Source organism: Mesorhizobium sp. M0698, from assembly GCF_040320455.1.
GTDB lineage: Bacteria > Pseudomonadota > Alphaproteobacteria > Rhizobiales > Rhizobiaceae > Mesorhizobium.
Map to the genome: position 1 here is coordinate 111,939 of NZ_JAMYPQ010000011.1, position 56,909 is coordinate 168,847.

Annotated in this window: 55 protein-coding genes and 1 pseudogene (2 of these 56 cut by a window edge); 25 read left to right on the top strand and 31 right to left on the bottom strand. The window is 62.0% G+C overall.

What is annotated here, in order from left to right:
- Positions 1–265 carry the 3' portion of a DUF3299 domain-containing protein gene (locus NKI16_RS21565; RefSeq protein WP_023675008.1) on the top strand. Its footprint begins 308 nt before the window's first position, so 265 of the gene's 573 nt are visible here — the last part of the coding sequence; the start codon falls outside the window, past its left edge; the stop codon is at positions 263–265.
- Positions 266–616: 351 nt separating this feature from the next.
- Here NKI16_RS21565 and NKI16_RS21570 read toward each other — a convergent pair whose 3' ends face one another.
- From NKI16_RS21570 to NKI16_RS21585, 4 genes and pseudogenes are all read right to left on the bottom strand, one after another.
- Positions 617–1,108, bottom strand: a complete 492-nt coding sequence (locus tag NKI16_RS21570; RefSeq protein WP_023675006.1) for an Lrp/AsnC family transcriptional regulator — start codon at positions 1,106–1,108, stop codon at positions 617–619.
- Between the two features lie 201 nt (positions 1,109–1,309).
- Positions 1,310–2,001 (bottom strand): annotated as a pseudogene (locus tag NKI16_RS21575) (uracil-DNA glycosylase family protein).
- Positions 1,941–2,552 (bottom strand): glutathione S-transferase, encoded by a 612-nt coding sequence (locus tag NKI16_RS21580; protein WP_023675004.1) that lies wholly within the window; start codon positions 2,550–2,552, stop codon positions 1,941–1,943. The pseudogene NKI16_RS21575 and the gene NKI16_RS21580 overlap by 61 nt, the downstream one beginning before the upstream one ends.
- Before the next feature lie 41 nt (positions 2,553–2,593).
- A complete protein-coding gene (locus NKI16_RS21585) occupies positions 2,594–3,217 on the bottom strand; it encodes a thermonuclease family protein (RefSeq protein ID WP_352621786.1) in 624 nt (207 codons plus the stop codon).
- A 75-nt stretch (positions 3,218–3,292) separates the two neighbouring features.
- On the opposite strand from NKI16_RS21585, the gene NKI16_RS21590 reads away from it, so the two are divergent.
- Positions 3,293–4,807, top strand: a complete 1,515-nt coding sequence (locus tag NKI16_RS21590) for a sensor histidine kinase (RefSeq protein ID WP_023675002.1) — start codon at positions 3,293–3,295, stop codon at positions 4,805–4,807.
- 4 nt (positions 4,808–4,811) lie between these two features.
- Here the strand turns inward: NKI16_RS21590 and NKI16_RS21595 are convergent, their stop codons facing one another.
- On the bottom strand, positions 4,812–5,810 hold the full coding sequence (locus NKI16_RS21595; protein WP_023675001.1) for a nicotinate-nucleotide--dimethylbenzimidazole phosphoribosyltransferase: 999 nt from the start codon (positions 5,808–5,810) through the stop codon (positions 4,812–4,814).
- Positions 5,811–6,007: 197 nt separating this feature from the next.
- Between NKI16_RS21595 and NKI16_RS21600 the strand changes: the two genes are divergently transcribed.
- Positions 6,008–6,241 carry a DUF1289 domain-containing protein gene (locus NKI16_RS21600; RefSeq protein WP_031193575.1) on the top strand — a complete coding sequence of 78 codons (234 nt, stop codon included), beginning with the start codon at positions 6,008–6,010 and terminating at the stop codon, positions 6,239–6,241.
- Positions 6,242–6,254: 13 nt separating this feature from the next.
- Complete coding sequence (locus NKI16_RS21605; RefSeq protein WP_023674999.1) at positions 6,255–6,959, top strand: TIGR02281 family clan AA aspartic protease; 705 nt, start codon at positions 6,255–6,257, stop codon at positions 6,957–6,959.
- Between the two features lie 8 nt (positions 6,960–6,967).
- Here the strand turns inward: NKI16_RS21605 and dusA are convergent, their stop codons facing one another.
- Both dusA and NKI16_RS21615 read right to left on the bottom strand, forming a co-directional pair.
- Positions 6,968–7,960, bottom strand: coding sequence for a tRNA dihydrouridine(20/20a) synthase DusA (gene dusA, locus NKI16_RS21610; protein WP_348625917.1), 993 nt, complete (start codon positions 7,958–7,960; stop codon positions 6,968–6,970).
- Between the two features lie 196 nt (positions 7,961–8,156).
- Positions 8,157–8,828 (bottom strand): GntR family transcriptional regulator, encoded by a 672-nt coding sequence (locus NKI16_RS21615; protein ID WP_023674997.1) that lies wholly within the window; start codon positions 8,826–8,828, stop codon positions 8,157–8,159.
- 140 nt (positions 8,829–8,968) lie between these two features.
- Here NKI16_RS21615 and NKI16_RS21620 point away from each other — a divergent pair, with 140 nt between their 5' ends.
- The 8 genes from NKI16_RS21620 to NKI16_RS21655 all read left to right on the top strand — a co-directional run bounded on the left by NKI16_RS21620 (position 8,969) and on the right by NKI16_RS21655 (position 17,790).
- Positions 8,969–9,556 (top strand): amino acid synthesis family protein, encoded by a 588-nt coding sequence (locus tag NKI16_RS21620; protein ID WP_023674996.1) that lies wholly within the window; start codon positions 8,969–8,971, stop codon positions 9,554–9,556.
- On the top strand, positions 9,549–11,348 hold the full coding sequence (locus NKI16_RS21625; RefSeq protein ID WP_023674995.1) for an alpha/beta fold hydrolase: 1,800 nt from the start codon (positions 9,549–9,551) through the stop codon (positions 11,346–11,348). Before NKI16_RS21620 ends, NKI16_RS21625 begins: the two co-directional genes overlap by 8 nt.
- 5 nt (positions 11,349–11,353) lie before the next feature.
- Entirely contained in the window at positions 11,354–12,412 is a 1,059-nt protein-coding gene (locus tag NKI16_RS21630; RefSeq protein ID WP_023674994.1) for an LLM class flavin-dependent oxidoreductase, read from the top strand.
- Entirely contained in the window at positions 12,409–13,884 is a 1,476-nt protein-coding gene (locus NKI16_RS21635) for an aldehyde dehydrogenase (protein WP_023674993.1), read from the top strand. The genes NKI16_RS21630 and NKI16_RS21635 overlap by 4 nt, the downstream gene beginning before the upstream one ends.
- Positions 13,885–13,968: 84 nt before the next feature.
- Entirely contained in the window at positions 13,969–14,988 is a 1,020-nt protein-coding gene (locus NKI16_RS21640; RefSeq protein WP_023674992.1) for an ABC transporter substrate-binding protein, read from the top strand.
- 66 nt (positions 14,989–15,054) lie between these two features.
- Entirely contained in the window at positions 15,055–15,915 is an 861-nt protein-coding gene (locus NKI16_RS21645; protein WP_023674991.1) for an ABC transporter permease, read from the top strand.
- A 1-nt stretch (position 15,916) separates the two neighbouring features.
- Positions 15,917–16,717, top strand: coding sequence for an ABC transporter permease (locus NKI16_RS21650; protein WP_023674990.1), 801 nt, complete (start codon positions 15,917–15,919; stop codon positions 16,715–16,717).
- Positions 16,714–17,790 (top strand): ABC transporter ATP-binding protein, encoded by a 1,077-nt coding sequence (locus NKI16_RS21655; RefSeq protein ID WP_352568662.1) that lies wholly within the window; start codon positions 16,714–16,716, stop codon positions 17,788–17,790. Before NKI16_RS21650 ends, NKI16_RS21655 begins: the two co-directional genes overlap by 4 nt.
- 587 nt (positions 17,791–18,377) lie before the next feature.
- Here NKI16_RS21655 and NKI16_RS21660 read toward each other — a convergent pair.
- The 4 genes from NKI16_RS21660 to NKI16_RS21675 form a co-directional block, all read right to left on the bottom strand.
- Complete coding sequence (locus tag NKI16_RS21660) at positions 18,378–19,415, bottom strand: phosphatidylglycerol lysyltransferase domain-containing protein (protein ID WP_352456718.1); 1,038 nt, start codon at positions 19,413–19,415, stop codon at positions 18,378–18,380.
- Positions 19,416–19,688: 273 nt separating this feature from the next.
- Complete coding sequence (locus NKI16_RS21665; protein ID WP_352568663.1) at positions 19,689–20,411, bottom strand: glycosyltransferase; 723 nt, start codon at positions 20,409–20,411, stop codon at positions 19,689–19,691.
- A gap of 108 nt (positions 20,412–20,519) precedes the next feature.
- Positions 20,520–21,293: a glycosyltransferase family 2 protein gene (locus NKI16_RS21670; RefSeq protein WP_352471919.1), complete on the bottom strand. Its 774-nt coding sequence runs from the start codon at positions 21,291–21,293 to the stop codon at positions 20,520–20,522.
- 113 nt (positions 21,294–21,406) lie between these two features.
- The gene (locus tag NKI16_RS21675) at positions 21,407–22,570 is read right to left on the bottom strand and encodes a glycosyltransferase family 4 protein (protein WP_352843241.1); all 1,164 of its coding nucleotides are present in this window, start codon (positions 22,568–22,570) and stop codon (positions 21,407–21,409) included.
- Here NKI16_RS21675 and NKI16_RS21680 point away from each other — a divergent pair.
- Positions 22,538–23,776 carry a glycosyltransferase family 2 protein gene (locus NKI16_RS21680; RefSeq protein ID WP_198023530.1) on the top strand — a complete coding sequence of 413 codons (1,239 nt, stop codon included), beginning with the start codon at positions 22,538–22,540 and terminating at the stop codon, positions 23,774–23,776. The two genes, NKI16_RS21675 and NKI16_RS21680, sit on opposite strands and share 33 nt — an antisense overlap.
- A gap of 30 nt (positions 23,777–23,806) precedes the next feature.
- Here the strand turns inward: NKI16_RS21680 and NKI16_RS21685 are convergent, their stop codons facing one another.
- From NKI16_RS21685 to NKI16_RS34080, 12 genes are all read right to left on the bottom strand, one after another.
- Entirely contained in the window at positions 23,807–24,502 is a 696-nt protein-coding gene (locus tag NKI16_RS21685; RefSeq protein WP_023674983.1) for a sulfotransferase family protein, read from the bottom strand.
- Positions 24,503–24,516: 14 nt separating this feature from the next.
- On the bottom strand, positions 24,517–25,311 hold the full coding sequence (locus NKI16_RS21690; protein ID WP_084640957.1) for a sulfotransferase domain-containing protein: 795 nt from the start codon (positions 25,309–25,311) through the stop codon (positions 24,517–24,519).
- Positions 25,312–25,612: 301 nt separating this feature from the next.
- The gene (locus tag NKI16_RS21695) at positions 25,613–26,791 is read right to left on the bottom strand and encodes a glycosyltransferase family 9 protein (protein WP_352621797.1); all 1,179 of its coding nucleotides are present in this window, start codon (positions 26,789–26,791) and stop codon (positions 25,613–25,615) included.
- On the bottom strand, positions 26,781–27,965 hold the full coding sequence (locus tag NKI16_RS21700) for a glycosyltransferase family 9 protein (RefSeq protein ID WP_352593643.1): 1,185 nt from the start codon (positions 27,963–27,965) through the stop codon (positions 26,781–26,783). Before NKI16_RS21700 ends, NKI16_RS21695 begins: the two co-directional genes overlap by 11 nt.
- 9 nt (positions 27,966–27,974) lie before the next feature.
- Positions 27,975–29,156, bottom strand: coding sequence for a glycosyltransferase family 9 protein (locus tag NKI16_RS21705; protein ID WP_023674979.1), 1,182 nt, complete (start codon positions 29,154–29,156; stop codon positions 27,975–27,977).
- Between the two features lie 6 nt (positions 29,157–29,162).
- Positions 29,163–30,950: an ABC transporter ATP-binding protein gene (locus NKI16_RS21710; RefSeq protein WP_198023529.1), complete on the bottom strand. Its 1,788-nt coding sequence runs from the start codon at positions 30,948–30,950 to the stop codon at positions 29,163–29,165.
- Positions 30,951–31,171: 221 nt separating this feature from the next.
- Positions 31,172–31,798, bottom strand: coding sequence for a class I SAM-dependent methyltransferase (locus tag NKI16_RS21715; RefSeq protein ID WP_031211300.1), 627 nt, complete (start codon positions 31,796–31,798; stop codon positions 31,172–31,174).
- A 382-nt stretch (positions 31,799–32,180) separates the two neighbouring features.
- A complete protein-coding gene (locus NKI16_RS21720; RefSeq protein WP_023674976.1) occupies positions 32,181–32,435 on the bottom strand; it encodes a DUF6894 family protein in 255 nt (84 codons plus the stop codon).
- A 113-nt stretch (positions 32,436–32,548) separates the two neighbouring features.
- The gene (locus NKI16_RS21725; RefSeq protein ID WP_023674975.1) at positions 32,549–32,773 is read right to left on the bottom strand and encodes a hypothetical protein; all 225 of its coding nucleotides are present in this window, start codon (positions 32,771–32,773) and stop codon (positions 32,549–32,551) included.
- A gap of 263 nt (positions 32,774–33,036) precedes the next feature.
- The gene (locus NKI16_RS21730) at positions 33,037–33,204 is read right to left on the bottom strand and encodes a hypothetical protein (RefSeq protein WP_352466251.1); all 168 of its coding nucleotides are present in this window, start codon (positions 33,202–33,204) and stop codon (positions 33,037–33,039) included.
- A 387-nt stretch (positions 33,205–33,591) separates the two neighbouring features.
- Positions 33,592–33,840 (bottom strand): hypothetical protein, encoded by a 249-nt coding sequence (locus NKI16_RS21735; RefSeq protein WP_156937288.1) that lies wholly within the window; start codon positions 33,838–33,840, stop codon positions 33,592–33,594.
- Positions 33,841–34,375: 535 nt separating this feature from the next.
- Positions 34,376–35,044, bottom strand: a complete 669-nt coding sequence (locus NKI16_RS34080) for a DUF982 domain-containing protein (RefSeq protein ID WP_502896931.1) — start codon at positions 35,042–35,044, stop codon at positions 34,376–34,378.
- Between NKI16_RS34080 and NKI16_RS21745 the strand changes: the two genes are divergently transcribed.
- From NKI16_RS21745 to otsB, 4 genes are all read left to right on the top strand, one after another.
- Entirely contained in the window at positions 34,934–35,995 is a 1,062-nt protein-coding gene (locus NKI16_RS21745; RefSeq protein WP_023674971.1) for a glycosyltransferase family 4 protein, read from the top strand. The two genes, NKI16_RS34080 and NKI16_RS21745, sit on opposite strands and share 111 nt — an antisense overlap.
- A 47-nt stretch (positions 35,996–36,042) precedes the next feature.
- On the top strand, positions 36,043–38,205 hold the full coding sequence (locus NKI16_RS21750; RefSeq protein ID WP_023674970.1) for an amylo-alpha-1,6-glucosidase: 2,163 nt from the start codon (positions 36,043–36,045) through the stop codon (positions 38,203–38,205).
- Positions 38,206–38,384: 179 nt separating this feature from the next.
- Positions 38,385–40,166, top strand: coding sequence for an alpha,alpha-trehalose-phosphate synthase (UDP-forming) (locus NKI16_RS21755; protein ID WP_023674969.1), 1,782 nt, complete (start codon positions 38,385–38,387; stop codon positions 40,164–40,166).
- Positions 40,163–40,924, top strand: coding sequence for a trehalose-phosphatase (gene otsB / locus NKI16_RS21760; RefSeq protein WP_352568677.1), 762 nt, complete (start codon positions 40,163–40,165; stop codon positions 40,922–40,924). Before NKI16_RS21755 ends, otsB begins: the two co-directional genes overlap by 4 nt.
- Before the next feature lie 21 nt (positions 40,925–40,945).
- Here the strand turns inward: otsB and NKI16_RS21765 are convergent, their stop codons facing one another.
- Genes NKI16_RS21765 through NKI16_RS21775 form a run of 3 tightly spaced genes read right to left on the bottom strand, consistent with a single transcriptional unit; the run spans position 40,946 to position 43,872 of the window.
- On the bottom strand, positions 40,946–41,617 hold the full coding sequence (locus NKI16_RS21765; RefSeq protein WP_352568678.1) for an ABC transporter ATP-binding protein: 672 nt from the start codon (positions 41,615–41,617) through the stop codon (positions 40,946–40,948).
- Complete coding sequence (locus NKI16_RS21770) at positions 41,614–42,855, bottom strand: ABC transporter permease (protein WP_352621801.1); 1,242 nt, start codon at positions 42,853–42,855, stop codon at positions 41,614–41,616. Before NKI16_RS21770 ends, NKI16_RS21765 begins: the two co-directional genes overlap by 4 nt.
- Positions 42,856–42,861: 6 nt before the next feature.
- Positions 42,862–43,872, bottom strand: a complete 1,011-nt coding sequence (locus NKI16_RS21775) for an efflux RND transporter periplasmic adaptor subunit (RefSeq protein WP_502897612.1) — start codon at positions 43,870–43,872, stop codon at positions 42,862–42,864.
- Positions 43,873–44,008: 136 nt separating this feature from the next.
- On the opposite strand from NKI16_RS21775, the gene NKI16_RS21780 reads away from it, so the two are divergent.
- The 3 genes from NKI16_RS21780 (at position 44,009) to NKI16_RS21790 (ending at position 46,762) form a co-directional block, all read left to right on the top strand.
- Entirely contained in the window at positions 44,009–44,701 is a 693-nt protein-coding gene (locus NKI16_RS21780; protein WP_352621803.1) for a TetR/AcrR family transcriptional regulator, read from the top strand.
- Positions 44,702–44,728: 27 nt separating this feature from the next.
- Complete coding sequence (locus NKI16_RS21785) at positions 44,729–45,121, top strand: MmcQ/YjbR family DNA-binding protein (RefSeq protein WP_352621805.1); 393 nt, start codon at positions 44,729–44,731, stop codon at positions 45,119–45,121.
- A 183-nt stretch (positions 45,122–45,304) separates the two neighbouring features.
- Complete coding sequence (locus NKI16_RS21790; RefSeq protein ID WP_352621807.1) at positions 45,305–46,762, top strand: NCS1 family nucleobase:cation symporter-1; 1,458 nt, start codon at positions 45,305–45,307, stop codon at positions 46,760–46,762.
- Between the two features lie 30 nt (positions 46,763–46,792).
- Here the strand turns inward: NKI16_RS21790 and NKI16_RS21795 are convergent, their stop codons facing one another.
- The 5 genes from NKI16_RS21795 to tpiA all read right to left on the bottom strand — a co-directional run bounded on the left by NKI16_RS21795 (position 46,793) and on the right by tpiA (position 51,824).
- Positions 46,793–47,332, bottom strand: coding sequence for a DUF1697 domain-containing protein (locus NKI16_RS21795; RefSeq protein WP_352621808.1), 540 nt, complete (start codon positions 47,330–47,332; stop codon positions 46,793–46,795).
- Between the two features lie 11 nt (positions 47,333–47,343).
- Positions 47,344–48,972, bottom strand: coding sequence for a CTP synthase (gene pyrG, locus NKI16_RS21800; RefSeq protein ID WP_023674960.1), 1,629 nt, complete (start codon positions 48,970–48,972; stop codon positions 47,344–47,346).
- 147 nt (positions 48,973–49,119) lie between these two features.
- Positions 49,120–50,241: a L,D-transpeptidase family protein gene (locus NKI16_RS21805; protein ID WP_352621810.1), complete on the bottom strand. Its 1,122-nt coding sequence runs from the start codon at positions 50,239–50,241 to the stop codon at positions 49,120–49,122.
- A gap of 199 nt (positions 50,242–50,440) precedes the next feature.
- Positions 50,441–50,893, bottom strand: a complete 453-nt coding sequence (secG, locus tag NKI16_RS21810; RefSeq protein WP_254817294.1) for a preprotein translocase subunit SecG — start codon at positions 50,891–50,893, stop codon at positions 50,441–50,443.
- Between the two features lie 163 nt (positions 50,894–51,056).
- Positions 51,057–51,824 (bottom strand): triose-phosphate isomerase, encoded by a 768-nt coding sequence (gene tpiA / locus NKI16_RS21815; protein WP_352448837.1) that lies wholly within the window; start codon positions 51,822–51,824, stop codon positions 51,057–51,059.
- 142 nt (positions 51,825–51,966) lie between these two features.
- Between tpiA and NKI16_RS21820 the strand changes: the two genes are divergently transcribed.
- The 5 genes in view from NKI16_RS21820 to NKI16_RS21840 are tightly spaced (at most 4 nt apart) and all read left to right on the top strand, a layout consistent with a single transcriptional unit that may run on beyond the window.
- A complete protein-coding gene (locus NKI16_RS21820; RefSeq protein WP_352621812.1) occupies positions 51,967–53,859 on the top strand; it encodes a SurA N-terminal domain-containing protein in 1,893 nt (630 codons plus the stop codon).
- Positions 53,856–54,866, top strand: coding sequence for an anthranilate phosphoribosyltransferase (gene trpD, locus NKI16_RS21825; RefSeq protein ID WP_352621814.1), 1,011 nt, complete (start codon positions 53,856–53,858; stop codon positions 54,864–54,866). Before NKI16_RS21820 ends, trpD begins: the two co-directional genes overlap by 4 nt.
- A 4-nt stretch (positions 54,867–54,870) precedes the next feature.
- Positions 54,871–55,683: an indole-3-glycerol phosphate synthase TrpC gene (trpC, locus tag NKI16_RS21830; protein WP_352621816.1), complete on the top strand. Its 813-nt coding sequence runs from the start codon at positions 54,871–54,873 to the stop codon at positions 55,681–55,683.
- Between the two features lie 2 nt (positions 55,684–55,685).
- Complete coding sequence (gene moaC / locus NKI16_RS21835) at positions 55,686–56,192, top strand: cyclic pyranopterin monophosphate synthase MoaC (protein WP_352448833.1); 507 nt, start codon at positions 55,686–55,688, stop codon at positions 56,190–56,192.
- On the top strand, positions 56,192–56,909 hold the 5' portion of the coding sequence (locus NKI16_RS21840; protein WP_352621818.1) for a molybdopterin molybdotransferase MoeA. 488 nt of this gene lie beyond the right edge of the window; only the first 718 of its 1,206 coding nucleotides appear in the window; it begins with the start codon at positions 56,192–56,194; the stop codon falls past the right edge of the window. The genes moaC and NKI16_RS21840 overlap by 1 nt, the downstream gene beginning before the upstream one ends.

Genomic DNA, 56,909 nt, shown 5'->3' on the forward strand with positions numbered 1-56,909 from the left:
GCCGACGCCGCCGCCCAACCAGATCGTCCTCGTCACGCCTGCACACCCTTACAGGATGTCCGAGGCCTACCAGCCGGTTTCGGTGACCGGCGCATTACGGCCGGGCATGGAGAAGAGCCAGCTTTTCATCCTTGACGGCGTCAGCGTCATCCAGTCGGGCTACACCGTGCGCAAGGCCGAGGTGGTCAATGTCGACACCGTGCCGGACACGATCACACTGCCGGTCAACTCGCCCTGGAGTTTCCTCAACAAAAAGAAGAACTAAGCGGGGCTAACTCAAGGAATAGACGGAACTGGAATAAGCATGGAGTTCGTGCAATCCGTTCCATCTATGGATACCATCGCGCGGCACCCCTCCCAAAGCCATATCACAAACGTGCCATGAGTATGCTGGCTGTCTATCCTACCTGGCGCCGTGAAAAATATCGATATTTCAGCCGCCGATTCTCCTGGGATGTCAAATTCTTCCGCCCACGGCTCGACTATCAAACGAACACTGTCGGTGCCCTCGTTGCGAAAACCGAATATTAGAGTTTGCTCCGTCAACTGTCATCTCTGCAGCAGGCTGGGCGGGTGCTGGAGCCGGTTGCGCCCGACCTCACAAATCAATCGGGCTTCAGGCGGCGTTCGCGCCGGACTCCTTGTCGAGCATCATGTAATCCAGCGGCATTTCGGTCGTGTATTTGATCTGCTCCATGGCGAAGGAAGACGACACGTCGCGGATCTCGATCTTGGCGATCAGCCGCTTGTAGAAGGCGTCGTAGGCGGCGATATCGGGCACCACGACGCGCAAGAGATAGTCGACGTCGCCGCTCATGCGATAGAATTCGACCACTTCCGGGAATTCCTGGATGACCTCCGAAAAGCGCCGCAGCCATTCATGGCTGTGCGAATTGGTGCGGATCGAGACGAACACCGTGACCCGCACATTGACCTTTTCATGATCGAGGATGGCGACGCGCCGCTTGATGACGCCCTCTTCCTCGAGCTTCTGGATGCGCCGCCAGCACGGCGTCGTCGACAGGCCGACCTTCTTGGCGACGTCGGCGACTGCAAGCGTCGCATCCTCCTGCAGGAGGCGGAGAATTTTTCTATCAAGGCGGTCCATTGGGTGCTCCCCTGATGCAAGTCGTCCAAGTGCGCAGCGGCCTTGGCACAACGACATGCATAAAAACAAGAATTTAACGCGCGTCCCCTCATGCGCGGCGCGCTTCGAGGAATGGATTACCATAATCCCTCTTGCTCGAGCCTATTACAAGAAAGAAATTCTGCCGCATAGTGCGAAAGCGAGTGATTTCTTGCTGAATGCCTAGCCGAGGCGATAGCGGATTTCCGATCTCAGAAAGGGCAGCAAATCCATTTCAAACCATGGATTGCGCTGCAGCCAACCGGTGTTGCGCCAGGACGGGTGCGGCAGCGGCAGGACTTTCGGGTCGGTTGCCGCCGCCCAGATGGCACGCCAATCCATGACCGTTTCCGTCAGCGAGGGACGGCGCGCCGCGCCCATATGCCAGCTTTGCGCGTAGATGCCGATCGTCAGCACCATATCGACTTGCGGCATCAGTGCCATCAGCGATACGCGCCACGCCGGCGCACATTCGCGGCGCGGCGGCAGGTCGGCGCCCCTGGCGTCCTGACCGGGAAAGCAAAAGCCCATCGGCACGATGGCAAACTTGTCCGTGTCATAGAATTCCTCGCTGCCGACGCCCAGCCAGCTTCGCAGCCGGTCGCCGGAGGCGTCGGTGAACGGCATGCCTGAGACGTGGACCTTGGTACCCGGCGCCTGGCTGGCGATCAGGATGCGGGCGCTCGACGATGGCCTGAGCACCGGACGCGGCTGGTGCGGCAACGGCCTGCCGGCCGGCTTATCAACGCAGATGCGGCAGGCGCGTACCCGCGCCGTCAAGGCTTCCAACTCTTCGCTCATTCGGAATTCATTGTCAGGCGGCGGCACTCGGACGGCTCGAGATTGCCTGATGCCAGCGCAGCACGTTGGTGCACTCTTCAGGTACCTTGATGCGAGCCGGCTTCATGAAGTCGATGGCGACCAGCCCGGTGATGTCGGCGATCGAATAGGCATCGCCGGCGACGAATTCCCTGCTGGCGAGCTCAGCATCGAGGAATTTCAGGAAATCGATCGCCTTCGGCTTGTTAGCCTCGCCCCATTCGGGGATTTGCGGGATCTCCCATTCCCTCATCGCGGGGTGGATATGCCGGAACGCCGCGGCGACGCAGCCGAACAGATTGAACTCCACACGCCTTTGCCACATCTCGACGATTGCCTTGCCGAGTGCGCCACGCCCGAACAAAGCCGGCTCGGGGTGCAGTTCCTCGAAGTAGCGACAGATTGCGACGGACTCGGTGATGATGGTGCCATCATCGAGTTCGAGCACTGGCAGACGCTTCAGCGGGTTGCGCGAGCTGACCGGCTGCTCTTTGTGCTCCAGCGCGCCCATGTCTACGGGCACCAACGGAACCTGAAGTCCCTTTTCGGCCAGAAAAATCCGAACCCGACGTGGATTGGGCGCGCGCCCGCCGTCGAACAGCTTCATCTCCATCCTCCTCGTCCGTCCCGACGAACTATAGGCACAACTCACCAGAAGCGAAAAATTTCACGCAAGGCATCGCCGATCGACGCCAAGGTGCCGTGCTTTCTTTCGACCAGCTCGTGGCCGTGGCTCTCGCGCCAGTTCTTCGGCTCGTCGAAAGTTCCGCCCCAGATGCCGGCTTTGCCCGCGCGCGCAGCAGCTTCCTCGGTCTCGAAATCGCCAAAGGCGACCGCCCAGCCGGCCTCGACCTGTGCGCGGTTGAGATCCTTGCCGCCGGCCTTGCAGTCGCCGAGCAGCCTGCCGTAGCGGTCGCGCTGCCAGCCGCTGCAGGAGACCGCTTTGCCGGCTATCAACCGCACCAGGGACTGCCGCGCGAGCTTGCCGCAGGGATAGTCGGCACCGTTCTTGCGGCAGATCTGCGAATATTCCGGCGCGTCGATGCCACGCATGCGGATACGCTCGCCGCCGAGCGTGATGCTATCGCCGTCATTGACAATGGCCACGCCCTCCGTCTTGCGCGTCTCCACCCGGTCGAGGCGCGCCGCCAGGAGGATCGCCAGGCCGAGCACGATGAGTGTCAGCCCATAGTCCATTAGTCGGCGCCACAGGCTTCGCGGACGTGGCGCATAGTATCGCTGGCGCGGCCATCGCGACCACGAACGGCTCATATGGCAAACCGTTGGTTAATCATTCGAACGTAGCTTAACGATTTGAAATTGCTGCCCGCGTAAATTGAAGACTTCATGCCCCTGCAACGCTCGACCACGGCGGACAAGTTTATTGTGGACCGCAGAAAACGCCATCGCAACAGCGATGTCGCGCGCGCGGTGCGCAAGACGCGCGACCGTCTTTCGCAGCAAGCCGGAAATCCCGACTTCGACCGCGAGCTGTTGAAGCTCCACGCGCTTTCGATGACCGGCGGCGTGATCGTCATTCCGCTGCTCGTTCTGGCAACGGCCGCGGCAGGCTTGCTCGCGGGCATCGGCAAGGAGATCGGCGTCTGGGCGCTGTTCACATTCATCTGCTATACCATCGTTGCATTCATGGCCAGACGCGTCACTCAAGCGTCCGAGCTCAACCCGCTGGAAACGCATAGGGATTTCCTGATCGGCCATTTTCTGTGCGGGCTTGGCTGGGCCTGGTTCGCATGGCTCGGCTGCGAAACTTGCCAAATGGATCAGTTCCAGGTCGCCAAGGCGGTGGTGCTGCTGCTCGCCATGTCGGCAACCGCGATCCTGGCCTCGTCCCTGCGCGGTGCGCTGTTGGCGACCTTCGCCCTCCCGGTCGCCATCTATGCTTATGCCAGTGCGAAATTATGGATGCCGGTCGAAGTGATCATGGCAGGCTTGCTGATCGCCTCGTTGCCTTTCTTCGCCTATGTGGCGCGCCAGCTCAACCGTTCCTCGCTGATGCTCCTGTCGTTCCGCTCCGAAAAGGATGCGCTGATCGCCGAACTGGAGACGGCGAAATCGATGTCGGACGAGGCACGGCGGCGGGCGGAAGACGCCAATCTGGCGAAATCGCGTTTCCTGGCCTCGATGAGCCACGAACTGCGTACACCGCTCAACGCCATTCTCGGCTTTTCCGAAGTGATGGCCAACGAGGTGCTCGGCCCGATGAGCAACCCGACCTATCGCGACTATGCCCGTGACGTGCACGACTCCGGACAGCATCTGCTCGACCTGATCAACGAAATTCTCGATTTGTCGCGCATCGAAGCGGGCCGCTACCAGCTCAACGAGGAGCCGATGATGCTGCTCTCCGTCGTCGAGGATTGCTGCCACATGATGGAGCTGAAGGCGCGCAACAAGGACATCCGCATCGTCCAGGATTTCGAAAACGCCTTGCCGCGCTTGTTCGCCGACGAACGCGCGGTGCGGCAGATTGCGCTCAACCTGTTGTCCAATGCCATCAAGTTCACCGCCACCGGCGGCGAAATCCGCGTGCGCGTCGGCTGGACGGCGGGCGGCGGGCAATATCTCTCCGTCAAGGACAATGGGCCGGGCATACCGGAAGACGAGATTCCGATCGTGCTTTCGGCCTTCGGCCAGGGCTCGATCGCCATCAAGAGCGCCGAACAGGGCACCGGGCTTGGCCTGCCGATCGTGCAAGGCCTGCTGGCCATGCATGGCGGCGAATTCCAGCTCCATTCCAGGCTGCGCGAAGGCACCGAGGCGATCGCCATCTTCCCGCTGAGCCGGGTGATGGAGGAACTGCCGGCGCTGCCGACCAAGGCGGTTGCCTCGCGCCGGCGCTGAATGCTTAACCGCGGACCGCGGCTGCCATGCCGGAGCTGGTCAGCGCGGCCGCCTTGACCAGGCCGGCGGCAAGCGCCGCCCCTACCCCCTCGCCTTGACTGACGCCCAGATCGAGCAGCGGGCGAAGGCCGAGGCGCTCGGCGGCCTTGGCATGACCAGACTCTGGCGACAGGCTTGCGAGGAGACAGTGATCGAGCGCGGCGGGGTTGGCGGTATGTAGGACACCAGCGGCCGCAGTCACCGCAAACCCATCGAGCAGCACCGGGATCTTCTGCATCCGCGCCGCCAGAATGGCGCCGCAGATCGCGGCGAATTCCCGCCCGCCGACCCGGCGCAGCGCTTCCAGCGGGTCCTTGAGGCTCGCGCCGTGAAACGCGACCGCGGCATCGACCACCTCCGCCTTGCGCCTCTGCATCGCCGCGTCCGCCCCTGATCCAGGGCCGACCCAGTCGGCGCTGGTGCCGCCGAACAGTGCCGTGCAAAGGGCCGCGGCGACAGTCGAATTGCCGACGCCGAGGTCGCCAAGGCAAAGCAGGTCGGTACCGCCGGCAATCGCTTCCATGCCGAAGGCCATGGTAGCGGCACAACCGCGCTCGTCCAGTGCCGCATCCTCCGTAATGTCGGCTGTCGGAATGTGCAGGGCCAGATCGAACACCTTCAAGCCGAGATCGTTGGCGATGCAGATCTGGTTGATCGCTGCACCGCCGGCGGCGCAGAGCTCGACTGCATTTGCCGTGGCGGCGGCGGGGCGCGGCGAAATGCCGTGACGGGTGACGCCATGATTGCCGGCAAAGATCGCCACCAATGGCCGCGTCACCGCCGGCGGCGCGCGGCCGCTCCACCCGGCAAGCCAGGCGGCGATGTCCTCGATGCGGCCAAGCGAGCCTTTGGGCTTGTCTGCCTTGGCAAACAACTGGCGCACGCGGGCCTTGGCCGCCATATCTCCCGGCGGCAGGCTCACCAGGAGGTCGCGAAAATCGTCGAAAGGCAGCGCGCTGGTCATGTCGATGGCGATCGTCCGTGTGGATTGGTGAGCGGCATAGCCGCCTTGGCCAGCCGGCACAACCTCAAGCCGGCACAACCTCCAGGCCTGGTACAACTTGGCGGTATTGACGCGAAAGCATTCGTTGGCGGCGCTTCCCGGAGGGCTTGCATTGACTTTGTCGTTGCACCATGTGGAGGCTAGCCAAGGAAATCCTTATGACGGCCATTGAATCCCCGTGCATCCTGGTCTGCTCGATCGACATGAAAACCGGCTTCTGTTTCGGTTGCGGGCGCACGCGCGAGGAAATCGCCGCCTGGATCGACATGACCCCGCAAACCCGCCGCAGCGTCATGGCCGAGCTGCCGGCAAGGCTGGAAACGGTCGAGCGACGCCCCCGCCGGGAAACCCGTCGCAGCCGCATGGCACGCGAACGCGACGCCCTCTCGTGAACCGGCCGCAGAGATGAACCGACTGTTGTGGATTCTGATCGTCGCGATCGGGGCGGGTGTGCTCCTGCTCATGCTCAACGATTCCGCCGGCAGTACGTTCGGCATCGAGAATTACGATTTCAGCCAGTTGATCTGGCTTGGCGCCTTAGCGGCACTCGTCGGCGCCGGCCTGGTCAGATCGGGCAGGCCGTTGGGCACCATGGCCCGCAGCCTCGGCGCCTGGGGTGCCATCGTGCTGGCGCTGATCGCCGGCTATCAGTACCGCTATGAGTTGCAGGATTTCGCCAGCCGCGTCACCGCCGGCCTTGTTCCCGGCAGTCCGCTGGCGCTGGGCGTGGAAGAAGGCCATGCCACCGTCACCCTGGACAAGGCCGGCAGCGGCCATTTCGAAGCGCGCGTCACGATCAACGGCACGCCGATCCTGACGGTTGTCGATACCGGCGCGACCAGCACCGTTCTGACCGCCGAGGACGCGCTGGCGGTCGGGTTCAATTCGGCGGCTCTCCGCTTCACCATACCGATCTCTACCGCCAACGGCATGACACGCGCGGCGGCGGTGCGAACCGACGAACTGTCGATCGGCGGCATCGTGCGCAAGGACATGCCCATCATGATCGCCGCACCAGGCACGCTCGGCCAGAGCCTTCTCGGTATGAATTTCATCGGCTCGCTATCGGGTTTCGACGTACGCGGCGATCGCATGATTTTGCGGGATTAAGTTTTTCCTCAGGCCGCCTCTGCGGTCCGGCCGAAATCGACCTCTGCGAAAGCCGTCTTGATCACCTCCGGTCCGGCACCGGGCTTTGTCGCCTCGGTGGACAGGATCTGCCGATAGCGGCGTGCACCGGGCAGGCCGTGAAACAGCCCGACCATGTGCCGGGTGACATGCCCGAGCCGTCCGCCCTGCTCGATATGGCGTGACGCGTAATCCGCCATGGCATCGATCAGTGCGGCAAAATCGAACGACTCAGCTGTGCTGCCGTAAAACGCGGCATCGATGCCGGTCAGTATCCCTGGCGTGTGATAGGCGGCGCGGCCGAGCATGGCGCCATCGACATGGTCGAGATGCGTCAGCGCCTCTGCGAGAGATTGAATGCCACCGTTGATGCCGATGAATTTGTTTTGTTTTCTGGCTTTCAGCCGATAGACGCGGTCATAGTCGAGCGGTGGGATGTCACGATTTTCCTTTGGGCTCAGTCCTTCCAGCCAGGCCTTGCGGGCGTGCACCCACAGCGCGTCGGCGCCGGCCGCGAAAACACCATCGGCCAACGCATCGAGTGCCGGTTCCGGATCCTGCTCATCGACGCCGATGCGGCACTTGACGGTAACCGGTATTTTCACCGCCGCCTTCATTGCCGCGACGCAATCCGCGACGAGCACGGGCGTCTTCATCAGGCAGGCGCCGAAAGTGCCCGACTGGACGCGGTCGGACGGGCAGCCGATATTGAGGTTGATTTCATCATAGCCGAAGGTTTCGCCGATGCGCGCCGCCTCGGCCAGCTTTCCCGGATCGGCGCCGCCGAGTTGCAGCGCAACCGGATGTTCGCTGTCGTCGAAGCCGAGCAGCCGCTCGCGTGCGCCGTGGATGACCGCATCGGCCACCACCATCTCGGTGTAGAGCAGCGCCTCGCGCGTCAGCTGGCGATGGAAGAACCGGCAGTGCCGGTCCGTCCAATCCATCATCGGCGCCACGGCAACTTTGTGGCGTAACATATTCATTTTACTATTTTTTCTGTCTCAGTCCGTCCGATACTCCGTTCGAATGACAGAGCAATTTGGCAAGAGATGCACACCTAACTGACCCGATATACGATTTTGCCGCCGCAACTGAAAGCAAATTGGCATGTCACACATGTCACTGTACGCACCAGTTAGATGCCTGCCGTGGAACGATGGACCGCCGGCGGCATACCAGTCAGCCAAGGCGAAGCGTGTTGCGGGCGATCTGCCACGCGGATTCGACATGCCGCCGCGCCGCCTCCTCCGCCTCGTCCGGCTTGCGCGACCGGATTGCATCCATGATTTCGGTCATTTCGGCGATCGCCGGCTCGCGGCGGTTCTCCGACGCGATCGTCATTGAGCGGAGCTGGTTGATGCGGACATTCAGCCCCGTCACGATTTCCCAGGCAATGCGCTTGTCCGCCGCCTCGAACAGCGTTTCGTAGAACTTGGTCGTTGCCCGCATCACCTCGACAGGCGCACCGGACGCCCACGCCTCAAGCAGGTTCGTCAAGGCGGCATCGAGCGAGGCGATCTGCGCGTCCGTGGCTGTCAGGGCGCAAGCCCGCGCCGCGATGCCCTCGAGCAGCGCCCGCAATTCATAGATTTCGTCGGTGCGGCCGAGATCCGGTTTGGCCACGGCGGGTCCGTGGCCCGGTATCATCTGCACCAGGCCTTCCGCCTCCAGCTGCCGCAGCACCTCGCGCACGACGGAACGGCTTACCCCGAGCTGATCGCATAGCGGCCGCTCGACCAGCCTTTCACCAGGCTGGAAATGGAAGCCCATGATCGCCTCACGCATGCGCTCCAGCGCCAGCGTCCTCAGCGTCTTGGCAGAGCGGTCGATCCGCAGCGTATCGCCTGACATTTTCTCTCCCTACCCCGATCCGGCCACAAAACAGATTCCATAGCCGATTGACAAGGCTTCTGGTGCTCCATAGTATGGTATACCATAAGATGATGTAAAGATTTCGGCGTTGCACAGCGCCGTGGCGACCGAGGACTTTCATGAAACCAGCCATTCGAAAGATCGTCACGTACATCGAGAACACGTTAATCGAGGGCGGCAAGGAAGCCCCAAAACCGCTGCGTCTGATCGGTGTCGCGGCTGTGCTGACAAATCCCTGGGCCGGCCGCGGTTTCACCGACGACCTGTCGCCGGAGATCCGCGCTATTGCTCCCGTCCTCGGTGAACTGCTGACCCGCGAAATCATCGCCGTCGCCGGTTCCGGCGAGGCGATAGAGGGTTATGGCAAGGCCGCGGTCTGCGGCACGGCGGGCGAGATCGAGCATGCATCGGCGCTGATCCATACGCTGCATTTCGGCAACCATTACCGTCGCGCGGTCGGCGCCAAGACCTATCTCGCCTTCACCAATCTGCGCGGAGGGCCGAACACCCCGATCATGATCCCGCTGATGGACAAGAACGACGAAGGCCGCCGCTCCCACTATCTGACCGTACATTTCCAAATCGGCGACGCGCCAGCGCCCGATGAGCTGGTAGTGGCGCTTGGCGCTTCGATTGGTGGCCGCCCGCACCATCGTATCGGCGACCGCTATCAGGACCTCAAGGAGGTCGGAGACCTGCATGGCTGACGTCGCTGCCACCGCATGGGTCCGGGACACGGCTCCGGACGGCACCGGCTTCATCCGCGCCGGCTCCGGCGCGCCGGTTCTGCTCATTCACGGTGTCGGCATGAACGCCGCGATCTGGCACGATCAGATCGCGGCGATGAAAGACCATCATGACCTGATCGCCATCGACATGCTCGGCCACGGCGTTTCACCGCTGCCGCCGGAAGAAGCCAGCCTGTCGGATTTCGCCGATCAGGCGGTTCGCCTGCTCGACCATCTTGGCGTGGCGTCGGTGTCGATCGTCGGCCATTCGATGGGCGCGCTGGTCGCACTGGAAATCGCCCTTCGCGCCCCTTTGCGCGTTCGCGCCATCGTGTGCCTCAACGCGGTGTTCCGCCGCCCCGCGGCCTTGACGCAGGCCGTGCGCGAGCGGGCGGCCGCGCTCGGCACCCATGGCAACCGTTCCGCCATTGCGGCTACGCTTGCCCGCTGGTTCGGCGACCCGCTGCCGGCGAACCTTATCGGGGCGGCCTCTACCGCGCGCGCCGCCCTTGAAAGGGTCGACCCCGAAGGCTACGCGCGCACCTATCGCCTCTTTGCCCGTGCCGATGCCGAGCATGCCGATGCCCTCCCCGGTCTTGCCGCACCGGCCCTGTTCATGACCGGGTCGCAGGACAGCAATTCGACCCCGGCCATGTCGGCGGCGATGGCGAGGCTTGCGCCGCACAGCCAATGCCTCGTGCTCAATGGAGAAAGGCACATGATGGCAATGGCTTCACCTGAAAAAGTGACCAAACACATCATGGAATTTCTCGACACGGCAGGAGACGCTGGCGTGAGGCCGGAGACGGATGCAGTCTTTGACAGCGGCGAATTCCGGCGCGCACTCGGCTCCTTCCTGACCGGTGTCACCATCGTCACAACGATCGGAGCGGAAGGCGAACCGCGCGGCTTCACCGCCAACTCCTTCACCTCGGTCTCACTCGAGCCGCCGCTGGTGCTTGTCTGCATCGCCAAGAGGGCGCTGGGGCACAGTGCTTTTTCGACGTCGAGAGGTTTCGCCATCAACATCCTGTCAGAGGACCAGAAGGCCCATTCCGGCATCTTCGCTTCCAAAGCAGCGGACAAGTTCGCGGCCGTGAGCTGGCAACCGGGCCGGACCGGCAATCCGCTGATCGACGGCTCCGTTGCGGTGTTCGATTGCGGCATGGAGCAGCTGGTCGATGCTGGCGATCACTCGATCCTCATCGGCCGCGTCCGCGACTTCAGCCACAACGGAGCCCAGCCCCTCGGTTATTGCAGAGGCACCTACGTCACGCCTGGCCTCAGCCAGGAGGCGCTGGCGGCGGCGCCCCCCGATACGGAGGTCGGCGCCATTCTCGAGAACGAGGGCCGTGTGCTGTTCGTCGAAACAGCCGACGGGATTTATGAATTGCCTGCGGGGCGCGGACTGGGCACGCCCAACGATGCGCGCAGCCTCAAAGGGCGCCTTGCCGCCAGGGCCATAGACGCCCAGCTCGGCTTCCTGTTCGCGGTGTGGGACGATGCCGCCGAACCCTGGCGCACGCATGTTTATTATCGCGGAACGGTCGAGGGATCCTATTCCGACGATCGCCAGATGCGGCTTGTCGACCTCGAGAAGATCGCGGATCTGAAGATCGCCGATCCCGCAGTGCGTTCGATGCTTGCCCGCTATGCGCGCGAACGTACGGAAGATGCATTCGGCGTCTATGTCGGCAACGAGGTCGAAGGCGAAGTCCGGCCGCTCGCCAAGCCCGCGCCTTCTCAAATTCCTCTTTCCGGCCGCGGGTGAAACCGATGAAGTTTTCGCTTTTCGTGCACATGGAGCGATCGGATCTGGCAAAGCCGCATTCCGAGCTTGTCGGCGAGCTGGAGGAGCTGGTTTTGCAGGCGGAAGAGGCAGGATTCGAGACTGCCTGGATCGGCGAGCATCACGGAATGGAATTCACCATCTCGCCGAACCCGTTCATCAACATCGCCTGGCTCGCCGCCAAAACCAGGCGCATCCGGCTCGGAACAGGAACCATCGTCGCGCCGTTCTGGCACCCGATCAAGCTTGCCGGCGAAGCAGCGATGGCCGACGTCGTCACCGGCGGCCGTCTCGACATCGGCATTGCGCGCGGCGCCTACGCTTACGAATACCAGCGACTTTTCCCGGGCCTCGAGGCCTGGGGTGCCGGCCAGCGTATGCGCGAGATGGTGCCGGCGATCCGCGGCCTTTGGGATGGTGATTTCGAACTCGCCGGCGAGTTCTGGTCGTTTCCGTCGACCACCTCGTCGCCCAAGCCGCTGCAAAAGCCTTATCCGCCGATCTGGGTGGCCGCACGCGATCCGAACTCGCACGACTTTGCGGTTTCCAGCAAATGCAACGTCCAGGTGACGCCGCTTGCCTCCGGCGATGGCGAAGTGGCCAGCCTGATGGAGCGTTTCAACGCGGCGTGTAATGCCCACCCCGACGTACCAAGGCCGGAGATCATGCTGCTGATGCATACTTTCGTCGCCGAGGATGCCGCGGAGGCTGACCGGCTCGCGCAGGATCTGTCGCAGTTCTACTGCCAGTTCGGCGCCTGGTTCCAGAACAAGAAGCCGGTGCACCAGGGCATAATGGAAGCGCTGACCGAAGACGAGATCGCGGCCATGCCGCAATATGCGCCTGACAAGATCAAGCAGAACCTGGTCATTGGCGAAGCCGACGAGGTGATCGCCAGGCTGAAGGCCTACGAAGCGCTCGGCTACGATCAGTATTCGATCTGGATCGACAGCGGCCTTTCCCATCGGCGCAAGAAGAAATCGCTGCAGCTCTTCATCGACAGGGTGATGCCGGCCTTTTCCGAGCCGAAAGCTGGATTGCGATGAGCACCACTCAATTCAGGAACTATATTGACGGCAGCTTCGTCGAAGTGGCGGCGACCTTCGACAGCATCGATCCCTCGACGGGCGCGCCATGGGCGAAGATGCCCGCTGCATCGTCTGATGACGTCGACCGCGCCGTCGAAGCTGCTCACCGGGCGCTTGGCTCCGGCACGTGGCCGGCAATGACGGCAACGGCACGCGGCAAGCTTCTGGTGCGGCTCGGCGATCTGGTGGTCGCCAATGCCGACCGGCTGGCGGAACTCGAGACGCGCGATACCGGCAAGATCATCCGCGAGACCCGCGCCCAGATCGCCTATGTCGGCGACTATTACCGCTATTATGGCGGGCTGGCCGACAAGCACGAGGGCTCGTTTGTCCCCATCGACAAGGCCGACATGGAAGTGACCATCCGGCCGGAGCCAATTGGCGTCGTAGCCGCCATTGTGCCGTGGAACTCGCAGCTCTTCCTGTCCGCCGTCAAGCTCGGGCCGGCGCTGGCGGCCGGCTGCACCATCGTTCTGAAAGCATCGGAAGACGGCCCTGCCCCGTTGCTGGCCTTCGCCGAACTCGTCCATGAGGCGGGATTTCCCGCCGGGACCGTGAACATCCTGACCGGCTTCGGCCACGATTGCGGTCACCGGCTGACCAGTCATCGGCTCGTCGCCCGCGTCGCCTTCACCGGCGGTCCCTCGACCGCTCGGCAGATCGTCAGGAATACGGCGGAAAACCTCGCTTTCACGACGCTCGAGCTCGGCGGCAAAAGCCCGGTCGTGGTGTTTGCCGATGCCGATCTGGACAGCGCCGCCAACGCGGTCGTTGCCGGCATCTTCGCTGCCACCGGCCAGAGCTGCGTCGCCGGCTCTCGGCTGCTGGTCCAGCGCTCCGTGAAGGACGAATTCCTCGCCCGGCTCAAGCGCAAAGCCGAGGCGATCAGGATTGGCGATCCGCAGGATCCCGCGATCGAAATGGGACCGCTCGCCACCTCGCGCCAGCGCGAATGGATAGAGAAGATCATTGCTGAAAGCCTGGCCGCGGGCGGGCAACTGGTCACCGGCGGCATTCGCCCCGCGGGCATGGCGGACGGCTTCTATTACGCGCCGACGATTATCGACGCGCCTGATCAGACCCTTGCCTGCGTGCGCGAAGAGCTCTTCGGCCCGGTGCTCTGTGTGCTAGCCTTCGACGGCGAAGCTGAAGCGCTTTCGCTCGCCAACGACACGAAATTCGGCCTGGCGTCCGGCGTGTTCACCACCAATCTGGCAAAAGCCCACCGCATGGCGCGCGGCATCCATGCCGGCGTGGTCTGGATCAACACCTATCGGGCGGTCTCGCCGCTGGTTCCGTTTGGCGGCTACGGCCAATCCGGGCTCGGCCGCGAGGGCGGCCTCGATGCGATCCGCGACTACACGCGTTCGAAATCGGTGTGGATACGCACCTCCGACGACCCGATTCCCGATCCTTTTGTCATGCGGTAGCCGCCGCTGGCCGGAGATGCGCGATCAAGGCGAAAACGACCGATCGCGAACAGACAACAACGAAAACAACAGAGGAGAACGACAATGAAACTGATCATCACCGGCTTCCTTGCCGGATTTATTGCAACGACAGTTCCGGCAACGACGGCCGCAAAGGCCGAGGACATGGTGTTCACCAGCTGGGGCGGGACGACCCAGGAAGCGCAGACCAAATCCTGGGCCGAGCCGTTCACCGCTGCATCCGGCATCAAGGTCATGCAGGACGGCCCGACCGACTACGGCAAGCTGAAGGCGATGATCGACAGCGGCAGTGTCAACTGGGACGTCGTCGACGTCGAGATGGATTTCGCCATCAAGGCGGCCAAGGACGGTCTGCTCGAGCCGATCGACTTCAAGACCGTGCCGAAGGCCGACCTCGATCCGCGCTTCACCACCGATCACGCCGTCGGCAGTTTCTACTATTCCTTCGTGCTCGCCTGGAACAAGGGCGCCGTTTCGGGTGAACCGGCCGGCTGGGCCGACATGTTCGACCTGACGAAGTTCCCGGGCAAGCGGACCTTCTACAAATGGTCGGCGCCCGGTGTCATCGAGATCGCGCTGCTGGCCGATGGTGTTCCGGCGGACAAGCTCTATCCGCTGGATCTCGATCGCGCCTTCAAGAAACTCGACACCATCAAGTCGGACATCGTCTGGTGGAGCGGCGGGGCGGAGTCGCAGCAATTGATCGCATCCGGCGAAGCAACGTTCGGCCAGCTGTGGAACGGCCGCGTCTTCGCACTGGACAAGGATGGCGCCGATGTCGGCGTCTCCTGGAACCAGAACCTGACCGCAGCCGACGTTCTGGTGGTACCGAAGGGTGCCAAGAACAAGGATACGGCGATGAAATTCCTCGCCGCGGCGAGCAGCCCCGCCGGCCAGGCCAAATTTGCCGAAGCCAGCGGTTATGCGCCGATCAATACCAAGGCCAAGGCAGAGATGCCGGCCGATGCCGTGAAATCGCTGCCGGACGCTCATGTCGGCGGGCAGATCAATCTCGACATGAACTACTGGGCCGCCAATCGCGACACCATCGCCGCGCGCTGGTATGCCTGGCAGGCGAAATAAGCCCGCCCTTGAACCGCAATGGACGAGACGGTTCGCGCCGTCTCGTCCCGTAGCCGGGTCGCTGTCATGTCGGTCGAAACACGCCGGAACTTTGGAACGGTGCGGGTGCCGGCAGGTCTCAATGGCCTGCTGCCGGCCCTGATTCTGATTATGCTGTTCTTCGTCATCCCCGTGCTGGCGCTGCTTTTGCGCAGTGTCACGGAGCCCGAGCCAGGCTTGCAGAACTATGCTGCCCTGCTTGGTGACGGCACCTATGCGCGGGTGTTCTTCAACACATTCCTGGTCGCGGCGTTGGTCACCGTCGCCACGGTCCTTGTCGCCTTTCCGGTCGCCTGGATGCTGGCGATCATGCCTTCGGGACTGGCCTCGATCATCTTCGGCATCATCATTCTGTCGATGTGGACGAACCTGCTCACCCGCACCTATGCCTGGATGGTGCTCCTGCAGCGTACCGGCGTGATCAACCGGACGCTGATGACCATCGGCGTCATCGACCACCCGCTGCCGCTCATCAACAATCTCACCGGCGTCACCATCGGCATGGTCTATATCATGCTGCCCTTCATGATCCTGCCGCTGGTCGGCACGTTACGGGCGATCGATCCGATGACGCTGCGTGCGGCGTCGCTGTGCGGCGCAAGCCCCTTCCAGGCGTTCCGCCGCATCCTCGTGCCGCTGTCGCTGCCCGGCGTCGCGGCCGGCGGCCTGATGGTCTTCGTCATGTCGCTCGGCTACTTCGTAACGCCGGCACTGCTCGGCGGCACGTCGAACATGATGCTTGCCGAAATGATCGCGCAAATGGTCCAGTCGCTGCTCAACTGGGGGCTCGGCAGCGCCGCTGCCTTCATCCTGCTTGTCGTCACCATGGTTCTCTACGCACTGCAGCTGCGCCTTGTCGGTGCCAGGCGCACGAGCGGAGGCATCTGAGATGCTGCTCGACTATGACCGCATGGGTTGGCTACGGGTTGCCCTGCTCGGCTTCACCGCGCTGGTCGCCGGCTTTCTTCTGTTGCCGGTGGTTTTCATCGTCCTGCTCTCCTTCGGCTCGTCGCGCTGGCTGGCTTTTCCGCCGCCCGGCTGGACGCTCAAATGGTACCAGGAGCTTTTTGCCGATCCGGCTTGGCTCAACGCCGCGCTGACCAGCGCCCGAATCGCCACCATGACGGCGATCCTGGCAGTAGCGATCGGCCTGCTCGCCTCCTTTGCCCTGGTTCGCGGACGGTTTGCCGGACGTGAGATCCTGCGCGGCCTGCTGCTGACGCCGATGGTGCTGCCCGTCGTTGTCTTCGCCATCGCCATCTACGCCTTCTTCCTTCGCCTTGGCCTCGGCGGCACCACCATCGGCTTCGTCATCGCCCACACCGTGCTGGCGCTGCCCTTCGCCATCATTCCGATCGCCACCGCGCTCGAAGGGTTCGACAAGTCGATCGAGGACGCGGCAATCGTCTGCGGGGCAAGCCCGCTCGAGGCCAGGCTCAGGATCACCTTGCCGTCGATCCGGATCGGCATCTTCTCCGCCGCGATCTTTTCCTTCCTCGCCTCGTGGGACGAAGTCGTGGTGGCGATCTTCATGGCCAGCCCCAGCTTGCAAACCTTGCCCGTCAAGATCTGGGGCAGTCTGCGGTCGGACCTCAGTCCGGTGATCGCCGCTGCCTCCAGCCTGCTGGTCGGGCTGACGCTTGCCCTGATGGTGATGACGGCGCTGCTGCACCGAAAGTTCCGGACATGACCCACCCTTTCCTCTCCATCCGCAATCTGCGCAAGGCGTTCGGGGCGATCGTCGCCGTGCACGACGTCACGCTGGACATTCCCAGGGGCGAGTTCCTGACCTTCCTCGGGCCCTCCGGTTCGGGAAAATCGACGACGCTCTACGCGATCGCCGGCTTTCAGGACCCGACTTCCGGCGATGTCTTGCTGGAAGGAAAATCACTGCTTGCAGTGCCTTCGCATAAGCGCAACATCGGCATGGTCTTCCAGCGCTACACGCTGTTTCCGCATCTGACGGTGGCCGAAAACGTCGCTTTTCCGCTGCGGGTTCGCCGCCGGCCGGACGCCGACGTGAAGAAAAAGGTCGCCGACATGCTGGCCCTGGTGCGGCTCGAAAGCTTTGCCGGACGCTTACCCGGTGCGCTGTCGGGCGGCCAGCAGCAGCGCGTCGCGCTGGCCCGGGCGCTGGCCTACGATCCTCCGATCCTTTTGATGGACGAGCCATTGTCGGCGCTCGACAAGAAGCTGCGCGAGGAAATCCAGGGCGAAATCCGCCGCATCCATCGCCAGACCGGCGTCACCATTCTCTACGTCACCCACGATCAGGAAGAGGCGCTGCATCTGTCGGACCGAATCGCCCTGTTCAAGGATGGCCGCATCGAGCAGACCGGCACCGGCGAGGATCTCTATCTCAGGCCGGCGACCGATTTCGTCGCCGGCTTCATCGGCAATTCGAATTTCCTCGCCGCCGAACATCTCGGCACCACCAACGGCACGACAACGATCCGCATGACAGACGGTTCGGTGATATCCGGAGTCAGGGCCAACGGCACGTTCGGCAAAGGCCAGAAGACCAGGCTGATGATCCGGCCCGAAGCCTTTAGCATGGAGCGGAGCCCGGCGAGCGCGGAACTGAATGTCGAGATCGTCGACATCGCATTTTACGGCGAGCGCCGGCGGATCGTCGCGCGCATCGCCGCTGGACAGGAGGTTGACATCAGGCCGACCTCCGCCGCCATGCAATCGCAGGATGTGTGGCCCTGCAGCCGGCAGGTCTTTTTCGATCCCGCTGCTGCATTCCTGTTTCCGGCCTGACTAAGCCGCGGTGGATCGCCGCCCTTCAACGCTTCGCAGCGATGGAAGCGTGCTTGGGGACAAGCTGTGGTTAGGTCCATCATCAGCTTCGGTCAGCAACGCGCAACGTGATCGACGCTGCAGTCGGCTGATTGGATGGCGGGCGCAACTCCCGTATCCATTGACAGTCGTCATGCTCGGTTGGAAGATGAAGAAGGTCAGCGGCGATAGCCATACGGGAAGGCAATGGTCCAACCGCCAGATACCGGACACCATCCTGGCAGCGTCGTCGCGGTCATCGTCATTTGTTTGATCATCGTTGCTTTGTTCTTCATAGGCTTCAGATACTCAAGGCCAGGCCAGGGTACCCTCGTTATTCCCGGCGGTACGCTGCAGCAACCGTAAATCCGACCCCTTGGCGCTGACGCGAAGCCGTTCTCAGGCTGCCAAACGTGCCCGGCGGGACTGGGGGACGCCGCAGAATGGGCCGGCGATTCGCAGCCGGTCTTTTGCTTCCCGCCGCGGCATTCCTTTCCCACCTAAACAACGAGCCTGACCGGTGTGAGGTCGACGATACTAGGAGACGACGAGCGCTCAGCCACTAGGCACTAGACGGCCCTGATCAGCCGGAGCAGAGAAAGCGCTTCGAAAAAGGTCCCCTTGCGAAAGGCAAGATAGGTCGGCTCTTCGACACCATGGAACCGGCGCTTGAAGGCCGCCTGCCCCTGCAGATTGAAGCGGGTGCGATTGACCCAGAGGGAGTCATAGGCACGCTGGAAGGCGTGCCGCCAGAAATCGCTTTCGGCAAACCCGCTAGGTCCGATTTCGACAAGCGGCGACAGGCCTAGGGTGACGACGGAAACACCTTCATCGCGAAAGCGGTCGACCGCGAATTTGGTCAGGCCGATCTCGGCATGCGCCGAGGCATCGATGTGCTTGCGCTTGAACGAGGTGGTGTAGCCGATGACCTTGCCGTCGCTGAACAGCGGATCGAAATCCAGCAAGGCCACGAGCTCCCCATCCGGACCGTGCAGGACGAAACGGCGCATATCGACGCCAAGGTGATCGGCAAAGGGCCTGTTGAGAAATCTCATCTCCCAGCGCTTGACGATGCGGTCGGCCCGCCAATTCTGGGAGAGCCTGGCAATCTCGTCGAGGAAGACAGTCCCGTTGTCCTCTGCGAAGGAAAAACCCTTCTTCAAGAGCCAGCGTTCGGAATAGCGCACTGTCTCATTGCGCTTTCCGGAAAAGTCGTGTCTGGGCAGGACAAGCCTGGTGTCGACGCCGAGGCGGTTGACCTGATAGCCAAGCCCGGCAAGCACGCGCGCCGTCTGGTCGCCGATCTGCACGAACCACGGGCTGCCGGCAACCTCGATGAAACGTCTGATATAGTCGCGCCGATCGGCCGGGGCAGCCACTGGATCACCGAGCGCGAAATGATGTCGCGTTTTGCTGCCGTAAGCGATGTAGCCCTGGGCATCGCCGAAGTAGTGAAGCCCCTTCTGCACGGCGGTCGAATAGGCAAGGGAAAAATCACCGTGGCGACGGACCAGCGCCAGGCGCTCGACATGGTTCAGCTGCAGCCGCGGTATTTTAGGCCCGCGGTTCTCCAGGAAACGATCGAGGCGTCTTCGCAGTGACGGCATGGTCGACTTTCGCGTGCCGGCTAGGCCGATGAAAGAGCTGACGGACCCCAAAACCGATCATATTGCCGCGAGCTGATCCTTATCTCAGCGCGGCATGTTTACCCGGCCGGAGCCGCCAGATTCGTAGGCGCAATCTGCCTCGGTCCCGCCCCCAGGCGGCAACATGCATTGTTGTCGACGCCCAGCGCCTGACGGCTGGTTGCTGCGCCCTTGGCGACACGAAAATCAATGCCACTTTCGGAAGCGCCCAGGTCACCTGCCAACACGATGTTCTTATCGAACGGCGCTCTGCGAAGATTCCGCTTGATAGGAAGCCAGGAACTCGTCGCGTTCTGCTATCCACAAATCAGCGTAGTCGACATTCTGCCATTCGGCAAACCACGGGCCGCCGCTGGTATAGTGGACCGCCTTAGGTGTGCCGACCGCAGGCTTTTCATTCCAACCTTCGAGCCAATTCCACTCTACCGGCAATGAGCCCAAATCTTTGTCGGCAACCCACTGCATTCGGTGAAGATAGGCGCCACTTTCCTGATTCACGACCTCTGGCGTGAGCGATCTGACCGAAGGATGCGCGCAATTGAACAGCATCAGCGACGACCAGTTTTTCCGAGGATAGGACGTCTGGACCACACCATCCATCTTGGTTGTGGCCTTCGGCGTATAGTCATGCTGGACGCAATAGACCGCCTTGTCCGAGTCCGTATATTTCAGCAGGCCTGCGACATCACCAAGCCACAGGAAATCGCAATCGCAAAACAGGGCCCAACCCGTGTAGTCGGCGAGAAAGGGCGTGAGGAAGCGCGTGTAGGTGAACTCCGTTGAGGCGAGCGGATCTTTTTCCCGCCAATATAGCCCGCGGGCACGCATCTCGTCCTGTTTGATCGGAATGACGGAGACAGGCGCCGACGCATGTTTGAGCAGCGAGTGTCGCGCGACGTCGTACGCGATCGGCTCACGGCTGTCCCATCCGATAAATACCCTAAACGCATCAGTCATATTCACTACCCTGGCTTTCGATTTTTACGGTCGTACACTAACTAGTTGGCGATGGCTCGGCAACAATTGCGGTCAACCAAGCCGGTTTCTCACAGATTTGTCCTGGCCTCAGCGTTGCTTTTTTGGGTGGACCGGGCCTCGCATTCCCAATGCGACACGGGCCCATTTCTGATAGGTGTAGCTGGCCGAATACGCGGCCACCATCGCACCAATGGAACCGTCCAGAAATCCCAGCCGGAAAATATAGCTGCGCACATAGGCCCAGACCGAGCGCAAAACCGCCTTGCCTATCGAGCTTTTTTTGCCCTCGGCAAGCAGTTGCGCGGCGGACGCTTCTGCGTACCGGCCGATCTTGTCGTGGGCATCTGCCAAGTCGGTAATGGAATCGTGCTCGATCGGCTGAGACAATCGGCTGACCTTCCCGTTCACCAATACCTTCTCGTGCACGGTGTCGTCGCTGAACCGCCCGGACCGGCGACGGAAGAGCCTGAGCACCAGATCGGGCGACCAGCCGCTATGGCGGACAATGTGCCCGCAAAAGCGCGATCTTCTCGGTATTTCGAAGCCGTCATTGGCTTTTGGGTCGGCGATTGCGGCCCTTATTTCCGCGCCGAGCGGCGCCTCCACCCACTCATCGGCATCCAGCGAGAGGATCCAATCCCCCGTTGCCGCGGCCAGCGCACGGTTTTTTTGCGCGCCAAAACCGGGCCAATCAACGGTCATCAGAACCTTTGCTCCCAGAGCACCGGCAATCTCCCTGGTTCTGTCGCTGCTGTTGTTGTCGAGAACGACGATCTCATCGGCAAAATGGACCGACCGAAGGCATTGCGCGATGGATGCCTCCTCGTTGCGGGTGATGATAATGACCGAGAGCGCCGGCACGGTCAGAATGCTCTGGCATCAAAGCTGCCACTGTCATTCGAATGCATCTGCAGCATCGGCTCCCGGCCCGTTAGCACACTGAGGGTACTAACTTGATCTAACAAAGTCGAAAATCATCTCAGATCAAGGCTTTCATACAGCGCCATCATTCGCTTGATCATGACATTGAAATCATAGTGTTCGGCCGCCGCTCTCACCCGGGCTGCGGTCTCAGGTCGTGACGACAACTGCAGCGCGTGCGCGAGCGCTGCAGCGAGGTCGCTTTCGCTGGCCGCATCGCAAACGAGCGTCGGCTCGAACCGCTCGACAAGCTCGCGCGCTCCACAGCCGGTGCTTACCACGGCGGGCAAGCCGCTGGCCATCGCTTCGATGACCACTGTGCCGAAAGGATCATAGATGGAAGGCAGCACGGCAATATCGGCCGCGCCGTACCACGGCAGCATGTCTTTCTGCGGCCCCGGCATCTTGAGCCGTGCGCCGAGACCGAGCCTGTCACCGGCCTGCCTGAAGGCGTTGGCGCGCGAATCATGGCCGATGACCCACAATTCAGGCTCGCCATCGAGCCTGGCGACCGCCTTCATCAGTGCAAGAAGTCCTTTTCGCGCAAAGCCCGAGCCGACAAACAGGACGACCGGCCTGTTTTCGTTGACGTCGAGCCGCGCGCGGATTGTCGCCCGATGCTGCTGGCGCAGCTGCGGGTTGAAGCGGTCGAGATCCACCCCATTGGGAATATGGTGCACATTTTCCGCCGGATAATCGTAGTGACGGACAATGTCCTCTGCCACCATCTTCGAAATGGCAATGACAGCTTTGAGCCTCGGGCTGGCGTAGGTTGCACGTTCAAGGCGCAGCGTCTGCCGGTGAAAGGGGCTCAGCGCCATTGCCGCCCTGCCAAGCCGCGTCTCGAAACGCCGCCGCTCGGCAAGATAGGCGGCATGAACGCCCTCCCCGGCCCGGAAGACATCGCAGCACGGGAGGCGATCGTTGCTCTGCACCAGCGCCGGCGGCATCTCGGCGATCTTGCGGCAGGCAGCTTGAGCAAAGGACGTCGCCCGCAGCGAACGCGGAAACCGGCGGCCGGCACAATGGATGAACTCGATGCCTTCATAACGCGGCCAGTCGCCGGACAGCACGGCCACCCGCCGCTGACGCGCTGCGAATGCGGCCATGATGTTTTCCAACATGATCTCGCCGCCACCGAAAGGCGCATAACGCTGGCGCACGAACAGGAGCGGCCTGTCGAATTGAATTTCGGTGCCACGAATGCCGGCGTACATGGGGTCTGGGCTCCGGCCTTGTTGCCATCTGACGATGTCTATAGAGGCCAGCTCGCATCGGCAACACTTGGAAAGCTCACCCGCCGGAACTCAGAACAGGCCTGTGTCCATTGTCCGCAACTGCTTGCGATTTGCCTAACGGTGCTGCATGTAGAAATTAACTGCAAACAGCGGATCAGCGCCAGCTCCAGCCGGGCGGTGACCGCCATGAGGGGAATCGATGGCTTGAGCAAAGCAACCTGGCCCGCCATTGTCCGCCGGACGATTACCGACACCGCCATATATCGGCTGAGACACACCTTCGGAAGACGGGCAGAAGTGTCATCGCTGCGGCCGATAACGCCCCTTAAAGCGAATGACCTGCCTTTGATCCTCGTCATCCGCAACGAGGCGGACAGGCTACGCCCGTTCCTGAAGCACTATCGCGAACTCGGCGTCACCAGATTCGCCGTCCTCGATGACCGCTCGACAGACGGAACAGCTGAGCTTCTGGCCGAGCAGCCAGATGTCGATCTATTCAGCTCGCCGATCACCTATTCGCAGTCGGACCTGGGAAACCTTTGGCGTCAGCGGATTGTGCAGATCTATGGTCAGCCTCGCTGGTATCTGACCGTGGATGCGGACGAATATCTTGTCTATGACGGTATGGATCAGCATCCGCTCGGTGCGATGGCCGACTGGCTCAAGCGGCGCGGAATGACACGCCTGCTGGCGCCGATGATCGACATGTATCCGAGCGGAAACATCTGGGACGTACCCTTCGATCCCATCGTGCCGCCATGGCAAGTTGCGGACCATTTCGACGGCAGCGGCTATGAGGTGACGAGGAGCCCCCGGCATCTCAAGATCACAGGCGGCCCGAGAACCCGGCTTTTCGCCAGGCAGCACAAGTTGACCAAGTTTCCTCTGATATATGTTGATCGCCAGACGATTTTTACGTCGATTCACTCACCGCTGCCCTACTGGCGAAACTATATAAAGGGATTGGCTGGCCTGCTTCATTTCAAGTTCTTCGCCGATTTCAACGACAAGGCGCAGGTCGCGGTGGCGGAAGGTCAGTATTGGAACGGCGCTTCCAAATATCGCCAGTATCATGAGGTATCGAGCGGTAAAGCCGCTCTCAGCGCGATGAGCGAACAGTCAATGCTGTACGAAGGAGCTCACAGCCTGTTCAAAACGGGTTTGATCGACAAAATTGATTGGTAGACGGCATTTCAAGCAGATGCCGAACCGACATCATGCATAACCGAATGCTTTCATAAGCTGGGCACCTCGTCCTTGGACCAGGTCCTGTAGCTCGGCGTTTCCAAGTTCGGAGCGCCATCTTCCGCTCCCGTCATAGATCGGCTGATTGACCTGTTGGTTCCGGAGCACCGCATGCGGCGTCTCGCCGCTGGCGTCGGTCGGCTTGAACCACTGCTGCGGGTTCTTGTGATAGTCGAGGAGATCCGGGCTGAAGGTTACATCGAGAAAGCCGCATATCTGCTCGACGACTTTGGCCGGATTCTCGACCAGGTCCTCATAGCGATAGATCAGCACATCCGGCTTTCCCCGTTCCGCAAGAACCAGCGCATTGTCGTTGATCCAGCGGTCGAGAGCCTCCGTTGGGTCGCCAAGTCGTTTGATCAGGGACGCTACGACGTCGCGCCCATCTCGCACCGGCATGACGAAACGCGCGCCGGGCACGAGCCGGCGAATGCGGGCGACACGGCGGATATGCCGCGGTGTCTTTTCAAGCAGCACGTTCTTTCCAGCATCGAGCGCCGCCCGCTTCAGTTTCCAGAAGCGGAACATGGCCAGTGGCGTCCACTTGAAGAAAATGTTGGTTTCCTGGAGCGGCAGGTAGACGTTGGGATGCGACGCAAGGATCGTCGCAATCAACGTCGTCCCGCTATGGCCGCAGCCGCAAATGAATCCGGTCCGCATCACCATGTCGGCAATGCTCCCTAACCCAAGGCGACCCGGACGCGGTTATCGACGCGAGCGTAGCACAAGCCGTTCGTGCTAAAAACCTTGTCCAGCTTCTCCCAATATTCGAACTTAGCCAACTGCTCGTCACAATAGGCCACGTCGTCCTCGGAAAGATATTCGCCGTAACCGCCTATCTTGCCCTTGCGCACCTTGAAGCTTTCGGGATCATTCGCATCGCGCGGCTGTAATATCTTGCCGTATCGATCGGACAGATCACCGGTCGATTCACTCACTTTCATCTTGTCGAACGTTCGGTTGTTCGCCACCTCGACAAGCGTCCGATCGTCAGCCTGCTGGTTCAGGAATCCAAGGATGGCGCGAAGGACACCAGCCGTATCCCGATGCATATCTTCATATTGAAGATACCGGATTTCGCGCATCCGGGGCATGGCCGCGAACCAATGCAGATTAAATCTGATGATCTTTTCAATCCCATGATTGTCGCTTCTGATAAAATCGCTGAACGATCCCGCTGGAAGCATGTGGCGCTTCTGAACCTGAAAGTACCCTGAGACCACCGTATCTCTTGGATCGCGAACAAGCATTATTGTTCTTCTCTTCTTGTATCGAGATTTATTCTCCTTGAGGCCCGATATCGGTCGAAGTAACTTGTGGTCGGTTCCGTCGTGAATGTATTGAACTTCAACTCCGAGATCGTCCAGCATGACACGTAGCCACGTGCGCCCCGATTTTGGAAAGGATACGATAAGAGGAAGAGGCGGCGCTTTGGCCTGGAAAAATTTTAGAAAGGACATGTTTAGAAAGGACATGGAGAGACCTCCTTTAGATTATCAGAGCTGGCGCCCGAACCGCTGCCGGCCAGACCAACCCCATTACTGGGCGCCTAAGCCTACGGCTAATTCGAACACAAGGCAGAAATGCCAGCAAGAATTGCGATCCTCTGCGGGGCGAATTGGCCTTTACTATATCCCGGTTCGGAATGCCTTATGTTTTTTGGCCTGTTGCGACGACTGTTCGACACGGGCGCTCCATTCCGCGGTCCGTCGGCCGAACTCCTTAATGCGCATCGCGTCGAAGCGTACTCAGTGACGCGCTTTTGGACGACATGCATTAGCCACTCACTTTTGTGAGCCATGGCGCCAGAATGGACTCGGCCTCGCCCATCACCACGGACCAGGGGCGTTCCCGTTTCGAGACCAGCACGGCCGATGGATAGTAGGGCGTGCGGTCGCCCTCGACCGGCCAGGAGCGCTTGAAGCCGTCGCCCAGAATGAAAACCGAGGGGATGCCGAGCGCGCCGGCCAGATGCGCTCCGGTATTGCTGATGGTCACCACGGCGTCCATCGCGGCAACCTGCGCGGCGAAAAGATCCATGTCGACGAGCTGATCGACCGATCTGTCATGAAGAATGCGCTCCGGCTCACCGTCGGTCAGGATCTTCAGATCGGTCTCGATCTGGCCGTACTGCAGCGAGACGAACCGGAGGTCCGGTCGGCCGATCAGGTTTCGCCAGGCGGCAAGCGGCGGCAGGTCTTTGCCGGGATTGGAGCTGCCCCATGCGATACCGACCAACGGCCGTCCTTCCTTCCGGTAGCGGGCGCGAAGTTCAGCGACCCGGGCCGGATCCGGCTTAAGGGGCACGAAATGCTCGCGGATCGTCGCCTCGTCGGTTTCGAAAACGGCTGTCAGATGCTGGACGCCGGCGAAGGCCTGCGCCTCGGCATAGGCGGCCTTGCCGCCAGCGCCGACCGGCCGCACATCGGCGGTCGGAAAAGTGCGCTGAAAGAGCGGTACCAGGCGGCGCTCGACCAGCACGATCGAGCGGGCGGCGCGCGCCAGGGCACAGCCGACGGAACTCGCATGATGGATCGCGGTGGCCAGACCCTGCTTTTCGGTTTCCATCAGATCAATCAGCAGTGTCTGGCCAGAAATATCCTGGCCCAGCCACTCGCCATCGACGCGGCCGTTGACGATGTGGCGTCGGGCGATCCTGAGTTCGGCGGCTGCGCCATAAGCGCCCATCCGCATCAGCGCCTTGCTGAGCTCGTCGATCAGGTGGACCTCGCCCCTCGACTTCGCAATGGATCCAAGAGCCATGGCTTTCGGCAGGGCCGCCGGCCAATCGCGGGACTCGACGCTTCGCCGATAATCCGCCATCTGATCGGCAATGTCGCCGTCGCGCCAGCGAAGGAAGAGCTGTCGGCGGTGACGTCGGAACCAGACCTTGTATTTGTAGCCTGCAAGCGCGACAGCGCGGCGCAACCGGCCGAGAAGTAGGCTACCTTCCATCGCCAGCTCCGCTGATGATTTGCATGACCCGTCCGCCTGCTTCCTGCACTGCCGACGCCCAGGCTCGGCCGCCTTTTCGGGCCAGTCGAACGCTCGGATATGCGGCGACGGTCTCGCCGAAGGCAGGCCAGGACAGTCGAAACCCGTCGTCGAGCATGACAATCGTCGGCACGCCGAGCGCTCCGGCCAGGTTGGCGCCGGTATTGCTGATCGTCACCACCGCGTCGAGCGCCGCAATTTGGGCGGCAAAGCGGTCCATGTCCGTCAACTGATCGACGGAAGCGTCATGGATGATGCGCCCCGGCGCGTGGCGCTCGAACTCGGAGAGGGCCGGCCCGACATCGCCATATTGCAAGCTGACGAGGCGCCCCGGCAGACTGCTGAACAGCGTCCGCCAATCGTCCAGGGCCGGCAGATCCTTGCTCTTGTTGAGGCTTCCCCAAGCAAATCCGATCAGGGGACCTGGGCCGCCATCGAGATAGGTGCCGCGCAGCTCGGCAACCAGTCGGCGGTCCGGCTCCAGCGGAACGAAGGGCGCGCGTGCCGCCGGGTCGTCCGGCCAGAAATGCTTTGCGAGCGTCTCGAAACCGGCAACGACATCGGCGTCCACCGCCGCCATGTCCTCTTCCCCTTCAATCCTGACATCGAGCGCAGGATATGTTCTGCGATAAAGCGGTGCCAGTCGCGGCTCGACGAAGACGATGCATCGACCGGCAGCCGCAGCTGCTGGACCAAGCAAAGACGCGAACTGGAAAAAGATCGCCAGGTCGCCTTCGCGACGATCGACGAGAAGCGTGCGACCCGCAAGATCACTGCCGTCCCAATCGGGTCTGCCGCGCTGCTTGCTCGCCGCCATCAACTGCCAGATGCGATTTCCTCCGTCGAGACGCCTCAGTCCGCGCCCCGCTTTCTTGATCAGGCCGATATCGCCAAGCTGCTCACCAAGCGCGCCAAGCGCCAGTGCATGGTCGCGAGCAGTTTGCCAGTCACCACGCTGCACGCTTTCCTCCATCAGCCTCATATGCCTTTCGGCGCTTTCGTCGGCGTGGCGCGAGGGACGTCTAAGAAGTTCCTTTGCCCGCTCGAGAACCTTCTGCAGCCGCTTGCCGACGGCGCCTTGCGGGCGCAGATCGGCGGTTTTTGCCTTCTGAAGGATGGTTCGTCTGTTCTGCACGGCGATGTTCTATCGTCCTCGGGGAGCGTCGGAAAGCGTCGTCAGGATCGACGAGAGCCGCCGGCCGGCCTCGTCGAGCACCAGCGACCAAGGGCGTCCCTCCTTGCGAATGACAATGCCCTTCGGATACCAGGGTGTCCGGTCGCCGGTCACCGGCCATGCCGTCTGAAAATTATCGTCGATGAGGAAAACAGTCGGCACGCCAATGGCTCCGGCAAGATGGGCCGCCGTATTGCTGATCGTCACGACAGCATCGAGTGCGGCGACCTGTGCGGCGAAACGGTCCATGTCGACCATTTGGTCGACGCTGTCGTCAAAGATCAGACGCGCGTCGTTGCCGTTGCGAAGGCGCCGCAACGCCGGCTTGATCTGTCCGTACTGGAGCGAAACGAATGTCGCTTGTGTCTGGGCGATGAACCGTGCCCATTCAGGAAAATCAGGCACGTCCTTGGTGTGGGACTTGCTGCCCCAGGAGAGACCGACCAGCGGCAGATCCGTCATCGAGCGATAGCGCTTGCGGAATGCCTCGACGAGTTCAGGATCTGCCCGCAGCGGTACGAAGTCGGCAGCAAGCTTTTCGGCGTCGCGTCCGAACACCCAGGCGAGATCTTCGAAAGTCGCGTGTTTGTCGCCGACCACATCCCGCTGCGCCGGGACCACGGTCGCCTTCGGGAACGTTCGCTGCAGAATTGATACCAGGCGCGGCTCGACCCGAATTGTTGCGCTTTGGGCATAGGCAGCGGCAGCGCCGGCCAGTCGCGCGTGGCGGATAACCCGGCCAAGGCTGCGCGGGTCATCCTCCACAAGATCGATCAGCAGTGTATCCGATCCGAGATTCTCGCCGGTCCACTCGTTGGCGCTCTTCCCTTTCCGCAGCCGGCGAGCGGAAAGCCGAAGCTCAGCTGCCCGCGCAAAGTTGCCAAGGCGTTCGAACGCCTGGCCCGCCTTCTGCATCAGCTCCGGGTCGCGATTATGATCGGCCGTGACAGCCATCTCATTGGTACCTGCTTCAAGGCCTTTCCAGTCCCTGCGCACGATCAGGGCCTCAACCTTGGCCTGCAGCTCAAGAATGGAACGAGGCTGCTTGGGACCGGAAAACAACCTGCGCACCGCCTTTTTGTACCGGCGCACCTGAAGGCCCAGTCCACCAATCACATACCGGACATAGGAACCGTGATAAAAGCTGGTCATCGGCCGTCAGCGCAATACGCTCTGCCGCAGCTTTTTGCCGCTTTCGACCATCGGATCGGGCGTCTCCAGGTGGAATATCGAACGATATATCTCGCTGTGCTTGGCAAGCTGGTCATGCGTTCCAGCATCGACGAGCTGTCCGGCGTCAAACACGAGAATACGATCGGCCGCCTTGATTGTAGACAGCCTGTGCGCAATGCAGATCACCGTGCGCTGAAATGTGTTGTCGAAGGCTGCCTCCATAACCGCCCGTTCGTTTTCACCGTCAAGCGCGGATGTCGCTTCGTCATAGACGATTACCGCAGCATTCTTGAGCAGGGCGCGCGCGATGGCAACGCGTTGTTTCTGGCCGCCGGACAGGTTGGTGCCGCTTGGCCCGACAAGCGTGTCGAGCCCGTTTTCGAGCGCCGAAGCAAAGCTGGTGACCCGGGCGAGGTTCGCAGCAGACTCGATTTCCTGATCCGTGGCATTCGGGCGGCCGTCGCGAATGTTGTCGCGGATCGAGCCTTCGAACAGGAAGACGTCCTGGGATACCAGTGCGATGTTATCGCGAACGTCGGCCAGGCTGATCTTCGAAATGTCCTTTCCGTCGATCAGGATCCTGCCCTTGTCCGGCTCCATCAGGCGCAGGATCAGATTGACGATGGTGGTCTTGCCGGCGCCGGAGCGGCCGACGATCGCCAGCTTCTCACGAGGTCGCACGTCGAAGGAAACACCCTCGAGCGCGGGGCTGTTGCCGTCATAGGAAAAGGCCACATCTTCAAAGCGGATACCACCATCGACGTCGGTCAGACGCTCGCCCGCAATCGCGAGTCGCCGTTGCTCGGGCGTGTCGATCAAATCATACATCTGCTCGACGGCGACCATTTGCTTCTGGATGTCGACATTGACCCGGGCCAACCGCTTGGCAGGCTCATAGGCAAGCAGGAACGCGGTAATGAAGGCCATGAATTCGCCGGGCGTCTTGCCGTTGCCGAGGGTCTGCCAGCTGGCGTACATAACGAAAAGCCCGATGATCACGCCGCCGCCGGTCTCCATCAATGGGCTCATCAATGCTGACGTCCGGTTGATCTGGATGCCACGTCTTTCCATCTTGCGGACGGCCTTTGCAAAGCTGGCAACGGCCTTGTCCTCGAGCTGGAAGGACTTGATGGTGCGGATGCCTTCGACGGCTTCCGTGCCGATCGACTGGACTTGTGCCGCCAATTCCGTCTCGCCCCTCGCCAGCGCCTTGAGCTTCCTTGTTATCGCGCCGACTGACAGGAACAGCATCGGCAGAACCGCCACGGATATCAGCGACATCACCGGGTCCTGCTTGACCATGACGCTGGCCAAGGCAATCAGGGTCAGCAGATCAGAGACGGCGCTGCTCGTGAGGGTGAGAATAACGGTCGCCCCGGCGCGCGCGTTGAACATGATTTTGGAGATGAATTTTGCCGGATGCTGGTTCGCGAAACGGCTGATGTCGAAATACACCATTCGGGAAAATTGCCGGTTTTGCAGGTCCGAAACGATAGCCCGGCGAATCTTTCCCGTCGTGATGGTCTGGCAGTAGGCAGCTATGCCCTTGACCAAGAAAATGCCGATGATGACGGCGCTGATACCCGATACAGCGGCGGCGTCTCGCTCGACATAGATGGTGTTGATCATGACTTTCATGATCCAGGCCGCCGCGCCGGTCGCCGCAGCAGCGGCGATCGAGCACAGCAAACCTGTCACATACAGCATCTTGTGCGGCGGCAGATTTTCGCCAATCAGACGCTTGATCAGCGGATATGCTGGGGCCGTTGACACTCGTTTCTTTGTAATCATCTCGTCGCCGCCCGTTGCGATCCCGTCCGGTCTTCGCGTTATCTTGAAGCGCGAGACGGTTTCGATCACCTGTCTGTGGCTTCGTTCCCGACCGCAGTCAATGCCGAACCGGATCCTATGACCGTCGGTTCCTCGCATCCGAGCATAGCGGACCCCAGCCACGCGGCTCTTGCGCCATTCGTCGTCGGCCGCGCTATGCCTGGTCAGTGTTTCGCGAGGACCATGAGATGGCTTCCAAGAGGCGATGTGTGATTGCTTTTGATTGAAAAGCCCACATCCGAAAGCACCGCGATCATCTCCTTATCCTTGCCAGGAGGGACGCGGGCAACGATCGTTTGAGCACGCCCGGCGATATCGCACAGCACGCTTCGCGCCTTGTCCGCGCCGAGGCTCCACTGCATGTGGTGGTAGACTGCCAGCAGCATGACGATGTCGTATTGCGGTTGGAGAACATTTTGCAGCTTCCGGCTGCCAAGATCGAGACAATCGAACCGGCTTTGGACCGGACAACCCAGGAAGATCATCCTGGCCGTCTCGATATGCGGCTTGAGAATGTCGATCCCATGGATCGAACTCGGTCCTAGCTTGGATATCTCATAGGCGACAACACCCATGTTGCAGCCAACATCGAGAATGGATTTCCCGGCGTAGTCGACCTCTGCTGAGAATAGGCCGTCCAGTCGGTCGTCCCACGTTCCCTTGAATCTCTTTTGCTTATTTGACCACCACAAATCATTGTTCTCCAAAAACGGCGCCGGACTGGTTTCCTTGACGGAGGGGGACTGTGCGCCCGGCCTAACTCGGTCCAGTTGCTGGCGCGCAAACGACACTGTCCTGAGCGTCCTGTAAACGCAACCGCGGGAGAAAGGAACTCCTGATCACAGCATCCTGCGAAGACGTTTCGGTAAGTTGACGAACACCCGGCCCGACAAATCGACATATGGGTTGGAAATGGCAACGTCGCTTGGCGCCCCCTACCCGTGCCTGCCCTCGAGTTCCTGAAACGCACGATAGCCCGGGCCGGCACCACGCAGGGACATAAGTAATGCCCCCGTCGGCAAGGCAAGCCATATTTGTTCTTGCTTTGTGCCGGCAGCTATGCTACTAATTTGCCTATGGTGCTGATTTGCACCAACGACCGTCTTGCCGCGACATGCGGTTTTTCAGCCAGGCTCGATCAAAGCTCGCCCGCATCGCGGGGCCTTCGGCGAATCACGGCCGAGTGCCAGCCTTTTCGGCAGCTTCCGAGAATGGAAATCGGAAAAGCAGGTTCCGGTTCTCGTCGCAGATTTCGAAGGAAAGACCTGTCAGGACCGGGCTGCCGCTGAGCAGACCCTCGGCCAGGATTTCCTTGGCCGAAGCCATGGCGTTGTCCTGGGCGGCAGACAGGCCATCCAGCTCCTGCCCCTCGAAATCTTCCGTCAAGCGGCCGTCATTGTTTCGGAAATGAAAAAAATATCTCGGCATGCCTGCTCCGGTTGGTTGGTTTATCTAGTCGCAAGCGGTCTCAGGAACAGCGTCGGATTTGTGCACGACAGCACCGTGCGATTTTGGCGTTGGGATTCATGGCGTTTAGGCCTTCATGCGTCAGGTCGATCGAACAGTACCCCCAGCCCGTGTTCGAACGCACATGCCGCAATCATGTCGTCCAGGGCTTTTCCGGAGGCCGGGCAATTCGGCATGACGGCCCTGATCGCGATCTCAGCCGCTGCGGTGGAAACCGCATCGTGGCGCCTCTTGCTGGTCTCCATGTACTGCTCGAGCAGAATTTTCAGGCGCCGCGCGGCAATCTCGTCAACGACCATCGTTCTCCCTCGATTCGGCACAATGTCCGTCTTCCGGGTCTGTCCTCCGGATGAAGGTCCGCTGCCATTGGGTAGCAGCGGACCACTCGGCTGGGTGAGCCAATGACCCGAGGCGGGGGTGTCTCGGACCGCCACCACAATAGCTTCGGCAGGCCACTCGTTCCACAGAACGCTGTCGTTGGTAATTTTCGTACACTGAGCATTGCCACAGACAGTCTGCGACCGTGGGATTTTTGCGCTATGCCCGTAGCCTGATAACCGGATCAGCTTCGGCTTCGATCGACATAGGTGTAGATGCCCGCGCCGATCGCGACCGCTCCTACAGTGATCAGAATCGATGGCACACCCATTAACGTGGCGATGATCCCCCAGACAATGGCGACGGCAATCGCGCCGGCCGTTCCCAGCACCAGTCTAAGCCGTTTCGACATTATCCATTCCCCCAAAAGTGCATCTTTGGCCTTTTCCGGTCGAAATACCGCAATGCGGCACCATTGTCTGCGCTTCGTCCAACTTTTTATGCCGCCCCTGAGCCCCGATCACTGAGGCGTAAGCGATCCGTGTGCGGCCTTGTTGCAAACACCCACTCGACAATCAGGAAGCTTGGGCGCGGGCCCGAGAAGCGAGGCGTCAGAAAGCGAGGTATCTATGCAAAATTTTCGGAATTTACTCCGGTTCTCGATCATGGCCATGGCGGCCACGACAACCGCAATAGTCATCACCGGGCTTACCCCCGAGACAACCGAAGCGACTTTGATTTGCCATGCGTTGGTCTGCCAGAAGGCGAGCAATGAAGGCAGTGCCTTCGGCGCCAAATATCAGCGCAAATGCACCTGCGAAAATGTAAGCGAGGGCGCTAACAACCATCCCTCCCCGCACAATGTCAACAAGGGGCCCATCGGCGGCTCAAGCAGCAGCAGCGGATCGAGCGGCGCCAGCAGCTCAAGCGGCACCACCAGTTCGAGCGGCAGCAGCGGTTCGAGCGGCAGCAGCGGATCCAGTGGCGGCAACGACGGAACAAGCAGCGGCGGGTCTAACGGCAGCGGCGGAGTGTAGCGGCTGCTCAAGCGGCTCCGGTGGCGGCGCCACTCGAGTTGAACCGTGGCGGCGACCACGCGGCCGGCAACGACGATCGATCCTCACGACAACGGGAGTAGTAGTATGACGCTCCGACCGAAATCGGCGACCGCGCCCCTCACCGGCCTTGCAGGATTGCTTGGTCTTGCGCTCACCGTCGCGATGCTCGCCGACAGAAGCTGGCCTGTGCATTTGCAGGCCATGACTGTCATTGCAGCTACTACTGCAGCAATGATCGCGGTCGACACGGCTTATTTCCAGACGTTTCGAAGGCGTTCAACGGGATTGCAGGCGAAGCCGATGCGAGCGCTTGAAGTCGAGCGTGTCGTGCGCAAGCTCATCGGCTTCATCGTTACGCTCACGACCATTGCCGCAGTCTACTGGATAGTGCCGGAATACCGGCGTGAGTTTTACGCCCCCTACTGGGCAGCGCTCTACGACACCTTGCCGGCGCTGCTCGTCGGTCGCCGATCGGGCGCTCCGGCTGAATGCCACCCTTGCTCGGACCATCTGCGGCAGTCGGCGCTATCGCCTCAAGGCGTGATCGCGATGCCGATCCTCGCCGCTCATCGGCAACGGCCGATCGCCCTCGAGCAGGCGGGTGATCCGGGCGAAGCCGGCAAAAGCCTTTCTCGCTTCCTCGGCCGACATCCGGCCGGCCATGGCCGCAGCGCAGCAATTCACGGCGCACTGGTAAACCGGCCCGCGCCGCCCCGCCGGCCATTTTCGCAAGAATGCCATTGCTTCGGCAACGCTGTCGATCTCCTCCACAGGCTGTCCCTGTCCGCGCAAAACCCGCACGGGCGAAAAGAATTGCAAGCGGTCCATCATTTCCTCCCCGTCGACCGGATGCGTGCGATCGAACCCCACTAAACTCGCGAACCCGACTTTGGTTCCCGGCAAAAGAGGGCTTGGCCTGAAAAATGTTGGCTGCACGAGACGAGCAGCGGTGGACGCGCCCGGCAGCTCCAATTGGGTGACATCTTGCCCCAATTGGGTGACATCTTGCCATTGTACGGGAACGTTAGCGCGGCTGATGCATTTCGATGCCACGAGCAGTCTTTTTGAGGGAAATGCCAAAACATGAGAATAGCCCATGTGGCGCCGCTCCATGAATCCGTGCCACCCCGGTTCTATGGAGGGACGGAGCGCATCGTCTCCTATCTGACCGAAGGATTGGTCGAGCTTGGCCATGACGTGACCCTGTTCGCCAGTGGCGATACCAAGACGTCGGCGAAATTGGTGGCGTGTCGCGAGCGCGCGCTCCGTCTCGATCCGCGCCCGCACAAATCCGAAACCGCGGCGCATCTCTCGATGCTCGCCGAGGTGAGGAGCCGTGCGCAACAGTTCGACATCATCCATTTCCATCTCAGCCACTTCCTGCATTTTCCTTTCTTCGAACACATGCCCGACCGGACGGTGACGACACCGCATGGCAGGCTCGACTATGTCGACCTAGCCCCGGCCTACGAACATTTTCCGCGCTTTCCGATGATCTCCATTTCCCGCAGCCAGAGAACCGGGCTACCCAGGGCCAATTGGCTGGCGACCATCCATCACGGGCTGCCGATCAATATGTACGAGCCGACTTTCGAGACGAATGCGGACGAGCCGTATCTGGCCTTTCTCGGCCGGCTGTCGCGCGACAAGCGCCCGGAGCGTGCCATTGAGATCGCCTTGCGCTCCGGGCTGAAACTGAAGCTTGCAGCAAAGATCGGCGACGACGACCGCCCTTTTTTCCACGACACGGTCGAGCCGCTGATCGACGGCGACCGTGTCGACTATATCGGCGAGATCGAAGAGGACAGAAAAGCGGAATTCCTCGGCAAGGCGGCCGGCCTGCTGTTTCCGATCGATTGGCCGGAGCCGTTCGGTCTTGCCGCGATAGAGGCTATGGCCTGTGGCACGCCGGTAATCGCCTGGAAATGCGGTGCCCTGCCGGAGATCATCGACTACGGCGTGACCGGTTTCCTTGTCGATACGGTCGATGCCGCAGTCACCTCGATACCGGAATTGCTGCGCCTCGACAGGCGACAGGTGAGAGCCGTGTTCGAAAACCGTTTTTCTGCCACGAGAATGGCCCACGACTATGTGGCTGCCTATGCGCGCCTGATCGGTACTCCCGGTGAAGCGAGAGCGTCCTGATCGGCGTCATTGTGGACGTTGGAACGAAACGACAGAGCTTGTGACGTATGAATCAACTCGACGAGCGTAAGCTTGATCCCGCCGTAGCCCTTGCCTCCCTCGACGAGGTTGCGCCCCGGGAGCCGCACCGGCTGTTCGCCCTCAAGCAAGCCGACTGCTTCGCGGTGGCCGACGCCTATGGCGACATCCGCGGCGCCGGCGATGGCTTTTTCCGAGACGACACGCGTGTGCTTTCGGAATTCCGGCTGACGGTCGGTGGCCGGCAAATGTCGTTGCTCGGCGCCTCGCTCAGCCAGGACAATGTGCTTTTCACCTCGAACCTGACCAATCTGCCGATCCAGAGTGTCGGTGGTCGCGACATTCCGCAGGGCGCGATCCACATAGAACGCGTCAGGCTGCTTTGGCAGGACCGGCTGTTCGAGCGCATCACCCTTTCCAACTACAGCCAGGAATCGTCGGCCATTCGGGTTTCCTTGCATTTCGCAGCAGATTTCCGCGACATGTTCGAGGTGCGCGGTTCGACCCGGCTCAAGCGCGGAATAGCCCACGCCGCCGAGACCAGTCCGACATCCGTGGTGCTTCGATATGACGGGCTGGACCAGCTCGTGCGCCTGTCGGCGATCTCGTTCTCGCAGGCGCCGGACAATTTGACCGCCAGCCGCGCGGATTTCCTGGTTGCGGTGACGAAGCGCAGCAGCGAGGTCCTCTATATCGAGGTCGGCCCGGAAGTGGCGGAGACACCCGACCGCGACCGTTTTCGGGCTGCTGCCGCCCGCGCTCGCTTCGGCATGCGCGCCAAACGCCGCCACGGCGCGACGGTGCACAGCTCCGGCCGCGTCTTCAACGACTGGATCGAACGCGCGCGCGCGGACGTGGCGTTGCTGACCACCGAGCTTTCAACCGGACCTTACCCTTATGCCGGCATACCCTGGTTCTCGACGGCATTTGGCCGTGACGGGGTGATTTCCGCACTGCAGATGCTGTGGTTGAATCCTGGGCTGGCGCGCGGCGTACTCGCCTTTCTCGCCCAGCATCAGGCGACCGAAACGTCGCCGTTCAGCGATTCGCAGCCGGGCAAGATCATGCACGAGACCCGCAAGGGCGAGATGGCGGCACTGCGGGAGCTCCCGTTCGGCCGCTATTACGGCGGCGTCGATACCACGCCGCTCTACATTCATCTCGCTTGCGCCTATGCGGATCGTACCGGCGACATGGCGTTCGTCGACAGCCTGTGGCCATCGCTCTGTGCAGCGGCCGAATGGACGGAGGAGACAAGCCGCGCGACCGGCTTCGTTACCTACCAGCGCGGCGCCGAGACCGGCCTTGCCAACCAGGGCTGGAAGGACAGTTTCGATTCCGTCTTCCATGCCGATGGCCGCATGCCCAAGGGGCCGATCGCCCTGGTCGAGGTGCAAGGCTACGTCTTTGCCGCGTTCCGTGGGCTGGCGGCGCTCGCCCGCCGCCGCGGCGAGGACGACAAGGCCGATCATTGGGAGGAACGCGCCGAAACCATGCGCGCCGCGGTGGAACGCCATTTCTGGATGGACGATCTCAATTTCTATGCACTGGCGATCGATGGTGCAGGCGAGCTCTGCAAGGTACGGACGTCGAATGCCGGCCATCTTCTCTTTGTCGGGCTGCCCGAGCCGGAACGGGCGCAGATGGTCGCCGATCAGCTGCTCTCTGCGTCGTTCCACTCTGGTTGGGGAGTGAGGACGCTGGCCGACGATGCGATATTCTTCAATCCGATGTCCTACCACAATGGTTCGATCTGGCCGCACGACACCGCCATGTGCGGTGCCGGCCTGGCACGTTATGGCGTGCGCGACAGCGTGGTCAGGCTGATGAGCGGCACGTTCGAATCGGCTGTCCATTTCAACATGCGGCTGCCGGAACTGTTCTGCGGCTTTACCCGGTCGCCGGGCGAAGCGCCCATCGCCTATCCCGTCGCGTGCCTGCCGCAGGCCTGGTCGGCGGGATCGGCCTTCATGCTGATGCAGGCCTGCCTTGGGCTCGAAATCGACGGCTGGAACAGCGAAATCCGGGTCACCCGCCCAAGGCTGCCGATCGGCATCGACACGCTGACATTGCGGCATCTAGGTGTCGGCTCGACAGTGGTCGACCTCACATTCCAGCGTGTCGGCGACCGGGTCGTCGCCTTTCTCGCCGATCGGTATGAGGGGATGGTGCCGCTCATCGTGCGCACTTGATGCCGCCGCACTGCGGCGCGTCGAAAATGACGCGCGGCATTGCAATCGTCCGGAACCGATAGCCTCTTTGTGCGTTGCAAAAATGGGCGGCGCGGGAACGCTGCCGTTGTTATACGGCGGCGAACCAGAAAACAAATAAAAAAACGGCTATCGGCCGGCCGGAGGCGAGATCACATTCCATGTCAGATTATACTGTAAACCTGCTCTGGGTTTTGCTGATTGCAAGTTTTGGCTTTTCCGCTTTTGCCATTCTCCTGTCGATATCCCGCCAGCGTCGCGGCCGCGCAACGGCGGCCGCATACACGCCGAGCGAGGATGTCGCGTCGGAAGCGGCACGCAAGGTGCTGCGCGAGTTCGAAAAGAACGGCCAGTCGGCCGATGCGGCACTGGTCACATGGTCGCCCGACACTTTGCGCAAGATCCTGGCCGACGACCTGCCGGACGCACAGGTTATCGTGGTGTCCAACCGCGAACCCTACATCCACAACATCAAGGATGACGGGGTCCAACTTTTGGTGCCGGCCAGCGGCCTGGTTTCGGCACTCGAGCCCATCACCCGCGCCTGTGCCGGCACCTGGATCGCCTATGGCGGCGGCACGGCAGACCGCCTCACCGTCGACAAGGACGACCGGGTGCAGGTACCGCCAGGCAATCCGTCCTACACGCTGCGCAGGGTCTGGCTGACGGAGGAGGAATATCAGGGTTATTATCTGGGCTTCGCTAATGAGGGCCTATGGCCGCTTTGCCATATCGCCTTCACCCGCCCCGTGTTTCGCGCCTCGGACTGGGACGCCTACGAGGCCGTCAACCGCAAATTCGCCGATACGGTGGTTGCCGAAGCCCGCAACGAACGGCCGATCGTGCTGGTGCAGGACTACCATTTTGCGCTGCTGCCACGCATGATTCGCCAGCGCCTGCCGGACGCGATAGTCATTACCTTCTGGCACATCCCTTGGCCCAATTCGGAAGTGTTCAGCATCTGTCCGTGGCGTGAGCGGATCCTGGAAGGACTGCTCGGCAGTTCGATCATCGGCTTTCATACCCAATTCCATGCCAACAACTTCACCGAAAGTGTCGACCGCTTTCTGGAGAGCCGGATCGAACGGGCAGACGCGGCAATCTCCTATGGTGGGCAGACCACATTGGTCCACGCCTATCCCATTTCCATAGAATGGCCGGCCCAATTGCTGGCAAAACTGCCGTCTGTGGAGGAGTGCCGCGCCAGCGTGCGCGACAGATTCGGCCTGTCTGCGGATACCAAACTATGCGTTGGCGTCGAGCGCCTCGACTACACGAAAGGCATTCTCGATCGCTTCCATGCCTTGGACGAATTGTTCACGAGATATCCCGAATGGATAGGCAAGGTGGTTTTCCTGCAGATCGCCGCGCCGAGCCGGGGGACATTGCCCGCCTACCAGCAACTCCACGACGAATGCCGCCGCTGTGCCGAGGAGCTCAACCGGCGCTATGGCAGCGAGACATACAGCCCTATCCTGATGGTCGCCGAACATCATCGGCAGGAGCAGGTCTACGAGGTCTATCGCGCCGCCGACATCTGTATGGTCACCAGTCTGCATGACGGCATGAACCTTGTCGCCAAGGAATTCGTCGCAGCGCGCGACGACGAACAAGGCGTGCTTTTGCTCAGCACCTTCGCCGGTGCCTCGCGCGAACTGCTGGAAGCGCTGATCGTCAACCCCTACGATGCGGCCATGATGAGCGAGGCGCTGTTGCAGGCGCTGACGATGACGCCGGAAGAGCAGCGCGAACGTTTGCGGCCGATGCGCGAGATGGTCCGCGACAACAATGTCTACCGCTGGGCCGGCAGTATGCTGCTGGACGCCGCGCGCCTGCGCAAACGCGGCGATCTCGACAGGGTGACCGGGACCGGCGAGCGCCCGCCATCGAACACCAACAACGTCATCTCGATGTTCGAGCGGGCTCGGAAGGCAGCGTCGTGAAAAGCTTTGAACAACCGCCGGCGTTGAACCTGTCGGAAGGGCAATGGGCGCTCTTCCTCGACATCGACGGAACCCTGCTGGAACACGCTGCCCATCCCGACGCGGTGTTCGTCGGCGAGGAATTGCGCAATCTGCTCGAACGCATCGAGCGGCGGCTGGATGGTGCGGTCGCCTTCATCACCGGCCGATCGATTCCCGCCGTGGACAAGCTGTTCCATCCGCTGAAGCTGCGGATCGCCGGACTGTATGGGCTGGAGCACCGGCTGACGCCGAGCGGTCCGATCGATGCCGCCGACGCGCCGGCCGACATCGCCGCCCTTGCGGACGAGATCGAAGCCGAACTGGGCAGCGGCAAGGTCTATGTCGAGCGCAAGGGGCCGGTCCTTGCCGTTCATACAAGAGCAGCACCGCAACTGCTTGCACCCGCAATCCAGCTCGTCGAACAGGCATTGGCCCGGCTTCCGAAGGGTTATCGGGTGCTTCCGGGAAACGCCGGCGTCGAGCTCATGCCTTTGGAAGCCGTCAAAGGTGCTGCCATCCGGCGTTTCATGGACATTCCGCCCTTTGTCGGCCGGCGGCCGATATTCCTCGGAGACGATACATCGGACGAACACGGTTTCGAGGCGATCAATAAAATTGGCGGCATCTCCATCCGCGTGAAGCCGGACGGACCGACGGCCGCAACCTATGTCCTCGACGACGTGACCGGCGCAATAGCCTGGCTCGAGGCCAATTTCGAGGCCTTGCCGGTCTCTTGATCATCTGAATATCAACACGCCTTATTCGATCTTGCCGTCCACGATGTGAATGCGGCGATCCATGCGCGCCGCCATGTCGAGATCGTGCGTAACCGCCACGACGGTCTTGCCGCGCTCGCGCACCAGATTCTCCAGGATCGTGAAGACCTGCTCGGAGCTCTTGCTGTCGAGGCTCCCCGTCGGCTCATCGGCGAGGATAAGCGGCGGGTCGTTGGCGAGCGAACGTGCCACCGCGACGCGCTGACGCTGGCCGCCGGAGAGCTGGTCAGGCCGCTTGTCGAGATGCTCGCCGAGCCCAAGAGATGAAAGCAGCTCCCCGGCCCGCTCACGCATGTCGGGCCGCGTCAGCCGGCCGAGCTTGCGCATCGGGATTTCGACATTTTCGCGCGCCGTGAACTCCGGCAGCAGAAAGTGAAACTGGAAAACAAAGCCCAGCATCGAAAGCCTGGTCCGCGCGCGCTCCCTTTCATTCATCGGCTCGGTGTCGCGTCCGCCTATCCTCAAGGTCCCGCCTGTCGGCCGGTCGAGCAACCCAAGCAGATACAGCAGCGAGGACTTACCGGAGCCGGAGGGACCGGTCACGGCGACGAATTCGTTGTCGTTGATCGTGAGCGTGATGTCCTTGACCAGCGTAACGGGGACCGTCTCTGGCAAGATGCGGGTCAGTCTCTCGGTCTCGATGAGTGCGCTCATGTCGCGCCTCGGATAATCTCGACGGGGTTCAGGCGCGCCGCACGGCGCGCCGGCAGGTAGCCGGCCACTGCCGCCGAGCCCAGTGCGAAGGCCGAGGCGATGATATAGTGGGTCAGGCTCCAGGCGATCGGCAGCCGGGTCATCTCCTGGCCAGTCGCGGCGATCTCGAAACGCACCAGCGACAGTGCATAGGTCATGGAGAAGCCAAGCACCCCGCCGAGCACAGAGCCGGCAGCGCCGATCGCCACGCCTTCCAGCAAAAAGAGCCGGCGCATGTCGGACTCCGGGAAGCCGAGCGACTTCATGATGGCGATGTCGCGCGCCTTCTCGTGCGTGATGGTGGAGATGATGTTGTAGATGCCGAAGCCAGCAACCAGCATGATCGCGCCGACGACGGTGTACATGATGACGTTGCGCACGACGAGCGCTTCGAGGATCGATTCATTCGCCTCCTGCCACGCCACGGCCTTGTAGCCCAGTTCGGCCTCGGCTCGATGCGCCACCGCGGGAGCGCGGTTGGGGTCGTCGAGCTTGATGCGGATCTCGTTGATGGCATTCGGACGCGCGGAGAGGATTTGCGCGTTCTTCAGAAGCACATAGGCCTCACCTTCGTCGCGCGCGGTGGTGCCGGTGTGGAACAGGCCAGCGATCTTGAAGTTGCGCGTGAGCCCTTCGGAGGAAACCGCCGTTATCGTGTCGCCGAACCCGGCGCCGAGCCGGTTCGCCATCGTGTCGCCGATGAGCACGTTGTTGCCGCCCGCGGCAAGTGCCGAAAACCTGCCTTCGACGAACTCTCCGACGATCGGTGAAACGCTGGTCTCGCGCTGCGGATCGACCCCGATGATAGCTGCGCCCACTTCGCGGCTGGAATAGCGGATCACGCCCTGCGTCTTGAGGCTTGCTGCGAACCGGCCGGGAATCCAGCTCTCCAGCCAGGAGGTCGCGGCGGTCGGGTTGATGATGCCGCGCCGATCGTCGCGTGGCCGGAGCCCCGAGATGGCGGCGGTCTCGAAGTAGTCCTCGGCCGGCTGCCGGCGGGCGGTGCGCTGCTCGTCGGTGATGTCGACATGCGGCATCGTGTCGACGAGCTGCCTGACGAAATCGTCCTGCCCGCCCTGCATCAGCGCCGCCATCGCAATTGAGAAGCCGACACCCACCGCGACGCCGACTATGGCGACCAGCGTCTGGCGGCCGCGGCCGGCGATATGCGTTACGGCAATGTCGACGATCAGCGCCATCGTTGCCTATCTCTCCTGCGCGGCGGCGATGCTCACGCGCGCACCGTCGCCGAGGTCAGCGGGATAGGGCGAGACGATGCTGGCCTTCTCGTCGATGCCTGACCGTACCTCGACGCCATTGGTGCCACGAATGCCCGTGCGGATTTCACGGCGCCGGGCCTTGCCGCCTTCGACTACGAATATATTGTTCCCTTCGATTGCGACGGACGGGATCAGCAGCGCGCTTTTCGAGACTCGGATGACGATGTTCACGTCGGTCGACATGCCGATCCGAAGTGGCGTGTCGTCCGGCAGCCGGAAACGAACGCGGTAGGTCTTCGTCACCGGATCGCCCTTGGGCGTGATGCTGTCGACCACCGTTTCCAGATTCTGCCGAGGGAACGCATCGGATTTAAGCAGCGCGCGCTGGCCGATCTCGACCCTTGGAATGTCCTCCTCGTTGACCTCGGCGACCACCAGCAGCGGCTTCGGCTCGCCGACCCAGAACAACACGGCGCCGAGTTCGGCGATCTCACCCACCTCGCCGTCCTGCCTGAGCACGATACCGGCGCTCGGCGCTCGTAAGACGTAGGTGTCGAGCCGCGCTTTCTGTCCGGCAACCAGCGCTTCGATCTGGCCAAGCTCGCTCTGCGCGCGATCGAGCGCCTGCTGGCTTGCCGCACGCCTTTCGGCAAGCACGGTCAGCCTCCGGAGCTCTTCCTGGGCAAGTGATTGACGCGCTTCGATCTCGCCAAGCACAGCCCGGGCCTCGCTGTCGTCAAGCCTGGCGAGTACGTCGCCCTGCCTAACTCGCGACCCCTCGCAATTGCATTGCTCGACGATCCGCTCGCGAACCACGGGAGCCACCTTGGCCCAGGTTCGCGGCTCGACGGAGCCGCTCGCATAGACAATTTCCGCCGCGTCGCCGCGTTGTGGCGTCACGACCGAAACCTTGGCCGGCTGCAACACATACCAAGTGCCGAAAGCAGCAGTCGCCGCGACAAGAACGATGCCGACAGTCCAACGTATCCGTCGCAAGAAGCTCTCCTTCCACCATCGAATGCGAACGTCGGAGCGGTGGCAGACATAGCATTAGACCGACCGTCGGTCTATAAAAGTTGCATAAAGAAACGGTTCGTGCTTCTCTTGCCCCCTGTACTTTGTGAGGTCGATTTTGCCCCGAGTGATAAAGCCGCCGGAGATACGATCCGCCGAGCTCCTCGACTGTGCCCAGCGGCTTTTCTTCGAGCATGGCTACGACAACACGACGGTGAACGACATCATCCGCGAGGCCGGCTTGTCGAAGGGTGCGTTCTATCACTATTTCGCGTCGAAGGAGGCCCTACTGGAGGCGCTCGCCAGACGTCTCGCACGTGACAGCCTTGCCGAGCTGCAACCTCTCCTCGACGACCCGTCACTCGATGGGATTGGCCGGCTCAATGCACTCTTTGCCGGCTCGCGACGGCTGAACATCGAGCTTGCCCCGCAATTGCGAAAAACGTTCTTCGTCGTGTTCCGGCCCGAGAACCTTGCCCTCTTCCATCGGGTCGACCAGGCGGCCAGGGAACTGGCCGAGCCGATAATCACAAATCTGCTCAGGAAGGGAAGCGAGGAAGGCATTCTCGACGTGCCCGACCCGGAAGCTTTTGCCGAGATGTTCCTGCAACTCCGGCTGACCTTTCGGGACGTGATGCACCGCGCCCTGCTACAGGCCGAACAGGGTAATATCGACGAAGCAGCGCGGCTGCTCGAGGGCCGATTGCGGCTCTACGGCATCGCAATCGACCGGCTTTTGAAGTTGCCCGATGGAACGATAGAAGCCGTGCAGCCCGGTTTTGCCCGGGCTTTTCTCGAAGCCGGACCGTAAGCCGCTGACAGCGATGGAGGAGAGTTGATGAGTAGGAAATCGCGTGCTTCGACCGATGCTGTTCTCAAGGAACTGCGCGCCTTCGGCCTCACCTATCCAGGCGCCGAGACAAAGAGTCCGTGGCCTGGTCACGACGATCTCGCGGTGAAAGGCAAGACCTTTGCTTATTTGAGCCTGGAAGGCGAACCGTTCAGCATCTCCCTCAAACTCCCCTACAGCGGCGACGAGGCGAGAAAGCTCCACTATGCGTGGCCGACGGAGTACGGCCTTGGCAAGAGCGGATGGGTGACATTCGAACCAGCACCGGACGAACTGCCACCGATCGGACAACTGAAGTCATGGCTCGATGAGAGTTATCGCGCACAAGCGCCCAAAAAGCTTGCCGCCCTGATCACGCACAAGGTGGACTCGGGAGCTTAGGTCGAGCGATCGGTGTCACCCCACGAATCGCCGGCGCTAGAAGCTCAACGACGCCACGCCGATAAGCGCGTTTCTCATTGAATGACTTTAAGGCCAAAGCCGGCAAATCGTCTGCTTGCCGGTTCCCCTGCGTCAGGCTTAACCTGCGTGCCATGCGTGGAGGCGCAAGGGGAGGACATAGCAATGACCATACAAGGCGCATCACCGGACCTGTACAATGAGGATCTCGCACCGGCGAAGGTTCGAAACTGGGGACCGTTCTCGATCTTCAACGTCTGGACGTCGGACGTCCACAGCCTATGGGGCTACTATCTCGCTGCCAGCCTGTTCCTGTTCTGCGGCGGCTTCCTCAACTTCATCATCGCCATCGGTATCGGCTCGCTGATCATCTATGCGTTAATGAACATGGTCGGCTATGCCGGCGTGAAGACCGGGGTGCCCTACCCTGTCGTGGCGCGTGCCTCCTTCGGCATCTGGGGCGCCAACATACCGGCGCTGGTGCGCGCCATCGTCGCCTGCTTCTGGTACGGCGCGCAGACGGCGGCGGCCTCCGGGGCGATCGTAGCCCTGCTGATCCGCTCGCAATGGTTCGCCGACTTCAACCAGAGCACCCATTTCCTCGGCCACTCCGGGCTGGAGGTGATCTGCTTCGCCGTCATCTGGGCGCTGCAGCTCCTGATCATCCAGAGGGGCATGGAAACGGTGCGCCGCTTCCAGGATTGGGCCGGACCGGCGGTGTGGGTGATGATGCTGATCCTGGCGATCTATCTCTGCATCAAGGCAGGCACCTTCGCCTTCACCAGCGATATCCCTATGGATGTGCTGCTCGAAAAGACAAAGGACGTGGGCGTGCCAGGCACGCCGGGCTCCTGGACCTCGCTGTTTGCGGTGGCCGCAATCTGGGTGACCTATTTCTCCGCGCTCTATCTCAACTTCTGCGATTTCGCGCGCTACGCCCCGGACAAGGCATCGCTGCGCAAGGGCAACATCTGGGGCCTGCCGGTCAATCTTATCCTGTTCTCGCTGGTCGCCGGCGTTACCACGATCGCCGCCTTCGACGTCTATGGCGAGGTGCTGCTGCATCCCGACCAGATCTCGGCGAAATTCGACAGCTGGTTCCTGGCGGCGCTCGCAGCCCTGACCTTTGCCGTGGCGACGCTCGGCATCAATGTGGTGGCGAACTTCGTGTCGCCGGCCTTCGACTTCTCCAATGTCTTTCCGCGCCAGATCGACTTCAAGAAGGGCGGCTACATCGCGGCGCTGATCGCGCTGGTGCTCTATCCATTCGCGCCCTGGGAAGGCAGTGCCGCCTCCTTCGTCAACATCATTGGCGCGACGATGGGGCCTATCTTCGGCGTGATGATGGTCGACTATTACCTGATCCGGAAGGGCGAGGTCGACGTCGAGGCGCTCTACAGGGAGCATGGCGAATTCCGCTTTCAGGGCGGCTGGCATGTCAATGCCTTCATCGCCGCCGGTATCGGCGCGGTCTTCTCCTCGATCCTGCCCAACTTCACCAGCTTGCTGCCGTCATGGTGGGGCGTCTATGGCTGGTTCTTCGGCGTGGCAATTGCCGGTGTCATCTACTACGTGCTGCGCACGATGGCACTCGGTGCCGGAGCCAGGATAGCCAAGGCCTGAACAGACTCGGGGCGGCGCGAGCCGCCCCGTTTATTCTGCGACCATCTTGGCCAGGCGGCGCACTGTGTTCCAGTTGCGCGAGGTGCCGATGCCGAGACGTTTGTGGCTCACCGCCGCAAGCAGCCGCGAACTCGGCATCTCGCGGGAAAAGACGATCCAGATGTCGCCGCCGACAATCCGCAGCTTCTCGTCCTTGCCGGCATATGCCTCAAGCGCCACCGCGGTCTCGGCGGGAACGGGCGCTCGCATCACGCGCACCGCCACCTGGTCCGCGGTCTCAGCCGATTCAGCTGGGAACGGATTGCCGGCCGCCAGCCTTAGCCAGCCGTCGGCGCGGCGCACGATGATGTCGACGTGGCGGCCGAAAGTGTTTGCGAACGCCGCCTCCAGCCGCTGCTCCAATGCCGCAAGTTCTGTTTCTTGCGCCTCGAAGACCAGATTGCCGGTCGCTACCAGCGTGCGCGGGTTATTCAGACCCAGGCCTTCGGCCATCGCCTTCAGATCGGACATGACGACCCGCCGCCCCTCGCCCAGGACAATGCTGTAGAGCAGCGCGACGTAAGTTTGCATGGGCGGCTAGTCTAGACCAGCCGCGACTGCTCTACCGCCGCCTCGATGAAGCTGGCAAACAGCGGGTGCGGATCGAGCGGCCGGCTTTTCAACTCGGGATGGTACTGCACGCCGATGAACCAGGGGTGGTCGGGATATTCGACCGTTTCCGGCAGCACGCCGTCCGGCGACATGCCGGCAAACACCAGGCCGCAATCCTCGAGCCGCTCCTTGTAGTCGACATTGACCTCGTAGCGGTGGCGATGGCGTTCGGAAATCTGGGTATCGCCATAGATCTCGGCGATCTTCGATCCCTTGGCGAGGTCGGCCTGGTAGGCACCGAGCCGCATGGTACCACCAAGGTCGCCGGTTTCCCTGCGCTTTTCCAGCATGTTGCCCTTCAGCCATTCGGTCATCAAGCCGACGACCGGCTCCTCGGTTGGACCGAACTCGGTCGATGATGCGCGCTCGACGCCGGCCAGCGAACGCGCCGCCTCGATGCAGGCCATCTGCATGCCGAAGCAGATGCCGAAATACGGCACCTTGCGCTCGCGCGCGAACTTCGCCGCCAGGATCTTGCCCTCCGAGCCGCGCTCGCCAAAACCGCCGGGGACGAGAATGCCATGGACCTTCTCCAGCCACGGCGCCGGGTCTTCCTTCTCGAATATCTCGCTTTCGATCCAGTCGAGCTTGACCTTGACCCGGTTGGCGAGGCCGCCATGCGACAGCGCCTCGATCAGCGATTTGTAGGCGTCCTTGAGGCCGGTATATTTGCCGACGACGGCAATGGTCACTTCGCCTTCCGGATTGTGGATGCGGTTGGACACCGCTTGCCACCGTTCCATGCGCGGCTTCGGCGCCGGATCGATGCCGAAGGCCGCCAGCACTTCCGAATCCAGCCCTTCATTGTGATAGGCCATCGGCACGTCGTAGATATGCGGGACGTCGAGCGCCTGGATGACGGCGCTTTCGCGGACATTGCAGAACAGCGACAGCTTTCTGCGCTCTTCCTTGGGGATCGGCCGGTCAGCGCGGACCAGCAGTATGTCGGGTGCAATGCCGATGCCGCGCAACTCCTTGACCGAATGCTGCGTCGGCTTGGTCTTCAGTTCGCCTGCCGTCGGAATGTAAGGCATCAAGGTCAGGTGGACGTAGACGGCGTTGTTGCGCGGCAGGTCGTTGCCGAGCTGGCGGATCGCCTCCAGGAACGGCATCGCTTCGATGTCGCCGACGGTGCCGCCGATCTCGCACAGCACGAAATCGTAGTCGTCATTGCCGTTGAGGACGAAATTCTTGATCTCGTCGGTGACGTGCGGAATGACCTGCACGGTAGCGCCGAGATAGTCGCCGCGCCGCTCGCGCTCGATGATGTTCTTATAGATCCGGCCGGTGGTGATGTTGTCTTGCTGGTTGGCCGAGCGGCCGGTGAAGCGCTCATAATGGCCAAGATCGAGATCGGTCTCGGCCCCGTCATCGGTCACGAAGACTTCGCCGTGCTGATAGGGCGACATCGTGCCGGGATCGACATTGAGATAGGGATCGAGCTTTTTGATGCGTGCGCGATAGCCCCGCGCCTGCAAGAGAGCCCCAAGGGCCGCTGCAGCAATGCCTTTTCCAAGTGAGGAAACCACGCCGCCTGTGATGAATACATATCGCGCCATGGGAGTCATCGCTTAACGCGGCCGAATTGATTCCGCCAGAGAAAAAACCGCCGCGAAGGCTTTTTCCCAAGAAGGCGCTCTGGTCGTTGGCGTATCAAAACAAAAGGGCCGGCGAGGCCGGCCCTTTTGGCACGATCTGTCAAAGCGTCAGATGATGACGACTTTGGTGCCTACTTTCACCCGGCGGTAAAGGTCCATGACGTGCTCGTTGATCATGCGGAAGCAGCCATTGGAGGCGCTGGTTCCGATCGACTGCGGCGCGATGGTGCCGTGAATGCGCAGGTGGGTATCTTTCTTGCCGTCGTAAAGATAGATGGCGCGCGCACCGAGCGGATTGTCGCCGCCGCCGGGCATGCCGTCCTTGTACTGGCCATAGTGCTTGGGTTCGCGCTTTTGCATGTCCAGCGTCGGAATCCAGCGCGGCCATTCCTGCTTGTCGCCGACGGCAACCGTACCCTTGAACTGCAGGCCTTCCCGGCCGACCGCGATGGCATAACGGCGGGCGGTTGACGATGATTCGACGAGGTAGAGACGACGGGCGCTGGTATCGATGACGATGGTGCCGGGGTTGTAGCCGGTGAATTCGACCTCCTGCGGCACGAATTCCGCCTTGACCTTGAACTGCCGCTTGGCCTGCTTCCTTTCGAGCGCGGCGTCGAGCGCGCGTGTTTCCGGAAGCAGCGACATCGACGAAGAGGATGTGCCGCCGAACAGTCCCGCGAACAGCCCGACGCTCTGCGGCTTCTGCCCGACCGGTTCGCTGCGCAACTCGCCATTGTTGCCGGTCAGCGCAACGTTCATGGCCTCGGCCGGGATCGGCTCGGCCGACTGGATCGGCGCAATGGGCGTAATCGGTTCGATGATGTTGACGGTCTTCTTCTTGGCCGGCGTGGCGTCAGCCACCTTGGCCGTTGCGAGCGGCTGGCTCTTCTTGGCAAGGAACGCCTGCCGTTCCGCATCGGCTTTGGTTTTCGCCGCCTCGCGCATCGCCAGCTTCCTGGCTTCGAGTGCCTTGGCGCGAGCGGCTTCCTTGTCGGCTGCGATCTTGGCTTCGATCTTGCGGATCTGCGCAAGGTCGTCCGGCGTCGGATCTTTCTTCTTCTTGAGAAGCTTCAATTGCGCTGCATCGCTTTTGGCAGCGACCTTGACGACGTCGGTTGTTGTTGCGGCTTTGTGGGCCGAGTTTGCCGTCGGCATGGCCGCGTAAGCGGGCGCACCTAGGCTGAGCACGGCACAAAGGCCGGCAAAAATGAAGCTGCGAAGCTGCATGGGGAAGATCCGATCGTTCAATGCTTGTTGCCCACGGCGTCGCCCGGCGCCCCCCAAGGACGCCGAGAATGCCGCGTGCAACGTATAATCGATTAGCCGGAAGCGCCTCAAGCGTGAGGCGCAGTCGAATCTTCGTGATCATGCGGCATTTCCCGCGACTGTGTTCAAACGACAACAGATCGCGGCATAAGTTGCCCTATTACTGGTTGGGGACCTGCGGCGTGGCCGGCGCGGTGGCGCCGTTTGTCGCTGGCGGCGTCGCCGGAGCGGTTGCCGGCGGCGTCGTTGCCGCGCCATTGCCGGACGGCGGGGTCGGCGCCGTGGTGCCCGAAGGCGGCGTCGGCGTCGTGGTTCCAGGCAATTGGTTGAGTACGCCCTTGCCTGCTCCGTCCGAGGTCGCCGGCACGCGATCGAGAATGTCGATCGGCTTCTCGCCATAGCGCGCAACGATCGACAGTGTCAGCGAAGTGACGAAGAAAGCGGCAGCCAGGATCGCCGTCGCCCGCGTCAGCGCATTGGCGGCGCCACGCGCGGTCATGAAGCCCGATCCGCCGCCGATGCCGAGGCCGCCGCCTTCGGAGCGCTGCAGCAGCACCACGCCGACAAGCGCGAGCACGACCATGAGGTGGACGACGATCAGTACGGTTTCCATAATTTACCCTGGCAAGGCCTTGTGCGGCCGCTGATTTGGAGGCGGCTCAATACAATGCTTTGACGGCATTTCCAAGCCCGTGGCCGGAATATGGGAAGCAATGCGTCCTTTGCAACGATTTCGGCGCCGGCCGTCCGCTCAAATGCAGCAAGCAGCCCTTGTATCAAGCGATGTTTCGATAGGCTTCCGCGATGCCGAGGAAGTCCGCCGCCTTTAGGCTGGCGCCGCCGACCAGCGCGCCATCGACATTCCTGACGCCGAGCAACTCGACGGCGTTGGACGGCTTGACCGAGCCGCCGTAGAGAATGCGCATCTTGGCCGCCGTATTGCCGAGCTTCCGTGCCAGTTCTTCGCGGATATGCGCATGTGCCTCGGCGACGTCGGCGGCGGTCGGGGTCAAGCCGGTCCCAATCGCCCATATTGGCTCATAGGCAATGACGGTGTTGGAACCCGTGGCGTTTGGCGGGACCGAGCCAGCGACCTGGCGCGACAGCACGTCGAGCGTGGCTCCTGCTTCTCGTTCGGCTCTTGTCTCACCAATGCAGATGATGGCCACCAGCCCGGCGCGCCATGCGGCGGAGGCCTTGGCCTGGACCAAGGCATCGTCCTCCTTGCGATCGGCGCGGCATTCGGAATGGCCGACGATGACATGGCTGGCACCTGCATCCTTCAGCATCTCGGCCGAAATGCAGCCGGTATAGGCGCCGCTTTCCTCGGTGTGGCAATCCTCTCCGCCGGCCCGCACCGGCGTGCGCGACAGAATCTCGGCGGCGTGCGCAAGCAAGGTCGCTGGCACGCAGACCACCGCTTCGGTCTCGGCGTCGAGCCCACTCATGAAGCCGTTGCCGATCATCCTGAGCTCGTTGAGCGAGGCGCTAGTGCCGTTCATTTTCCAGTTGCCGGCGACGAGCGGGCGGATTCCAGGCGTCATGGGATTTGTTTCTCCGGGCAATTTCCAGCTGGCCCTCACTATCAAAATCAGGCCACAAAGCAATCGACAGTGGGCAGGAAGGGCGCTATTGCGCTTGTTTCAGACTCGGCGCATGCGAAATGCGCAAAAATCGGAAGTACTCATGCTTGGTATGTTGAGAAGCGCGGCGGGGACCTGGGTCGCTAAACTGCTGCTATCATTGTTGGTGTTGAGCTTCGCCGTCTGGGGCATCTCGGGCCGCCTGATGGGCGGTCTTGCCGGCCATGATGCCGTGATCACGGCCGGAGGCACCAAGGTCTCGATCAACGAATACCGCCTCGCCTACGATCGCCAGCTCAGCGTCATGTCGCAGCAATTCGGCCAGCGCATCAGCCGTGAGCAAGCGACGGCGCTCGGCATCGACAACCAGGTGCTGGCGCAACTCGTGTCGGGCGCTGTCCTCGACGAGCAGGCCCGCAAGCTCGGACTCGGCCTGTCAAAGGACCGGCTCGCCGAACTGACGCGTGAAGACCCGGCGTTCAAAGGGCCTGCCGGAAGCTTCGACAGGAGAACCTTCGAGTACCTGCTTCGGCAGATCGGCATGCGGCCGGAAGACTATTTGAAGAACCGCGCCCAGGTCGCGGTCCGCCAGCAGATCGTCGAGGCGGTTTCGGACGGCCTCAAGGCCCCGGATACATTCTTCAAGGCGGTCGCGCTCTATCGCGGCGAAGATCGCACCATCGACTACCTGACCTTGCCGAAATCGCTGGTCGAACCGATAGAAGCGCCGTCCGACAGCGCGCTTTCGGCCTATTTCGAGGAAAACAAGAAAACCTACGCCGCGCCCGAATACCGTAAGTTCTCCTATGTCAGGCTCGAACCGGAAGACATCATGGATTTGAGCGCGGTGACCGACCAACAGGTCAGCGACGACTACAATAAGAACAAGGCGCGCTACACCACGCCGGGGATGCGCACCATCGAGCAGCTTGTGTTCAAGACACCTGATGCCGCAAAGGCGGCGCTCGATTCGCTCAGGACCGGCGCGACCTTCGACAAGATCGTCGCTGCCGAAGGCAAGACGCCGGCCGACACGCTGCTCGGCACGCTGGCCAAGGACAAGATCGCCGACAAGGCGGTCGCCGACGCTGCCTTCAAGCTCAACGTCAATGAGGTCAGCCCGGTCGTACAAGGCGCATTTGGTCCCGTTCTGCTGCGCGTCACCGAGATCAAGCCGGAAGTGGTGAAGCCGCTGGCCGAAGTATCCGAGCAGATCCGCAAGGACCTGGCACTGGGCGAGGCAAGCCGCATCTTGCTGGACGTGCACGACAATTACGAGGATACGCGCGCCTCGGGCAGTTCGCTCGCCGAGGCAGCCGCCAAATTGAAGCTGAAGGTCGTCACCATCGATGCCATCGACCGCACCGGCCAACGGCCGGATGGAAGCATCGTCAAAGACCTGCCGGAATCGCCGGCACTCATCAAGGCGGTGTTCGAATCCGAACCCGGAACCGACAATGAAGGCCTCACCACCGCCGATAACGGCTTCGTCTTCTACGACGTGAGCGCGATCACGCCTGCCCGCGACCGCACATTGGACGAAGTCCACCAGAAGGTCGTGGCCGACTGGACCGCGGCGGAGACCACCAAACGGCTCACCGCAAAAGCACAGGAGCTCGAGAAGCGTCTCAAGGCTGGCGCCACGCTCGAGGTGATCGCCGGTGAGCTCAAGCTCGAAAAGCAGACCAAGCGCGGCGTCAAGCGCGATGCGGACGACGTCGATTTCGGCAAGGAAGGCGCCGCCGCGATGTTCGGCGTCGGCGAAGGCGGCACCGGGCTGATCCCCTCACCTACGGGCGACGGACAAATCCTGTTCAAGGTTGCCGAGGTGTTCGAGCCTGCCGGGGCCGATGCCAGCTCAGTACCCGAGGACGCACAGAAGTCCTTCACCTCCGGCATGTCCGACGACCTGCTCGACCAGTTGGTGGCGCAGTTGCAGACGCAATATGACGTCCGCATCGATCAGGCGGCCGTAACCCAAGCCCTGGCCAGATGAGCGCGCTGAAGATCCACATCGCCAAGGTCGCCGCCGGCAGCGCTCTTTCCTTCGAGGAGGCGCGCGAGGCCTTCGACATCATCATGTCCGGCGATGCTACCCCTGGCCAGATCGGCGGCTTCTTGATGGCATTGCGCGTGCGCGGTGAGACCGTCAGCGAGATCGCCGGCGCCGTCGCCACCATGCGCGCCAAGATGCTGCGTGTCGAAGCCCCCGAGGGCGCCATCGACATTGTCGGCACCGGCGGCGACAATTCGCACAGCGTCAACATTTCGACCGCATCCGCTTTCGTCATCGCCGGCAGCGGCGTGCCCGTCGCCAAGCACGGCAATCGCGGACTGTCCTCGCTGACCGGCGCCGCCGATGTGCTGATCGCATTGGGCGTCAAGATCGACATCCCTCCGGAGACGATCGGCCGCTGCATCCACGAGGCCGGCGTTGGCTTCATGTTCGCGCCGGCGCATCACCCGGCGATGAAGCATGTCGGCCCGACCCGGGTCGAGCTCGGAACCCGTACCATCTTCAACCTGCTGGGCCCGCTTTCCAATCCGGCGAGTGTCAGACGGCAGATGGTCGGCGTGTTCCTGCCCGAATGGATCATGCCGGTGGCAGAAACGTTGAAGGAACTTGGTGCCGACCATGCCTGGATCGTCCATGGCGACGGCTATGACGAGATCACCACCACCGGCGAGACACTTGTCGCCGAACTGGCCGGCGGCGAGATCCGCAGCTTTACGCTGACCCCGGAAGCCGTCGGACTGAAGCGGCACACCAAGGACGAGTTGCGCGGCGGCGACGCCGCCCACAACGCCCAGGCACTGCGCGACATGCTGGGCGGCGCAGCCGGCGCCTTTCGCGATACGGTGCTGATGAATGCCGGCGCCGGGCTGGTGGTGGCCGGCAAAGCGACGACCCTCGCCGACGGCATGGTAACGGCGGCGCAGGCCATCGACAGCGGCCGCTCGCTGAAAGTGCTCGACAGGCTGATCGAAATTTCGAACGGTTAAAACCATGTCCGACATCCTGCGCAAGATCGAGGCTTACAAGCGCGACGAGATCACGGCGGCCAAGGCGCGCGTGCCGCTCGCCGAGATCAAGGCACGGGCGACGGATGCCGACGCGCCGCGCGGCTTTCTTTCCGCCCTTGAAGCAAAGCGCAAATCCGGCAGGTTCGCGCTGATTGCCGAAATCAAGAAGGCTAGCCCATCCAAAGGCCTGATCCGCGCCGATTTCGATCCACCGACGCTGGCCAGGGCCTATGCGAAGGGCGGTGCCGCCTGCCTTTCGGTGCTGACCGACGCACCCTCCTTCCAAGGCGCGCCCGAATTCCTCACCACTGCGCGCGCTGCCATCGAGCTGCCTGCATTGCGCAAGGATTTCCTGTTCGACCCCTATCAGGTCTACGAGGCCAGGGCATGGGGCGCCGATGCCATCCTGATCATCATGGCCAGCGTCGACGACGCGTTGGCAAGAGAACTCGAAGCGACAGCGTTCGGGCTCGGCATGGACGCGCTGGTCGAAGTGCATGACGAGGCTGAAATGGAACGCGCGCTGCAGCTGTCGTCGCGGCTGATCGGAATCAACAACCGCAATCTCCGGACCTTCGAAACCAGCCTACAGACCTCGGAGCGGCTGGTAGCGATGGTGCCGGCCGACCGCCATCTGGTCAGCGAGAGCGGTATCTTTTCGCACGACGATTGCCGCCGGCTGGAGCAGAGCGGCATTGCGACTTTCCTGGTCGGCGAGAGCCTGATGCGCCAGCAGGACGTGGCCGCGGCAACGCGCCTGCTGTTGACGGGCAAGGCGCCGGCAGAGGTCGTTTGAGGATGGCGGCCGCCCTCACCCATCTTGGCGCGCAGGGCGAAGCCAACATGGTCGATGTCGGCGACAAGGCTGAGACGGTGCGCACGGCAGTCGCAGAAGGTTTTGTCGCGATGCGGCCCGAGACGCTGGACATGATCCTCGCCGGCGACGCCAAGAAGGGCGACGTGCTGGGCACCGCGCGCATTGCCGGCATCATGGCGGCCAAGAAGACGCATGAACTGATCCCGCTTTGCCATCCGCTGCTGCTGACCAGGATATCTGTCGATATCGAGGCGGACGCCGCGCTGCCCGGCCTGAAGGTGACAGCATTGACCCGCGTCACCGGCAAGACCGGCGTTGAGATGGAGGCTCTGAGTGCCGTCTCGGTCGCTTGCCTGACCATCTACGACATGGCCAAGGCGGTCGACCGCGCCATGGTCATCTCCGGCATCAGGCTGGTTGAAAAGACCGGCGGCAAATCCGGCGACTACAAGATCACCGGAGACGGGGCCACCGAGGCAGGCCGATAATGGCGCTGGTCCCAGTTGCCGAGGCGCTCGAGCGCCTGCTGGACGGCGCAGCAGCGCTGCCGGGCGAACGCGTCGCACTGCTGGATGCCGCCGACCGCGTGCTGGTGGAGCCGGTTGTGGCGCTCCGCACCCAGCCGCCGTTCAACGCCTCCGCCATGGACGGCTATGCCGTGCGGGCGGCCGATATCGCGTCCGTACCGGCAAAGCTTTCGGTGGTCGGCATGGCGCCGGCCGGACGCGGCTTTGCCGGAACGGTGCAGCAGCGGCAGGCCGTGCGCATCTTTACCGGCGCGCCGCTTCCCGAAGGCGCCGACACTATCGTCATCCAGGAGAACGTCCGCGATCTCGGTGGCGGCAGCGTCGAAGTGACGGAACCGACGGTGCAGGGGCGCAACATCCGCCGCCTCGGGCTCGATTTCGCCAAGAGCGATGTCCTGCTGCCCAAAGGCCGCCTGCTCGACCCGGCGGCCTTGTCGCTGGCGGCATCGGCCAATCACCCCGAGGTGCGCGTGGTCAAACGGCCGCTGGTCGCCATCATCGCCACCGGCGACGAATTGCTGCCGCCGGGCAGCGATCTTGGCCCCGACCAGATCATCTCCTCCAACGCCTATGGTGTCGCCGCTGCCGCACAGTCGGTCGGTGCGCGCGCGCTCGACCTTGGCATCGCGCCGGACCGCAGGGAGGCGATCGCTGCGCTGGTTGAAAAGGCCGTGAAGG

Coding starts and splice junctions, on each gene's coding strand:
- NKI16_RS21570 (WP_023675006.1), bottom strand. CDS start 1,108: ATGGACCGCCTTGATAGAAAAATTCTCCGCCTCCTGCAGGAGGATGCG.
- NKI16_RS21580 (WP_023675004.1), bottom strand. CDS start 2,552: ATGAAGCTGTTCGACGGCGGGCGCGCGCCCAATCCACGTCGGGTTCGG.
- NKI16_RS21585 (WP_352621786.1), bottom strand. CDS start 3,217: ATGAGCCGTTCGTGGTCGCGATGGCCGCGCCAGCGATACTATGCGCCA.
- NKI16_RS21590 (WP_023675002.1), top strand. CDS start 3,293: ATGCCCCTGCAACGCTCGACCACGGCGGACAAGTTTATTGTGGACCGC.
- NKI16_RS21595 (WP_023675001.1), bottom strand. CDS start 5,810: ATGACCAGCGCGCTGCCTTTCGACGATTTTCGCGACCTCCTGGTGAGC.
- NKI16_RS21600 (WP_031193575.1), top strand. CDS start 6,008: ATGACGGCCATTGAATCCCCGTGCATCCTGGTCTGCTCGATCGACATG.
- NKI16_RS21605 (WP_023674999.1), top strand. CDS start 6,255: ATGAACCGACTGTTGTGGATTCTGATCGTCGCGATCGGGGCGGGTGTG.
- dusA (WP_348625917.1), bottom strand. CDS start 7,960: ATGAATATGTTACGCCACAAAGTTGCCGTGGCGCCGATGATGGATTGG.
- NKI16_RS21615 (WP_023674997.1), bottom strand. CDS start 8,828: ATGTCAGGCGATACGCTGCGGATCGACCGCTCTGCCAAGACGCTGAGG.
- NKI16_RS21620 (WP_023674996.1), top strand. CDS start 8,969: ATGAAACCAGCCATTCGAAAGATCGTCACGTACATCGAGAACACGTTA.
- NKI16_RS21625 (WP_023674995.1), top strand. CDS start 9,549: ATGGCTGACGTCGCTGCCACCGCATGGGTCCGGGACACGGCTCCGGAC.
- NKI16_RS21630 (WP_023674994.1), top strand. CDS start 11,354: ATGAAGTTTTCGCTTTTCGTGCACATGGAGCGATCGGATCTGGCAAAG.
- NKI16_RS21635 (WP_023674993.1), top strand. CDS start 12,409: ATGAGCACCACTCAATTCAGGAACTATATTGACGGCAGCTTCGTCGAA.
- NKI16_RS21640 (WP_023674992.1), top strand. CDS start 13,969: ATGAAACTGATCATCACCGGCTTCCTTGCCGGATTTATTGCAACGACA.
- NKI16_RS21645 (WP_023674991.1), top strand. CDS start 15,055: ATGTCGGTCGAAACACGCCGGAACTTTGGAACGGTGCGGGTGCCGGCA.
- NKI16_RS21650 (WP_023674990.1), top strand. CDS start 15,917: ATGCTGCTCGACTATGACCGCATGGGTTGGCTACGGGTTGCCCTGCTC.
- NKI16_RS21655 (WP_352568662.1), top strand. CDS start 16,714: ATGACCCACCCTTTCCTCTCCATCCGCAATCTGCGCAAGGCGTTCGGG.
- NKI16_RS21660 (WP_352456718.1), bottom strand. CDS start 19,415: ATGCCGTCACTGCGAAGACGCCTCGATCGTTTCCTGGAGAACCGCGGG.
- NKI16_RS21665 (WP_352568663.1), bottom strand. CDS start 20,411: ATGACTGATGCGTTTAGGGTATTTATCGGATGGGACAGCCGTGAGCCG.
- NKI16_RS21675 (WP_352843241.1), bottom strand. CDS start 22,570: ATGTACGCCGGCATTCGTGGCACCGAAATTCAATTCGACAGGCCGCTC.
- NKI16_RS21685 (WP_023674983.1), bottom strand. CDS start 24,502: ATGGTGATGCGGACCGGATTCATTTGCGGCTGCGGCCATAGCGGGACG.
- NKI16_RS21690 (WP_084640957.1), bottom strand. CDS start 25,311: ATGTCCTTTCTAAACATGTCCTTTCTAAAATTTTTCCAGGCCAAAGCG.
- NKI16_RS21695 (WP_352621797.1), bottom strand. CDS start 26,791: ATGGAAGGTAGCCTACTTCTCGGCCGGTTGCGCCGCGCTGTCGCGCTT.
- NKI16_RS21705 (WP_023674979.1), bottom strand. CDS start 29,156: ATGACCAGCTTTTATCACGGTTCCTATGTCCGGTATGTGATTGGTGGA.
- NKI16_RS21720 (WP_023674976.1), bottom strand. CDS start 32,435: ATGCCGAGATATTTTTTTCATTTCCGAAACAATGACGGCCGCTTGACG.
- NKI16_RS21725 (WP_023674975.1), bottom strand. CDS start 32,773: ATGGTCGTTGACGAGATTGCCGCGCGGCGCCTGAAAATTCTGCTCGAG.
- NKI16_RS21730 (WP_352466251.1), bottom strand. CDS start 33,204: ATGTCGAAACGGCTTAGACTGGTGCTGGGAACGGCCGGCGCGATTGCC.
- NKI16_RS21745 (WP_023674971.1), top strand. CDS start 34,934: ATGAGAATAGCCCATGTGGCGCCGCTCCATGAATCCGTGCCACCCCGG.
- NKI16_RS34080 (WP_502896931.1), bottom strand. CDS start 35,044: ATGGCCAAGCTCGACCAATCCTTCGGTCAGATAGGAGACGATGCGCTC.
- NKI16_RS21750 (WP_023674970.1), top strand. CDS start 36,043: ATGAATCAACTCGACGAGCGTAAGCTTGATCCCGCCGTAGCCCTTGCC.
- NKI16_RS21755 (WP_023674969.1), top strand. CDS start 38,385: ATGTCAGATTATACTGTAAACCTGCTCTGGGTTTTGCTGATTGCAAGT.
- NKI16_RS21765 (WP_352568678.1), bottom strand. CDS start 41,617: ATGAGCGCACTCATCGAGACCGAGAGACTGACCCGCATCTTGCCAGAG.
- NKI16_RS21770 (WP_352621801.1), bottom strand. CDS start 42,855: ATGGCGCTGATCGTCGACATTGCCGTAACGCATATCGCCGGCCGCGGC.
- NKI16_RS21785 (WP_352621805.1), top strand. CDS start 44,729: ATGAGTAGGAAATCGCGTGCTTCGACCGATGCTGTTCTCAAGGAACTG.
- NKI16_RS21790 (WP_352621807.1), top strand. CDS start 45,305: ATGACCATACAAGGCGCATCACCGGACCTGTACAATGAGGATCTCGCA.
- NKI16_RS21795 (WP_352621808.1), bottom strand. CDS start 47,332: ATGCAAACTTACGTCGCGCTGCTCTACAGCATTGTCCTGGGCGAGGGG.
- pyrG (WP_023674960.1), bottom strand. CDS start 48,972: ATGGCGCGATATGTATTCATCACAGGCGGCGTGGTTTCCTCACTTGGA.
- NKI16_RS21805 (WP_352621810.1), bottom strand. CDS start 50,241: ATGCAGCTTCGCAGCTTCATTTTTGCCGGCCTTTGTGCCGTGCTCAGC.
- secG (WP_254817294.1), bottom strand. CDS start 50,893: ATGGAAACCGTACTGATCGTCGTCCACCTCATGGTCGTGCTCGCGCTT.
- tpiA (WP_352448837.1), bottom strand. CDS start 51,824: ATGACGCCTGGAATCCGCCCGCTCGTCGCCGGCAACTGGAAAATGAAC.
- NKI16_RS21820 (WP_352621812.1), top strand. CDS start 51,967: ATGCTTGGTATGTTGAGAAGCGCGGCGGGGACCTGGGTCGCTAAACTG.
- trpD (WP_352621814.1), top strand. CDS start 53,856: ATGAGCGCGCTGAAGATCCACATCGCCAAGGTCGCCGCCGGCAGCGCT.
- trpC (WP_352621816.1), top strand. CDS start 54,871: ATGTCCGACATCCTGCGCAAGATCGAGGCTTACAAGCGCGACGAGATC.
- moaC (WP_352448833.1), top strand. CDS start 55,686: ATGGCGGCCGCCCTCACCCATCTTGGCGCGCAGGGCGAAGCCAACATG.